The following is a 48,092-nucleotide window of genomic DNA, read 5'->3' as shown; positions in this document are numbered from 1 at the left end:
TGATTTTTTTCAGAAGTTTTCAAGGAATCCTTAACAACTTCAACCACTTGCGCTTTCGATCTCTCGTCAGCGGGAGGCGAATTCTACAGCGTTACTCGCTGCTGTCAACACCTCTTTTTCAACTTCCTTGGCGCTTCGATAAACTGAAGCAACCTGCTGCCGAAAACTGCGTAACTCTTTGTTTATCAAGGAGTTTTCCGTTTCGACTGCGCCGGAAGTGGGGCGAATTATAGACATCTGAAATCAGCCGTCAAGCACTGATTCAGGTTTTCTATCAATAACTTACAGAAGGCGCTAAAACGCCCCGAAGGAAGCCTGAAAGGAGTGGAAAAATGCGCCCTCTATATAGAAGAGCTTCCTCAACGCCAGCCGCTGCCCAGGTCATGGCCGAATAGCGAGCCCCCCGCACACGGAAAATTGTGCTGGCCATCAAAAAACAAAAAAGCACCCAAGGTGCTTTTTTGTCAGCGCTTTCAGCTGAATAACGTCGCCACCCCGGCCCGCGCCGTATGTAGCTTCTTATAGCTGTCGATCAGACGAAGGTGCCTGTCGAGGCCTTCCAGCTTCATGCTCGTCGGTGTCAGACCGTAGAAACGTACGCTGCCATCGACCGACCCTATCGCCGCATCCATCCGCTCGTCACCGAACATCCGGCGGAAGTTGACCTCGTAGTCGCTCAGTTCCAGATCATCGTCCAGCTGCATTTCCAGCACGACGTTCACCGCTTGATAAAACAGGCCGCGTTCGACGGTGTTGTCGTTGTACTGCAAGAAGGCTTCCACCAGATCCTTGGCCTGATCAAACTTCTGCAAGGCAAGATAAATCAGCAGCCTCAGCTCCAGGATCGTCAACTTGCCCCAAGGCGTGTTGTCGTCGAACTCGATGCCGATCAGGGTGGTGATGTCGGTGTAATCATCCAGCTCGCTGCTTTCCAGCCCCTGGGCCAGCGATCGCAGGCCGACTTTGCTCAGGCTGTGCAGATTCAGGATGTCGGCGCGGAACTGCAGCGCCTTGTTGGTGTTATCCCAAATCAAATCTTCGACTGGATAAATTTCCGAGTAATCCGGCACCAGAATGCGGCAGGCCTTGGCGCCGATATGCTCATAGACCGCCATGTACACTTCTTTGCCCATGTCTTCGAGAATGCCGAACAGAGTCGCGGCCTCTTCGGCATTGGAGTTTTCGCCTTGACCGGAGAAATCCCACTCAACGAATTCGAAGTCCGGCCTGGCACTGAAGAAGCGCCACGAGACCACACCGCTGGAGTCGATAAAGTGCTCCACGAAATTGTTTGGCTCAGTCACCGCCTGCCCTTCGAAGGTCGGCTGCGGCAGATCGTTCAGGCCTTCAAAACTGCGGCCCTGCAGCAGTTCCGTCAGGCTGCGTTCCAGCGCCACTTCCAGGCTTGGGTGCGCGCCGAACGAGGCAAATACGCCACCGGTACGCGGGTTCATCAAAGTGACGCACATCACCGGGAACTCCCCGCCCAGCGACGCATCCTTGACCAGCACCGGGAAGCCCTGCTCTTCCAGGGCCTGGATACCGGCCAGGATGCCCGGGTATTTCGCCAGTACTTCCTGCGGCACATCCGGCAGGGCCATTTCGCCTTCGAGGATTTCGCGTTTGACCGCGCGCTCAAAGATCTCCGACAGGCACTGCACCTGGGCTTCGGCCAGCGTGTTGCCGGCGCTCATGCCATTGCTCAGGAACAGGTTTTCGATCAGGTTGGACGGGAAGTACACCACCTCATTGTCCGACTGGCGCACGAACGGTAGCGAACAAATACCGCGCTGGGTGTTGCCGGAGTTGGTGTCGTACAGATGCGAACCACGCAACTCGCCATCCCGGTCGTAAACCTTCAGGCAGTACTCGTCGAGGATTTCAGTCGGCAGTTCGTCCTTCGGGCCCGGCTTGAACCAGCGCTCGTCCGGGTAATGCACAAACGCTGCGTTGGCGATGTCCTCCCCCCAGAACTGATCGTTATAGAAGAAGTTGCAGTTGAGCCGCTCGATAAACTCGCCCAGCGCCGATGCCAGCGCGCCTTCCTTGGTCGCGCCTTTGCCATTGGTAAAACACATCGGCGAGTGCGCATCGCGAATGTGCAGCGACCACACATTGGGAACGATGTTGCGCCACGAAGCGATTTCAATCTTCATGCCCAGGTCGGCCAGGATGCCCGACATGTTGGCGATGGTTTGCTCCAGCGGCAGGTCCTTGCCCGCAATGTAGGTACCCGCCTCGGAGGTCGAGTGCGGCATCAGCAGCGCCTGGGCATCGGCGTCGAGGTTTTCGACCTCTTCAATCACGAACTCAGGCCCGGTTTGCACCACCTTCTTTACCGTGCAGCGGTCAATGGAGCGCAAGATCCCCTGGCGGTCCTTGGCGGAGATGTCTGCTGGCAATTCGACCTGAATCTTGAAAATCTGGTTGTAGCGGTTTTCCGGGTCAACGATGTTGTTCTGCGACAGGCGGATATTTTCGGTGGGGATATTGCGAGTCTCGCAATACAACTTCACGAAGTACGCCGCACACAACGCCGACGAAGCCAGGAAATAATCGAACGGCCCCGGCGCCGAGCCATCACCCTTGTAGCGAATGGGTTGATCGGCGATCACAGTGAAGTCGTCGAACTTGGCCTCAAGTCGAAGGTTGTCGAGAAAGTTGACCTTGATTTCCATGTGCGATTACCAGAATAACGAGCTAAACGATTTGGCCGCCATTATCCGGTTTTTCAGCGCAGACCGTTAACTTTCCACTATTTATCGATCAACGCGACACCACGCTCCTCCAGCAAGCGCACAAACATCGTGAGGCTCTGCGACACCGTCCCCCTTCGCCACACCAGCCAGGTGCGCAGATAGCGGAACGACTCCGACAACGGCCAGACGCTGACCGTCGTACACCCCGGCATGCTTTCGAGCATGCTGCGTGGCATCAGCGCCAGACCGGCCCCGGCGCTGACGCAGGCCAGCATGCCGTGATAGGACTCCATTTCGAATATCTTGCCGGGCACCGCCGCGCCATTGGCAAACCAGCTTTCGAAATGATGGCGATAGGAGCAGTTGGAGCGGAAGGCATAGATGTTTTCGCCATTCACATCCTTGGCCCGATGAATCGGCTCATGATTGAGCGGTGCGATCAGGACCATCTCCTCCTCGAATGCCGGTACGCCTTCCAGCGCCGGATGCAACACCGGCCCATCGACAAATGCCGCGGCCAGCCGCCCCGACAGCACCCCGTCGATCATGGTCCCGGAGGGACCGGTGGACAGGTCCAGTTCGACCTTCGCGTGTTTCTGGTTATAGGCAGCCAATAGCTCCGGAATTCGTACCGCTGCAGTGCTTTCCAGCGAACCCAGGGCGAAGGCGCCTTGCGGCTCTTCACCCGCTACGGTGGCCCGCGCCTCCTGAACCAGGTCGAGAATGCGTCGAGCGTAATCCAGGAAACTCCAGCCGGCTGGCGACAAGCGCAGGCGACTCTTCTCGCGGATAAACAGATCCACACCCAGGTCCTGCTCGAGCTGCTTGATTCGGGTCGTGAGGTTCGATGGCACCCGGTGGATATGTTGGGCGGCAACGCTGATGCTGCCGTGCTCGGCGACAGCCTTGAAAATTTCGAGCTGGACCAGATCCAAGTCATTCTCCAAACGTGAACGTTATGCTCAGTATTATTCAGTTTCCATAAAACATATACCCCCATAACCTGAGCACATTCCTACCTAGCAGGACGGTGCCATGACCCACGTATCCAGCCTTACCCACGCCATTTCGATCAACCCGACCACGGGCGAGCAGATCGGCCAGTACCCTTTCGAATCCGATTCGGCATTACAGGCCGCGCTGGCGCGGGCCACTACCGGGTTTCGAGCCTGGCGCAGCAAACCGGTAGAGCAACGCGCGCAGCTGTTGATCAACCTCGGCCAGGCCTTGCGCAACAATGCAGAGGCCATGGCCAGCATGATCACCCTGGAAATGGGTAAGCCGATTGCTCAGGCCCGTGGCGAAATTGAAAAATGCGCACAGCTCTGCGAGTGGTACGCCGAACAGGGTCCCGCCATGCTCAGCGCAGAACCGACCCCGGTTGAAGGCGGCAAGGCACGCATTGAATATCGCCCGCTCGGCCCGATTCTCGCCGTCATGCCGTGGAACTTCCCCATCTGGCAAGTGCTGCGCGGCGCGGTCCCCACCCTGCTCGCCGGCAATACCTACGTGCTCAAGCACGCGCCCAACGTCATGGGCAGCGCCTACCTGCTGCTGGAGGCCGTCAAGCAGGCGGATTTTCCTGAAGGTGTCTTCGAGGTCATCAACGTCACTCCGGACGGTGTATCCAAGGCGATCGCCGATCCACGCATCGCGGCGGTCACCCTCACCGGTAGCGTGCGTGCAGGCATGGCCATCGGTGCCCAAGCCGGAGCCGCGCTGAAGAAATGCGTATTGGAGCTGGGCGGCTCCGACCCGTTTATCGTGCTCGACGACGCGGACCTCGATGAGGCGGTCAAAGCCGCCGTGATCGGGCGCTATCAAAACACCGGACAAGTCTGCGCCGCTGCCAAACGCCTGATTGTCGAGCAAGGCATTGCAGAGGAATTTACCCGCAAGTTCGTCGAGGCCACCCAACGACTGGTCGTCGGTGATCCACTCGCCTCCACCACTTACATCGGCCCGATGGCGCGCTTCGATCTGCGCGACGAACTGGACCAACAGGTGCGCGACACACTGGAAGAAGGCGCGACCTTGCTGCTGGGTGGAAAGAAGGTCGAAGGCACCGGCAACTACTACGAACCCACTGTACTGGGCGACGTGACCGATCAGATGACATCCTTCAGACAGGAGTTGTTTGGTCCCGTGGCTTCAATCATCACGGCCCGCGACGCCGCCCATGCGCTGGAACTGGCCAATGACAGCGAGTTCGGCCTCACCGCCACTATTTATACGCGCAATGGCGAACTCGCCCGGCAGATGGCTGGCGAACTTGAAACCGGCGGCGTATTCATCAACGGCTATAGCGCCAGCGATCCGCGTGTCAGTTTTGGAGGCGTGAAGAAGAGTGGCTTTGGCCGGGAACTCTCGCACTTCGGGGTGCGCGAGTTCTGTAATGCTCAGACGGTTTGGCTGGATCGGCGTTAAGGGCAATGCAGTGCTTCGATCTGGCTCAATCTGGCTCAACGAACGCAGCGCAAGCAGTCAGCCTGACATCGCGATCCTCAGCGCCACTGCTGCTTCAAGCAGCTTGTTCGCCTGGGTCGAGACAGCTGCAGCCATTTCTTCATCCCCTGCTTCTCTGAGCGTTGCAGCCAGATCGAGCAGCTTCCCCACCTCGGCCTCGATAGTGCGGACGGATTCGCCTATTTGGTATTTAAGTGAATGAGCCATCTCGATCAGACCTCGGACCGGATTAAAGACAAATCCCACCTGGGCGAATGCTCAAGTCATTGAGTTGCGTTTCACTGACCGCCATTCGATTGCCCCAAAACCATTGTGGAGTACTGAGCAGAGAGTATCGAAAGTTTTGATGTCGTGTCGTACTCCAGTAGCACTTGGCCCAACGGTTACGCCACGGTATTTCGTATTCAGCTGTCACACCTTCGTCACACCGATCAAGCACAATACGGACAGCCAAAGGGATTTGGCCCATCTACAGAAAGCCCGGCCCAGCGCCGGGCTTTTTACTTTCTGACCCATGTTCCCCAAGCCGGACGACTGATTCAGAGCGCAGGGTGGTTCGCTGGCTCAGCGCGGCTCTTTACACACCAGCCTAATGAGCAGCAAAACCAACAACACATTCAATACGGCCAGCGAGCTCAGGCCCGCAAGCACACCGCCAGCGCCCCAGGCCTGCAACAGGTAACCGCCCGCGAGCGGGGTCAAGGCTTGTCCAATGAGCGAAGGCCGAGCCATGCGCCCCATCAGCAACACATAATGGGTAGGCGACATGAGGGCCAGTGGCAGCAGGCCTCGAACGATCGCCCGCAAACCATTACCCGCGCCGTAGATCACCAGCCCCAGAGCGGTCATTGCCGGCGCGATAGTCACAAACAGCAGACCGATTGCCACGAACACCACGGAGATCAACGTCGTCCAGATCGGGTGACGCTTTCGCGAAAACACTTGTAGAACACGTGAACCGACCTGGCTCGGCCCCAGTAAAGCGCTCAGCCCGATGGCGGTTGCAAGCGAGTACCCCTGCCCCTGCAACAGTGAAATCAGCTGGACCGACATCGCCGTCATGATCACTGCACCCAACGCGAAAATCAGTGTGAGCAACAGGTAGATCCGCCGATCGATCAAGCGACCTTCATCACTCACTGCCTGGCTTTTTGTGAGTGCTCCCGCGCCCCGCGCCAGCACCCAGAGATATAGCGGTGCCACGGCAACGACCAATAACACCCCATAAGCCACGCACGTCGCGCGCCAGCCGAGGTGTTCGATGACCAGCGCAACCGCGGGCCATGACAGTGTTGTCGCAAACCCTGAAATGAGCGTAATCCCGGTAATCGCACTGCCCGCGCGCTCTCCATAGAGAGAACCTAAAGCGGCGAAAAGCGCTTCATACAGCCCCAGCGCCATACCGACGCCAATCACTGCCCACGACAAAAGAAACATCGGCAACGAGGTCGAACTGGCCATCAGAAACAACCCGATGGCGACGCCCAGGCCGCTACTGGCCAGGATGGGGCGGCCGCCGTACCGGCCGATAAGCCGGCTGGTCAACGGTGCCAGCATCGCGGAAACCAGGATGCTCAGGGACAGTGCGCCATACACCCATTGGCTGGCCCAGCCGGTCTCTTTCATGATCGGATCGGCCATGACGGCCATCAGGAAGAACGAACCTCCCCAGACCAGAACTTGCAGCATCCCCAAAATGAAAATGCCGAATACGCCAGGCAGTCGCGTTTGTTGGTTCAAGACAATGTCATCAGTAATCAGAAAAAAGCGGAAGTCGTGAGCAACCGCGCAACTGCGGATAATTGGGCGATTTGCACGGGGACGGGGCACTCGCAGCTAACAGATTCGCCGTTGACTCAAAGCATGTGTCCAGCCCAGATTTTGCGATTGACCAGATCGGCGGCAATCTCGATGAAGGCATCCCCGACAAATTTGGCGGCCGGACTGACACGCCTGTCGGCCGGAAAAACCTGAACAAGCTTGCGCATGGGAACGGGGTCGACCAAGGGGGCCGCACTGAGCACGCCTGCTTCGATTTGCGCGTAAATCGATGCCAAAGGCAAAGCGGTCAAACCGAAGCCATTACGGACCAGGTCGATCATGGCGCCGAAGGAGTCGGCTTCAACGCTGGTCTTGAGCTTGATCCCGACTTGACGCGCACAATCATCCAGAATCACGCGAAGGCTATGTCGAGCGCTTGGCAATACCAATTGCTGCTCAGCCAATGACTCGAACGACACCGGCGTATCAAGACGCAGGTTGGCGCTGGCGGGACCCACCAGCAGCAGATTTTCCATCATCACCGGCACGATACGCAGCGTATGCAGGGGTTGGGGATCGTAAGAAATCGCCAGCTCCAGTTCGCCACGTTGAACCCAATCGAGCAGATAGCCGCTGAAGGCAGAGGAAAACCTGACGGCGAGGTTCGGATGCGCCTCCTTGATCTTGCGTACCAATGGAACGGTGATAATCTGCGCGACCGTCGGCGTCGTGCCGATGACGACCGTTCCCCGAAAAGACGACTTTGCGCCCACAACAGAACTTCGAATGGACTCCATTTCCTCCATGATTCGGGTGGCATGTGCCAGCACTTCACGGCCGGCATCGGTGATCTCCATGCCTCGCCCATGTCGATCAAACAGGTAGGTGCCAAGCTCCTTTTCCAACAATCGAATTTGCCGGCTAAGTGCCGGTTGCGCGATGTGAAGACGATCCGAGGCCTTGCTGAGACTGCCCAGTTCGGCAACATGAATCAGGGTTTTGAGTTGAACGACATCCATTACCAGGCCAGTCAGCATCGGGCTCGACGCGTTATGCGGCGAAAGTGCTGTGAGTGTAATCGCATTTGTGCACCTTGGAATGGCCCGCAACCCCCGTGTCGTGCGGCCCCGGGACCTCCAAGCCGGCTGTAACCCCCGGCCCACCGGGGCTGCACGCCAAGCTATATAATTCAGGTATATCAGTTAGGCCTGCCTGACGGCTTATTACCCTCCCGACTCTGCGGTAGCGTGCAATCAACGTCGACGCCAGAGAGCGCTCGACTTACTACAAGAATAAGATTCGAGGGCTCGCGCCATGATGTTCAATGCTTCGTCTCACCCGTCCGATTTCCCCGGGCCACTACTGTTCGCCACGCTTGTGCATCCACCCTTCCCCTTCTCTACGGAAATCCGGCCGTGAGCGGGTTCACGCCTTTTCGTTAACCCCAAAACCCAACGAGTCAGTCTCGGACGCGCATCAGCGCGCTCCTCGTCTCCCCTCGCCTTGAAAAAAGGGTGAATCACATGTCCGCATCAATCCCAGACGCCAAAGACCACTCAGCCGAAACCGCTGCGATGAGAGCGCCGAACCGCGTCAAAGCCATCATGGGTGCCTGCTCGGGCAATCTGGTGGAGTGGTACGACTTTTTCATCTACGCCTATACCGCCATCTACTTTGCCGCTTCGTTTTTCCCCAAAGGCGACACCACCAGCCAGCTACTGGCGACCGCGGGCGTCTTCGCCGTCGGTTTTTTCATGCGCCCGCTCGGTGGCTGGATTTTCGGCTGGATCGCTGACACTCGCGGTCGCAAGGTCTCGATGATTATTTCGGTGTTCATGATGTGCGCCGGCTCGCTGCTGATCGCCGTCATGCCGACCTACGCAACCATCGGCGTCGCGGCGCCGATCCTGCTGGTGGTTGCCAGGCTGATTCAGGGCCTGTCGGTCGGTGCGGAATATGGCACCGGCGCCACCTACATCAGCGAAATCGCGACACCGGGCCGTCGCTGCTTCTATGGCTCGTTTCAGTACTTCACCATCATTGCCGGTCAGTTGCTGGCCTTGATGACCGTAGTCATTCTTCAACAAACCCTGACCGGCGAAGAGTTGCGCGAGTGGGGCTGGAGGATTCCGTTCTTCATCGGCGCGCTGAGCTCGATCGTGGTGGTGTATCTGCGTCGCGCCATGCATGAAACCGCCAACAAGAAAGACATGAGCCGCAAGGATGCCGGCTCTCTGCGCGGCATGTTCAAACACAAACGCGCAGTTGCCCTGGTGGTGGCGTTCACCATCGGCGGTTCGCTGTATTTCTATACCTTCACGACCTACATGCAGAAGTTCCTGGTGATCTCCGCCGGTTTCAACCCGGAAACGGTCAGCTTCATCATGACGGCGGCCCTGATCGGCTTCATGCTTTGCCAACCGCTGTTCGGCCTGCTCGCCGACCGCATCGGTATCAAGGCGCACATGCTGATGTTTTCCGGGCTGGCCATGTTGCTGGTGATCCCCCTGCTCTACTCGCTACAGTCGGTCAGCAACCCGTTCATGGCATTCGTGCTGGTGTTTGGCGGCCTGGCCATTGCGTCGCTCTATACGCCGATTGCCGGAATCGTCAAAGCCGAACTGTTCCCGCCTGCCGTACGTGCATTGGGGGTTGGATTTCCCTATGCGGTAGGCAATGCCGCATTTGGCGGCACCGCCGAATACGTCGCCTTGTCGCTTCGCTCACAGGGCATCGAGGCGTATTTCTTCTTCTACGTAGCAGCGGTCGTGAGCATCACCTTCATTGCCGCGATGCTGATGCCAAACCTGTCGCGTTACGGCTATATCAGTGGCTCAGGCGAGATTGAAGAACGTACAGGTTTGAAGGGATGTGTAAAACCGCATGCTGCGCGAGTCTGATTGACGGAGCATCCCCAGACGACTTTCAAGGGCCCATGATTTGTCATGGGCCCTTTTTTCATCATCGCATGGCAGAGGCAGGTGCTACCTGCGGTATAGATGCGGGGATGCTGTTGTCGACCTTTTCTCGATGGGGCCATGCCTGCAAATCAAGATCAAGATCCGTGAACTGGCTGGAGTCGAAGATCGGCGTCTTGATGCCGGCCTTGCGCTGCCGGTCATAGTCACGCAGCAGGCGCATGCCGACGTTGAACAACAGCGCCAGGGCGATCAGATTGACGAAGGCCAACAGCGTCATGGTGATATCGGCAAAGGCGAAGACCGTGCCCAGGTTTTGCACGGCGCCCCAAAGGATCAACAGCAACACCAGGCCCCGATAGGCCATCACCGCCGCGCGTTTATCACCCAGTAGAAAGCGCAGGTTGTTTTCGCCCAGGTAGTAGTTGTAGAGGATCGACGTGAAGACAAACAGCGCCAACGCCACGCTGATGAACGTGCGCCCCCAGTCCCCGACCACTGCCGCCAGTGCGTTCTGTGTCAGTACCAGGCCATCGCCTTCGAAGCCTGGCGTGTAAAAACCCGACAACAGGATCAGCAGCGCCGTGCAGGTACAGATCACAAAGGTATCCAGGAAGACGCTGAACGCTTGAACCACCCCTTGAGCCGCCGGGTGATCGACTTTAGCCACCGCGGCTACGTTGGGCGCACTGCCCAGGCCCGCCTCATTGGCAAACACCCCGCGCTTGACGCCCATGACGATGGCACTGCCAACCAGGCCGGCGAACGCCTGGTCCAGGCCAAAGGCACTTTTGAAAATGGTCACCAACATGCCGGGCACATGATCAAACTGAAGCACGATCACATAAACGGTCACGCCAATGTAAGCCAGTGTCTTGACCGGCACCAACAGGTCCGAGACGGCCGCGATGCGCTTGATGCCCCCCATGAATACCAGGCCGAGCAATACGGCAATCGCAATGCCGGAGTAAGTCGTAGAGAAGCCGAACGCATTGTTCAGCGAGTGAGTCACGGCATGGGATTGCAACCCGTTGAAGGCAAAACCGAAAGTCACCAGGAGCAACACGGCCATGACCTTGCCCAGCCACGCCTGTTTCAGTCCGTACTGGATGTAGTACGACGGCCCACCCCGGAACTGTCCCTTGGCGTCGCACCGTTTGTACAACTGTCCCAGGCTGCACTCAAAGAAGCTGGTGGACATGCCTACCAATGCGGTCACCCACATCCAGAACACCGCACCGGGCCCGCCCAACGTCACGGCCAATCCGACCCCGGCGATATTGCCTGCCCCTACGCGACCCGCCAGGCTGAGCATCAAGGCCTGGAACGAGCTGATCTGACCGGCGCTCTTCTGCACACTATCGCGAAAAGCTCCGAACATATGCAGGAAATGGCGAAACTGGACGAAGCGTGAGCGAATCGTGAAATAGCCACCCAGGCCTACGATGAGCACGATCAGGAGCTTTCCGGAAAGAAAGTCGTTTATGACTTCGAGCATGATTTGAACCTCTTGTTGTTATGGATTACAGGCATGCACGCGCCCTCACACATCGCCGTGGCAGGCATGTGGGATGAAGCGCGTTGAATAGCAACCGCGAGCCCCTTGTCAGGCTCGCGCCATACATCGGGGAGCGCTCGGGGCGATCGGACTTACCCGGTTCGACTGCCGGTCTGGAAATCGGCGATCTGTATCCACATCGCAGTGGGGTTGGAGTACATGGGGAAGTGGCCGCAGGCCGGAATTGGCGCCAAACGCACGCCTCGGGCCTCGATGTGCGAAAGGTAGGACAGTGAAGCGTTCTGCTCGCCGTACATGAACATTCGCGGGCACTTCAAGCCGAGAAACTTGCTCATCAGGTCGGCGTTATCGGAAAGGTCGACCATCGACTCGAATATCCCCCGCACGGCCCCGGCACGCACCTTGTGCCTGAGGCTCGCCGAATAGAGTGCGCTGGCGTATGCCGGGGCCTGCCGGGCACGCTCGATGAAAGCCGTGAAGAATTTTTCTGGATCATCGCTTGGATAATCGACGATCTGCCGGCTGAGAAAACAGTCTTCCGGGGCAATATTGCCCTCTATATCGACGAAACTGATTACCCGTTCCGGGAACTGATGGGCCAGCATCAGCGCAGTCAATCCGCCCATGGAGTGGCCGACCAGATGGAAGCGCTCGATACCGAAATGCTCCAGCATCTGTAATGCGGTCTGCAGCAGAAAAGGAATAGAAATACTGGAAAGGTCGCTGCACTGGCTCTCGCCGCAGCCCGGTGCGTCGTAGGCGAGGAAGGGATGCCCGGCGAATTCCGCGTGCTGCACGATGTCGGCGTAGTCCTCTTTGGTGGAACCAAAACCATGCAGAAACACGATCGGCGTCAGGTTGCCATCTCGATGAATGGCGGCGACGTTCAGCTGGACGCCCTCGACGGTCAACGGGACCTGCGTATGAGTGAACGTTTCGGATGCGGTCACGTAAATGACTCCTTGGACGATAAGACTGCCGCCGAAACAGGTCATCGGCGACAGGCCCAATTTCAGCCGGTTGGAGTCTTATGTAAATTCCTAATTGTGGAAGGTTTCCATACGCCAAACCTATCGTTGATCGCCCACTCGCCGCCCTCGCCCGTCTCAGGCCTTTTTCCGCAATCGGGCAATGACTTCGGCTATGAGCGGATTGGGCCGATCCGCATTCCAGGCCACCGCCGTCGTCACCACGTTGAGCTTCTGACTCAATGATCGAAAGACCACGTTATCCGGTGCCATTTTTTTCAAGGATGCCGGTACCAGGGCGATGCCCTGCCCATAGCTGACAAAGGCGATTTGCGAAGCGACAGAACGCACTTCATGCAGCACGCGCGGGGAAAATCCGCTGGCTCGGCAGGTTGCAATCAAGTTGTCGAAATACACCGGGCTGACCTTTCGCGAAAACATCACCAAAGGTTCGTTGGCCAGGCTGGACAAACTGATACGCGTGCGCGCAGCCAATGGGTGGTCACTGGGCAACGCCACTACCAGGCGATCTTCCAGCAATGGCAGTGACTGGATCGAAGCGCCCAGATCACCGTCCAGGCGGGCGAAGGCCAGGTCGATATCACCGGCTTCCAGCGCCGGAACGGCCTCTACGCTGTCGATTTCCCGCACGGATACGGTCAGGTTCGGGTAATCGACCTTCATCTGTTCGATCAGGCCGGGCAGTACGTCGAACATGGCCGTGGAGATGGCACCGATGGTCAACATCCCCGACTGTCCCGCTACCGCCTCTTCAACCGCCAGTTCCAGGCGCTCGAGTTGCTCGGCGAATTTACGCACCGCCGGCAGGATCGCCGCCCCCACGGGGGTCAGTTTCGCCCCGCGCCGCGAGCGCTCGAACAGTTGAACCTTGAGTGCCTGCTCCAGCACCTGAATCTGTTCGCTCAGGGGAGGTTGAGACATGCCAAGCCGCTTGGCTGCACGGCCGAAATTCTGCTCTTCGGCGACGGCCAGGAACAGCCAGAGGTGACGGATCAGACGGAAATTGATCATGATTGTTCCATAGGTTTGGCGTATCTAACGCTTCTGTGATTAGTAATATACCTATCAAATCGCCTCGTCGACACTGGTCGCCTCCGTCATCGCAGGGGCTACCCCATGAACAAAAAGAGTGTGCTCGATCGCTTGGCGGCGCTGGATACCAACACGGTATCCGACGCCCTCGACTTCCTCGGCCTGGCCGGTGCCACCGTGGGGCTACGCCCGCTGTGGAACTGCCCGAAGATCGTCGGTCGCGCCAGCACCGTGTTGCTTGCGCCAAAAACCGACAGCGTACCCACCGTGCATCTGATCACCCCGGTGGTGGAGCAGATCGACAGCGACGACCGCGTGCTGGTGATCGCCGGCGGTATCGAGGGCATTTCCTGCTGGGGCGACATTCTTGCCAACGCCGCGGCCGGCAAACAGGTGCGCGGCACCGTCATCGACGGTTTCAGCCGCGATATCGATGGCAGCGAGTCGATTGGCTATCCGGTCTATGGCCGTGGCGTCACCATGATCAGCGCGCGCAATCGGGTAGTGCAGATCGATGCCGCCGTGACGATCAATGTGGCGGGTGTCGACGTCAGCGAAGACGACTATGTCATCGCCGATCGCTGCGGAACGGTGTTCGTGCCCCACGCGTACATCGAGAAGGTCGTCGATCTTGGCGAGCGTATTACCCGTCGCCAGGACGGCATGGTGGAAGCTGTTCGCAGCGGCCGCTCAGTGGCCGACGTGATGCATGACTCCCAGTTCGAAGCTATCCAGGTGGAGCGTTCCTGATGAATCTTGAAGACCAAGCACTTGTCGCCCTGTTTGAAGGCCTGGACACCCCTGGCGTCTCCGATGCCCTGGACAAACTCGGCCTGCCCGGCCAATGCCTGGGCGTGGCACCGCTGGACAACTACAACAAGGTCATCGTCGGACCGGCGTTCACCGTACAGTACGTTTCGGCCAGCGTGCCGCCTGGAACCGTGGGCGATTTCATCGAAGACGTGCTCCCCGGTGACGTCGTGGTGATCGACAACAGTGGCCGTACCGACTGCACGGTATGGGGCGACATCATGACCCAGTACGCCGGCAGCCGGCAGATCGCCGCAACGGTCATCGACGGTGTATGCCGTGACGTGAACAAGGCGCTGGGTGACGGCTATCCGATCTTCAGCAAAGGCCGCTTCATGCGCACCGGCAAGGACCGCGTGCAGGTTCAATCCGTCAATCAGCCAGTGTCCGTCGGCACGGCCCGGGTGTGTGCCCGTGACATCGTGGTGGCCGACGCCAACGGCGTGGTGATTGTGCCTCGCGCCCGGGCAGCTGAAGTGGCCGCGTGCGCCCGCCAGATCGAGTCGGTCGAAGCCGATATCCGGGCCCTGATCGCTCAAGGAAAAACCCTCAAGGAAGCCCGGACCGCACTGGGTTACCACAGTCTGCAGAGGAAAGTCTGATGACCACGCTCCCCCTCCCGTTGAATTTCCACGAACGAGCAAAAGTCCTGGGCAGTTCGACGCTGTATGAAGCATCCCATCTGCCCTGTGCAGTCGACAGCGCGATCCGTCCCGTCTGGGACGGTGCTTTCATTGCCGCGCCGGCCTACCCGCTGGAATGCTCGCCGGGGGACAACCTGGCGTTGCACCTGGCCATGGAACGCGTGCCTCGCGGCAGCGTGCTGGTGGTGGGTACCGGAGGTTTCATCGCCGGTTACTGGGGCGAAGTGCTCACTGTGGCCGCCGAAGCGGCGGGTGTTGTCGGTTTGGTCATAGACGGCGGCGTTCGTGACATCGCCGCCCTGAAAAAACGCCACTTTCCGGTATTTGCCCGTGGCATCTCGGTCAAAGGCACCGTAAAGGTCAGCGCTCCCTCGGTCGGGCAGGCATTCAATTTCAACGGTGCACACGTCTCGCCCGGTGATCTGGTAGTGGCGGACGATGATGGTGTGATCATCATTCCCAAGGAAGATGCGGCCCGTACCCTCGCTGAAGGCGAAGCCCGCGCAAGCAAGGAAGCACAGATGATGCAGGCGCTGACCGAAGGTCGTTCGACTCTCGAACTGATGAACCTGACAGCGTGGAGGACCCGGGCATGACCGTCGATATCCAACGACTCAATCAACGCCTGGCCAGTGCACAGCCGTCGGCGACCTATCGGATAATCGATCGGGTGGCTGAGCGCCGGGCGCAAGGTGCGAAGATCATTTCGCTGTGCGCCGGCGAGCCAGACTTCGATACGCCCGGACATGTACGTGAAGCGGCTATTGAGGCCATCGAGAACGGGCACACGCGCTACACCCAGGTCGCCGGTGTACGCTCACTGCGAGAAGCGGTGGCCACCAAGTTCCGTCGCGAAAACGGCCTGGACGTCACCTGGCAAGACACCCTCGTCTGCAACGGTGGCAAGCAGGTGATCTACAACGCCCTGGCCGCGACCCTCAACGAGGGGGATCAAGTCATCATCCCGGCACCCTACTGGGTCAGTTATCCGGAGATGGTTCAGCTGTGCGGTGGCGAAGCCCGGATCGTGACCTGCGAGGCCAATACCGGCTTCAAATTGACGGCCGCGGCGCTGGCCGAGGCGATCACACCCCGGACACGCTGGCTGATCCTCAACTCGCCGTCCAATCCGACCGGTGCGGTGTACAGCCGAGAGGAACTTCAAGCCCTGGCTGAAGTGCTATTGGCCAATCCTCACGTGTTGATTCTGGCCGATGACATCTACGAACACCTGATCTTCGACGATCAAGCGTTCCATACCCTAGCCCAGGTTGAACCACGGCTCGCCACGCGAACCCTGACCATGAACGGTGTTTCCAAGGCCTATGCCATGACTGGCTGGCGCATCGGTTTTGCCACCGGGCCACGCTGGCTGCTGGAAGCCATGGAAAAACTGCAAGGTCAGCAGACCTCAGGTGCAAGCTCGATCTCGCAACAGGCCGCACTCGCCGCGCTGGAGGGGCCCAAGGACTTCATCCGCGAAAGCCGTGCCGCGTTCCAGGGCCGTCGCGATTTGATGGTGGAGCTTTTGAACGCCACACCTGGTCTTGAATGCGTCAGCCCAGCCGGGGCGTTTTACGCGTTCGCCTCCTGCGCGGGGCTGATCGGTCGTACCTCCGCGGGCGGTCGAGCGCTGCTCACCGATGAAGATGTCGCCCACGCATTGCTTGACGAAGCGAATGTGGCGGTGGTGCATGGCAGCGCCTTTGGCCTTGGCCCCTACATTCGCATCGCCTACGCCCTGGATAACGCTTCATTGCGCAAGGCCTGCGAGGCCATCAGCACGTTCTGTAGCGCCCTGCGTTAACCCAAGTGTGTTTGAACGAACCCGGCCATTGCCGGGTTTCGTTTTTTCGGCACGGGTCAGACAGTCAGCGGTTTCTCCCCCACCTCACCCGAAGCGTCCAGCGCGGCGGCGTCTCGCTCGGCCTCATCCTCACTCATCAACTCGCCCTCCCATTTCGCCACCACTGCCGTGGCGATGGAATTGCCCACCGCGTTAGTGGCCGAGCGGCCCATATCGAGGAAGGTGTCGATCCCCAGAATCAGCAGCAAACCGGCTTCAGGAATATCGAACTGGGTCAGCGTCGCGGCGATGACCACCAGTGAAGCGCGCGGCACGCCGGCCATGCCTTTGGAGGTCAGCATCAACGTCAACAACATAGTGATCTGCGTGCCGATCGACATCTCGACGCCATAGGCCTGAGCGATGAACAGCACGGCAAACGTGCAGTACATCATCGAGCCGTCGAGGTTGAAGGAATACCCCATGGGCATGACGAAACTGGAGATCCTGCGCCTGACTCCGAAACGGTCCAGTGCGTGAAGAATCTTCGGGTAAGCCGACTCGGAGCTGGCTGTGGCGAAAGACAGAAGGAAAGCCTCCCTGATCAGCACCACCAGCTTGAATACACGCCGCCCCAGGAACATCCAGCCGGCAAAAATCAACATCGCCCAGAGTACGATCAGGCCGAAATAGAAGTCTCGCATGAAGACGGCGAACTTGACCAGAATGGAGAGTCCGTTAATGGCCACGGTCGCGGCCATGGCTGCCATCACAGCCAGCGGCGCGAGTTTCATCACATAACCGGTGACTTTCAGCATCGCCTGGGACAGCTCCTCGATGACATTGATCAGCCCCTCGGCTTTCTTACCCAGGGAAGCTAATGCCACGCCGAAAAAAAGCGAGAACACCACGATCTGCAAGATCTCGTTAGTGGCCATGGCCTCCGCGAAAGACTTGGGCACCAGATGCGTCATAAAGTCCTTGAGGGTGAACACAGACGTTTGCAGATTGGTGGCGCTAGTGACGTCTGGTAACGGCAACCCCAGGTTGTGCCCTGGCTGCAGGATGTTGGCCATGACCAACCCCACCGACAATGATATCAATGAAGCGGTGACGAACCAGCCCAGCGCTTTGCCAAATACACGACCGACAGCGGATGCATCCCCCATGTGTGCGATGCCCACCACCAATGTCGAAAACACCAAAGGACCTATGAGCATCTTGATCAGGCGTAGAAAAATGTCAGAGATGATCGAGATGTACCCGGCGATCCGGGTCGCCGCCGCTTTGTCTGGAAAGTTCAGGAAAATCATGTAGCCGATAGCGATCCCCAGCAGCATGGCGATCAGAATGCCTGCCGCGGCCGGTAGCCTGTTTTTCATAACGCACCTGTTGTCGTATTTTCTGGAAAGTAGCTTGGGCAAACGCCCGCGTAATCACGCGATAACGTTGAAAAGCGCAAGGACAGCCACGGTGCTACGGAATGAAAAAGGCAAGTGCAAAGTGCCTGTAATGGCAGGCCGAGGATGGATGCGGGTGGAACAGGTCATGGACAGCGGACAGGACGGGGCAAGCCAACTGCAGGAGGCTGTCATACATAGGTGCAATCCTCGGATCTTATAGTTGTGGTTGCGTCGGTTACTTGCTGTACCGACGTGTCCCGAAAACTACGCTAGTCATGCTCCCCCAATAAGAGCCGATCACGCTCTACCAGATATGCCCAAATGCTATGACAGCGCGCTCAAGCCCGGCGCTTTCGTGAACGACGACTTGTCGGTTTCCCGCTGCCCATATTTTGTGGTTATCGCCGCTCACCACTGCGCCACGCATTCACCATCCAGCTATATAAAACGGGCATATCTCAAAGACAAAAACGGTAGTCGTCGTTCTCCTTCAGCGCTCCCAGAATGTGTGAAAACACAAAAGCAGCACTGCTTGGGAGATGGGCATGTCAACAGAAGCTGAACAAACCGCGGGACAGGATTGGCAGGAGGACGTATTCCGCGTGCTCAAGGCCCACGACGTCAAACACGTGGTCTTCGTACCGGATGCAGGTCACTCGGCGGCCATCCGCATGTCGTATGCCGACCCGGACATCAAGGCCGTAGTCCTCACCACCGAAGAAGAAGGCATCGGCTACCTCGCCGGCGCCTGGCTCGGCGGTGAGCGTGGCGCCCTCCTGATGCAATCCAGTGGTGTCGGCAACTGCATCAACACCCTGGCACTTCAGGTGTGTGCCGGTTTCCCGCTGTTGATGGTGGTCACCATGCGCGGCGACTGGGCCGAATTCAACGCGTGGCAGAACCCGATGGGCCAGGCCACCGAAGCTTCTTTGAACCTGATGAAGGTCATGACCTGGCGTGCGGACGTGCCTACAGATGTCGCCCCGCTGCTGCACGGTGCCGCGACCATGGCGTTCAACGGTGATTCCGCCACTGCCTTGCTGCTCGGCCAGCGCCTGATTGGAGAAAAGAAATGGGTCAAGTAAGCGCAAACCACACCCTGTGTCGCCGCGAAGTGGTCAAGGCCTTGCTGGCCGACCGCAAAGACGTGCTGGTCGTGACCGGCCTGGGCTCGGCGTCCTATGACGTCATGGCGGCCGGCGACAACGATCTGAATTACTACCTCTGGGCCGCCATGGGCAGCGCCATCACGGTCGGGCTGGGCCTGGCCAACGCTCAGCCGGACAAGTCTGTGGTGGTGGTCACCGGTGACGGTGAGTTGCTCATGGGGTTTGGCGCCCTCGCCACGGTGGCGCTGCAAAAACCCGCCAACCTGACCATCGCGGTTCTGGATAACGGTCACTTCGGTGAAACCGGCATGCAAGTCAGCCACGCCGGTTTCGGTATTTCCCTGGACCAGGTTGCGAAGACCTGCGGCTTCAGCTGGACAGACGAAATTCGCGACATGGAAGGCGTACACAACCTGCGCGAGCGCTTCGCCACCCGCGATGGCGTCAAGCTCGCAACGATCAAGATCAAAGCGGAAAACCCGCCTCGTGTACTGCCACCGCGTGACGGCCACTACATCAAAAATCGCTTCCGTGCTGCATTGGGTTTCAACCCGATCTGATTGCGCCATACCCGCCCCCGTCACGCAGGGCACACGCCATGCGTGACGCGTTGAGGAGAATAATAAAATGACCGACCGCAACTCTGAAGAACTCAATGCCATCCGCGAGGGCGTACGCGCCCTGTGCGCTGAATTCGATGCCGCTTACTGGCGCAAAGTCGACGAAGAAAAAGGCTTTCCGGAAACCTTCGTCAAGGCCCTGACCGATGCCGGCTGGCTGGCCGCGATGATTCCTGTCGAATATGGCGGCTCCGGCCTCGGGCTGGCCGAGGCGTCGGTGATCCTCGAGGAAGTGAACCGCTGTGGCGGTAACTCCGGCACCGTTCACGGCCAGATGTACAACATGTTCACCCTGCTGCGTCATGGCAGCGAGGCACAGAAAAGCTACTACCTGCCGAAACTGGCCAGCGGTGAACTGCGTCTGCAATCGATGGGGGTGACCGAGCCCACCACCGGCACCGACACCACCAAGATCAAGACCACCGCCGTACGCAAAGGCGACAAGTACGTGATCAACGGGCAGAAGGTGTGGATCTCGCGAATCCAGCATTCCGACCTGATGATCCTGCTGGCGCGCACTACCCCGTTGGCCGAGGTGAAGAAAAAGTCCGAAGGCATGTCGATCTTCCTCGTCGACCTGCGCGAGGCCATCGGTAACGGCATGACCGTGCAGCCGATCGCCAACATGGTCAACCACGAGACCAACGAGTTGTTCTTCGACAACCTGGAAATCCCCGCGGACAGCCTGATTGGCGAGGAAGGCAAAGGCTTCCGCTACATCCTCGACGGGCTAAATGCCGAACGCACCCTGATCGCTGCCGAATGCATTGGCGACGGTCGCTGGTTTATCGAAAAGGCCAGTGCCTACGCCCGTGATCGTGTGGTGTTCGGGCGCCCGATCGGGCAGAACCAGGGCGTGCAGTTCCCCATCGCCGAAGCCCATATCGAAATCGAAGCGGCTGACCTGATGCGCTGGCGTGCCTGCGAAGAATACGACAGCGGCCTCAACGCCGGGGCCAGCGCCAACATGGCCAAGTACCTGGCAGCGAAAGCGTCCTGGGAAGCGGCTAACGCCTGCTTGCAGACCCACGGCGGATTCGGCTTTGCCTGCGAATACGACGTCGAGCGCAAATTCCGCGAAACCCGTCTGTATCAGGTCGCGCCAATCTCCACCAACCTGATCCTGTCCTACGTGGCGGAACACCTGCTCGAGCTGCCGCGCTCTTTCTAACAACAAGAGAGAAAAATCATGAGCCAGCCCAAAGGCCTCCGGCCGCTCGATGGCATTACTGTCGTCAGCCTTGAGCACGCTATTGCTGCGCCCTTCTGCACCCGACAACTGGCCGACCTCGGCGCCCGGGTGATCAAGGTCGAACGTCCAGGCACAGGCGATTTCGCCCGGGGCTACGACCAACGCGTCAACGGTCTGGCCTCGCACTTTGTCTGGACCAACCGTTCGAAAGAAAGCCTGACCCTCGACCTGAAGCAAGATTCAGCCACCGACGTGCTGGACAGTTTGCTGGCCACCACCGATGTGCTGGTGCAGAACCTGGCACCCGGTGCCGCTGCGCGAATGGGACTGTCATTTGAGGTGTTGCACCAGCGATTTCCGCGCCTGATCGTCTGCGACATTTCAGGCTATGGCGCCGGTGGTCCCTACGAAAAGAAAAAAGCCTACGACCTGTTGATCCAGAGTGAAGGCGGCTTCCTGTCGGTCACCGGCGGCCCCGGCGATGAAGAAATGGCCAAGGCTGGTTGCTCGATCGCCGACATCGCGGCCGGCATGTACGCCTACACCGGGATTCTGTCTGCCCTGCTGTTGCGCGAACGTACCGGCGAAGGCAGTCACCTTGATGTGTCGATGCTGGAAAGCCTGGTCGAGTGGATGAACTACCCGATGTACTACGCCTACAACGCCGCACCGCCGCCGCCTCGCGCTGGTGCCGCGCACGCCACCATTTATCCCTATGGCCCCTTCCCCATTGGTGACGGCACCACCGTGATGCTGGGCTTACAGAACGAGCGTGAATGGCAGCTGTTTTGCGAGAAGGTTCTGCTTGCGCCTGAACTGGCAAAAGACCCGCGTTTCTCGGCCAACTTCAAACGCGTCGAGAACCGCAATGCGCTACGGGAACTGATCATTGAGTCGTTCTCCACACTCAACTTCGATGCGGTGATTGATCGCCTGGACCATGCGCAAATCGCTAACGCTCGAGTGAACGATATGCAAGGTGTCTGGGACCATCCGCAACTTCAGGCCCGTGACCGTTGGCGAGAAGTCGAAACCTCTGCCGGCCCCATTCCAAGCTTGATCCCGCCCGGTAGCAACAGTGCGTTCGAGCCTCGTATGGATGCCGTGCCGGGCCTTGGCCAGCACACCGAACAGGTGCTCAAGGAACTGGGGCTAGGGACGGAGCGCATTGAAGAGATGCGTGCCGCCGGGGCCATCTGACTGCAACGAACAACTATTTTCGAGTGAACACTGCCCAATGAAGATCCTGGTAGCTGTGAAACGAGTGATCGATTACAACGTGAAAGTTCGCGTCAAGGCGGACCATTCCGGCGTCGATCTTGCCAACGTCAAGATGTCGATGAACCCGTTCTGCGAGATCGCCGTGGAAGAAGCCGTACGCCTGAAGGAGAAGGATATAGCGAACGAAATCGTCGTGGTTTCGATTGGCCCGTCCACCGCTCAAGAGCAACTGCGCACCGCGCTGGCTCTGGGTGCCGACCGCGCCATCCTCGTAGAAATCGCCGAAGACCTGACTTCCCTGGCCGTTGCCAAACTGTTGAAGGCCGTTGTCGACAAGGAACAGCCTCAGCTGGTGATCCTTGGCAAACAAGCCATCGACAGCGACAACAACCAGACTGGCCAGATGCTCGCTGCACTGAGCGGCTACGGTCAGGGCACCTTCGCTTCTAAAGTCGAAATCAGCGGTGACAGCGTGGCTGTGACTCGCGAAATCGACGGCGGCGCGCAGACCGTTTCCCTGAAACTGCCAGCCATCGTTACCACCGACCTGCGTTTGAACGAGCCGCGCTACGCGTCTCTGCCAAACATCATGAAAGCCAAGAAGAAGCCTCTCGAAGTAGTGACTGCGGACGCTTTGAGCGTTTCCACCGCCTCCACCAACAAGACCGTGAAAGTCGAAGCGCCGGCTGCACGCAGCGCGGGTATCAAGGTCAAGTCGGTGGCTGAACTGGTCGAGAAACTGAAAAACGAAGCGAAGGTGCTTTGAGTTAAGGAGCCGGATCATGACTATCTTGGTAATCGCCGAACACGACAACAAAGTACTGGCTCCGGCCACGCTGAACACTGTGGCTGCCGCCGCCAAAATCGGTGGTGACATCCACGTTCTGGTTGCAGGCCAGGGCGCTGGTGCCGTTGCTGAAGCTGCTGCGAAAATTGCTGGGGTGGCTAAAGTGCTGGTAGCCGATAACGCTGCCTACGCTCACCAACTGCCGGAAAACGTTGCTCCACTGGTCGCCGCTCTTGTTCAAGAAGCAGGGGGCAAGGGCTACAGCCACATCCTGGCTGCCGCTACTTCCAACGGCAAAAACATCCTGCCGCGCGTTGCCGCTGCACTGGACGTTGACCAGATCTCCGAGATCATCTCGGTAGAAAGCGCCGACACCTTCAAGCGCCCGATCTACGCCGGTAACGCCATCGCCACCGTTCAATCGAACGCTGCAGTGAAAGTGATCACCGTGCGTGCCACCGGTTTCGACCCGGTTGCCGCTGAAGGTGGTTCGGCTGCTGTTGAAGCGGTTGCTGCTGCCCACGACGCTGGTATCTCCAGCTTCGTCGGCGAAGAACTGGCCAAGTCCGATCGTCCGGAACTGACCGCTGCCAGGATCGTCGTTTCCGGCGGCCGTGGCATGCAGAACGGCGACAACTTCAAGCACCTGTACGCCCTGGCCGACAAGCTGGGCGCTGCCGTGGGTGCTTCGCGCGCCGCGGTCGACGCAGGTTTTGTTCCGAACGACATGCAGGTCGGTCAGACCGGCAAGATCGTTGCTCCACAGCTATACATCGCCGTCGGTATCTCCGGCGCGATCCAGCACCTGGCCGGCATGAAAGACTCCAAAGTGATCGTTGCGATCAACAAGGACGAAGAAGCGCCGATCTTCCAGGTGGCCGATTACGGCCTGGTGGCGGACTTGTTTGAAGCGATTCCAGAAATGGCCGCCCTGGCCTGATTATCGACCGACGGGAGCGATAAATATGAGCAGTTCCGATTTTTCCGCCTGGATTGGACGTCGTCAGGAAAGCCAGGACCGGATCAGTTTTACATTGGTCAAACGTATTGCCGCAACATTGGGCGAGCCGGCACCCCGGTCGGGTGAATCGCTGCCGCCTTTGTGGCACTGGGCGTTTTTTCAGGAACCGGTTACCGCCGATGAACTGGGTCCGGACGGTCATCCGGCGCTCGGTGGATTCCTGCCGCCCGCCCACAATCGCAACCGCATGTGGGCGGGCAGTCGACTCGAGTTTTACCAGCCGTTGACGGTGGAGGCTGACGTGACCTGCGTGTCAACCATTCTCAACGTCGAAGAGAAGCACGGGCGCACGGGTTCCTTGTTGTTCGTCACGGTGCGCCATGAGTATTTTCAGGACGGCAAACGCGCCCTGCAGGATGAGCAGGACATCGTCTATCGCGAACCCACTCCACCCAAACTGAGCGGCACCGAAGCGATCCCGCAAGGCCAATGGCGGGACCTGGTCGTCCCCTCCCCAACCTTGCTGTTCCGTTACTCGGCCGTCACCTTCAATGGCCACCGGATTCACTACGACTGGCCATACGTCACGCAGACCGAGGGTTACCCTGGATTGGTGGTGCATGGTCCCCTGATCGCCACGCTGAATTTGCGCGCGTTTACCAAAGCGCACCCGAACGCTCGCTTGAAGCGCTTCACCTTCCGAGGCGTCCGCCCCTTGATTTCGCCTCAGCCCTTCGAAGTCGGCGGACGCCTGATCGATAGCGGCAAGGCACAGCTGTGGGCAGGCAATCAGGACGGTACGGCGCAGATCGGCGAAGTCGAGTTCAGCTTGGGAGAAACACCATGAATACCTCCATTGTTCGCACCGCGCTGTTTGTCCCGGCCACGCGCCCCGAGCGCATACCCAAAGCCATCGCTACCGGTGCGGACCGGGTCATTGTCGATCTGGAAGATGCGGTGCAGGAGAACCTCAAGGAACAGGCGAGGGATAACCTGGAGCGCTTCTTGAGTGACCATCCGCAAGCCCGGATTCTGGTACGAGTCAATGCTCCGGATCACTGGGCCCACGCGGCGGATCTAGAGATTTGTCGACGACACGCTGGCGTGATCGGCATTTTGCTGCCCAAAACGGAAAGCGCAGAGCACGTCCTCACGGCTGCCAATACTCAAAAGCCGATCTGGCCCATCATCGAAAGCGCCCAGGGCCTGGCCGAACTCCAGGCGATTGCCCAGGCCCAGGGCGTTGAGCGCTTGTCATTCGGAAGTCTTGACCTGGGCCTGGACCTGAATTTGACCACCGGTAGCCCTGCCGCCAAAGAGTTTCTGAGTCACGCTCGATACGCAGTACTGCTCGCGACTCGAGTGGCCGGTCTCGCTCCGGCGCTGGATGGTGTATTTCCGGCGATACAGGACACCGTCGGCCTGCACAGCGCCGTTCAGTTTGCCCGCGACATGGGGTTTGGTGGCGCGTTATGTATCCATCCGAGCCAAGTGGCGATTATCCATCAAGCGCTGAAACCCGGCCTGGAGGAACTGCTCTGGGCACAACGCATCATGGACGCCGCCCGTTCGGGAGAAGGTGTGTTCGTACTCGATGGGCAAATGGTCGATGCGCCTGTCATAGGCCGTGCGCAGGCGATCCTGGCGCGCGCGACCTGACTCAACGGCAACACGCTCCATGACCTCGGGATGAGCAGAAGACTTCACCCGTAACGCGCCTACACTAAAAGGTACAGCGATTGAGAGGACATGGAGCTCCACGCATGCGCCCTAGCGCCCTTGTGATACTCCTCATCAGCTATGGCGTGCTGATGGTGGTTTTTTTCAAGCTAAATGCTCGAAACAATCGACGCCGCAGAGAAGGTCTTTACGAAGCCTTTGAAACTGCAATGCGACAGCATGGGATCAAGTCTTTCGAGATCCTCAATGAAAGTATTCATATCGGTAACAACTATCGGCCATCAGAACTGTACCGGATACTGTTAGTCGATTCAGGGCACTACTTTCTTTACTTGCACGCCAGTAACGCGCAGCCAACTTTAATGCCGCTGACCGAAGAGCGAGCGTTACAAGCTGCACAGGGGGAGATGGGAATCCAGGCATAGACTATCGCAAGCGCCGCCGCCAGGGACCATGAAGAAGCGGAGCTAGCCCCGCCCTACTCAGCCGACTCAAGCAGAAGGGATGGTGGTTAAAACAACTCGTACCAAAACAGAATCATGCTCGTAGCCAAGCCGCTGGTAACGATCCCGACTCCAAACATGACGCCCAGAAGCAGAGTTTTTGCCCACATGGCTCGAATCTCCGGGTACCGCATTCAATGAATGCTTCAGTATCAGCACCCGAGCAAAATCCAAGCCATTTGGCACAGGTAAAGCCCGGGCCCAGCGATTGCACTGAAAAAGGTCGTTTTGAGTCGTGAAACATTCCCCAACAAAGGGTTCGCTTACCCTACATTTTGGGCTGAAACACCCAATGACTGGGGCTCGGTTTGATCTAGGCTTGAATGAGATCACGCGGGAGAAAAACACCATGTCCCTCTCTCTCAGAAATCCATTGGCCTTTGCTTTGGCGGTGTTCTTTTGCACAGCCGCGCGCGGTGAAGGAGCCACAGACACCTACCACCCACCGGCAATACTTCCCCTGGAATCCGAGACGGCGCCAAGACTCATTGCCGAGCCGCCGCTTGCCGAGCCCCTTGCCCGCGGAGTCGTCATTATCCAGTACCGCACAGAGCACGCGAGGATCATGCCGGTATTTGGTAAAGCGGCGGCTGATGTATCACCCCGCCTCGGGCACCTTCACGTGACCGTCGACGACTGGAAAGGTACATGGGCACACACCAGTGAAGACCCGATTATCCTGGTCGGACTGACCCCCGGCACTCACCAGGTTCTTCTTGAAGTGGCCGACCCGACTCACAAAATCCTTACCAGTACGACAGTGCGTTTCATCGTTCCGGAAAAGAAACCGGCTGACGCCCCTCATTAATCGCCACTCCGCCTCAGTTGTCTTTTTGCCGCAATCGAAGAAGTTTGCTTCCAATATTGGCCGTCCTCCAGTCAATAGCGGAGGTTTGCTTAATGGCCTACGCTCAGATTCGGCAGTAAACCAGCTGGAGTCTCGACGTGTTCAATCGCTGATCAAGACATCCAGGGCAGAGAGGATTTTGGTCAGGAGCGACAAAGGATGAAACCGGAATATTCATGCATCAAATGGATCGCCATCGCTGCCGTTTCGGTGGCGCTTGTATCAGGCTGTGCCAGCAAGAACGACCCCGTGGCCCAGGCCGAGAAAACCGATGCAGCCAAGGGCATCGCCGCGCCCAGCCTCACGGAAACGAAGGCCATCGCCGAGGAAGCCTTCATCTACGGACTGCCGATCGTAATGAACTATGCGGTCATGTATGAGTACGCCGTGGACAAAAGCGGCCCGCAGTTCAAGGCCCCCTTCAACCAGATCAAGAACGAACCCCGTGTCTTCACTTACCAGGATACGGCCATCGTCACGCCCAACAGCGATACGCCCTATTCGTTCCTCTGGCTGGATCTGCGCGCCGAGCCCATGGTGCTCACGGTACCTGCAGTAGAAAAGAAACGTTATTACTCGGTGCAACTGATCGACGGCAACACCTACAACTACGGCTACATCGGCAGCCGCACCACGGGGAACGGCCCGGGTAACTATATGGTGGTCGGGCCTGACTGGAAGGGCTCCATGCCACCCGGCATCAGCAAAGTCTTCTATTCGACAACGCCCTTCACGGTGGCCGGCTACCGAACCCAGCTCTTCAATCCCAAGGACATGCCGAATGTGATCAAGGTCCAGTCCGGCTACAAAGTCCAGCCGCTGTCGGCGTTTTTGAAGCAACCGGCGGCGCCTGCTTCGCCGGTTATCAATTTCCCTCCAGGCACCACCGCGGGGATCAAGGAGAACTTCTTCGAGTATCTTGACGCCGCACTCCAGTACGTACCGCCAACACCGGAAGACCGGGAAATTCGGGCACGAATCGCGAAAATCGGCATTGGACCGGGCAAGAGCTTCAAGCTCCAGGACCTCTCGCTCGAACACAAGGCCGCTGTCCTGCTGGGCATGAAGGAAGGTGACGAGAAGGTGGACAAGTGGTTGTCCGGCGGACTCAAGAACGTCAATGGCTGGGGCATCGGTTCGTACTTTGGCGACCGGCATTTCTACAATGGTGACTGGTTGAAGCGCGCGGCCGCGGCCAAAGGCGGTATTTACGGCAACGATGCCGTGGAAGCCACTTACCCCATCACCCGCACAACCGCGACCGGCGAGCCACTGGATGGCAGCAAGCATAACTACACACTCACCTTCCCGGCGGGGCAACTACCTCCAGTGAACGCCTTCTGGTCGGTGACCCTGTACGACGGCAAGACACAGCTCCTTATCAAGAACCCGATCGACCGCTATCTACTGAACTCGCCCATGCTGCCCGGCATGAAAAAGAATGCCGACGGGTCGCTGACCCTCTACATCCAACGGAACTCGCCCGGCAAGGCGCTGGAAAGCAACTGGCTGCCAGCCCCCGACGGCCCGATTTACCTGGTGATGCGCCTCTATTGGCCCAAGGAGACACCGCCTTCAGTCCTGCCGGCTGGCGAAGGCACCTGGAAGCCAGCAGGCATCGTGGTATCGAAATAGAACACGCGCAGCCCCCCCGGCATTTGTCGGGGGTTTACCGTTCCAATACAAGCCGGTCTTCGCTGACAGGCAACAGGTGCGGTGCATTTATCCGGCCTTCCAATCTGCTCACGAACGCCAAGGCTTCGGCATAGCTGCGAAACTTGACGCACCAGGCGTTCATCCAGACATTCCAGTCTTGCGGTGTCCTCGCTTTTTCGATTCTTATCAGCATCCTGGCATCCTCCTTTTTGCGGTTTAACTCAGTCTCTAACCTGGAAAAACCGAAATGCGGTGTGTGAACTTTCGTCTGCGTGTCCCGGCTGAAGGCGTGGGGAAAACAGTACAAAAAGTGAGGAGGAGCAGACTCTACAGATGCGGATTTGGCGGCATTTGAAGCTTGCGTCAAAGCGAACTGCAGGACCTGCCTTTGCTTACCTTCCTCGAGGCGCATTTAAAACGGCTGAAGGGGGGATTAGAAAATCAATAATCATCAAAAATATGTCTATGGGAGCCTTGGCGGGACTTGCAGGGACAAGCTGGGGGGCAAGGTGATCACGCAAGTGCTTATCGGACAACAGAGCGTGGTGTTTAATCGTATCGAGCTGGATGAGCGGGCGGACGCCTACAGCATGGTCAGAGGACTGGTTTTTTCCGTACAACGGCGATGCGATGCACCGAATGAATGATTCGGCCTGGAAGAAAGCGCGGGTGAGAGCAGCGAATCTCTGTCGGGAGGAAAACCTTCGCCCCGCTATGGCGAGCGACCTTGCTCAATTGCGGCGCAAGAGTGTATGAGGAGCCATACCAAAAGCCTTGCGAAAAGCATGACTGTAATGGGAAAAATCGGAGAATCCGAAATCCAGTGCAGCTTGAGAAATGCTGCGTACCTGACCGCGTTCTATAGCCTCACGACTGGCGATCAGACGCTCCTTCCAGATCTCCGCGACTGGCGTTTTCTGATAACGGGCGAACGCGCGCGTGACGGTTCGCGTGGACACATAATGCACTTGAGCGATGCGTTCGATCGACAGGTCCGGATCGGTCAGATGCTGGCGGATGTAGTTCATGATCCGACCATAAAGATCCAGCTCGTCATGAGTCGTCCTCAAGTCCTGGAGTTCCAGGCTAATCGCGAGCAGGTCAAGCAAGGTGTTGGAAAAGCGGCTGGATAACCCCTCACCTTGAAAACTCGCAGGAATGCTCGCCGCTTGATGCAACATCTCGCGCAACGGAATCACCCCTGGACGGCGATCGTCCAGAACTACGGCGGTGCAACCTGCTACGCCTGGCAACCGTTGGCTGAGCAACTGTCGCGGAATGCGGACCAGGTGGTTCTCGGTACCACCCAGACTGAATCGGAACGTTTGGGATGCGTCATAAAGAAACAAACTATCCGCCGCCAGCGTTGCCTTGCGCCCTGCCTGCTCCAGTTCACCATAGCCTCGCCGGGTGAAACCCAGCCACAGATCCTCATCCGGACCGCTGCGTAAGTGCCGAGGCGCGCGCTCCCAATAATGCAGTGGTGAAGACAGCGTACAGATGTCCAGCGGCCCCATGCCGTGCACCTCCAGCACCCCGTCGAAATCGCTCTGCGCCAACGGTTTGCTGTCCGCCGCCAGGCAATGACGGCACACCACTTCCTTCCAGTAATCAAAGCGACGTGGAGCCGCAACGGCGAGAGTTGAATACTGATTGCTATGGCTCATGGCATTCACCTCACGGCGGCGACTGAACAATAAGGGCGACGGTAACGTTGATTCCCTGCTTAGCAAATAGCAGGCCACTCCCCTTTCGGGTTACCAACGTCATGTGCGCCTGAAATGCCAGACGCTCACACTCGGGATAGAGGCTGCGCGCACGAATCCCGCTAACGCTTCACACGGATGACGCCTGCCCGTTATCGATGCATGCATTCGCCGCCTGACGGAGTGCGCGCACCCATTCAGCGCATCGTATTCCTGTTTTCAGAGCCTGTCCTTTCTAGCCAAACGGTTGTCCGTACGAGCCAAGCGTACTGCGCCGTCCCCGCCTAACTTCTACCCCACACCGTGCCCCTCCAACCACAACTGATGAGGTGTCCCATGCATCTGCCAGAGCAGCAGCAACGACAGTCCGATTCATCCTGGCTTTTGCAGATGCGCGACTTGGCACCTGAAGAGTTCGCCACCTACCTGTTAGAGCTGGGGACTCTGGCGCTGCGGCGTCGACTGGTTGCGCCAACCTCCAGGTACCCGCGCCCGTCGAAACGTTGAACAGATAACCGCATACCAACAATAAAACCAAGGAGCCCACCATGGAATCTGCGATCGATAAGCACCTCAAATGCCCACGGACGTTGTCTCGTCGCGTCCCCGATGAATACCAACCCCCCTTCCCCATGTGGGTCGCACGCGCCGATGAGCGAGTGGAACAAGTGGTGATGGGGTATTGGGGTGTGCAATACCGCGGGGAGAACCAGCGTGAAGCAGCTCTGCACGCGATGCGCCACATTGCCGCCAGCCTGAGTTTGCCCGATGGCCCTCTGAGCCATGACCTGACCCACCACACCGACAACAGCGGTTACGACAACCTGATGATCGTCGGTTACTGGAAAGACCCCGCCGCATATTGCCGTTGGCTGCGCACGCCTGAGGTAATCGAATGGTGGTCCTCGCAGGATCGCCTGAGCGACGGTCTCGGTTACTTTCGGGAAATTGTCGCGCCGAGGGCCGAGCAGTTCGAGACACTGTATGGCTTTCGCGATGAGTTGCCCGGCGTTGGCGCCGTGATGGACACCATCAGTGACGACATCGAAGAACACGGTTACTGGGGATCGATGCGTGACCGCTTCCCGATTTCCCAGACCGACTGGATGGCTCCTTCCGGTGAACTGACGGTCATCGCCGGCGACCCGGCCACAGGTGGGCGCGTGGTCGTGCAAGGCCACGACAATGTCGCACTGATCCGCTCCGGCCAGGACTGGGCGGATGCCGGCGAAGAAGAACGATCGCTCTATCTCAACGAAATTCTGCCGACGCTGCAGGCGGGTATGGACTTCCTGCGTGACAATGGCAAGGACCTGGGTTGCTACAGCAATCGCTTCGTGAACTATATCGACCTGGACGGCAACTTTCTGAACCTGAGCTACAACATCGGTCACTGGCGCTCCCTGGAAAAACTCGAGCGCTGGGCCGAATCCCATCCGACCCATCTGCGGATATTCGTGACCTTCTTTCGCGTGGCCACCAGCCTGTCGAAGCTACGGCTCTATCACGAAGTCTCGGTATCCGACGCCAAGGACCAAGTGTTCGAGTACATCAACTGCCACCCGCAGACCGGCATGTTGCGTGACGCGGTGATCCCTGAAACCTGACGTCTGACGCTACCCGGCGTCCATGGGCGGTCTTGATCCGGATCCGCCCTGACACAGACCTCCCAAACATCTTTTGGCCCTCCATCTCTAGCGGATGGGGTTGGGGGCCCTTTTGTCAGGAAATCGATCATGAAGTTGAGTCACTCTTTACTCGTGCTGTGCATGCTGCCCTTTGTCAAAAGCCAGGCCATCGAGGTAGCTCCCGGTGATTTCGAACCTTTGCCGGCTGGCGCCAACGCCTTGTTGCTCTACTACCAGCACGCCGACCGCTCGGATCTGTACCAGAACGGCCACAAGGTCTCCGACGACGCCAGGCTCAGTTCGGACATCGGCATCCTGCGATATGTGCACGCCATCGGCTTGTCAGAAAACCTCTCATGGGAACCGCAGATTCTGTTGCCTTTCGGCCAGATGAACGCCTCGGGAGATATCGGTGCCTTGGGCGATACCCGCGGCATCGGCGACCCGATCATCACCGCGCCGCTAAAGTGGACGCTGCCCACCGCGAACAAGGACATCTTCGCTTTGGCACCCTACCTGTCCTTTCCGGTGGGGAGCTACGATAAAAACGATGCCCTGAACCTCGGCGAGAACCGCTGGCGCGCCACGCTACAGGCGGCGTACATCCACCATTTCTCCCCGAAATGGGCGCTGGACACGGTGGCTGAAGCCTCATGGGTGTCGGCCAACAATGACTTCGGCCCGACCGGGGCGAAGCTGGAAGAAAACACCCGTTACGAGTACCAGACCGCCGTGCGCTACAACTGGACGCCGAGCACCACCTTCGCCGTTGGCGGCGGCTACATCACCGGCTCGGCGACCACCGTCAACGGGGTCGATCAGCACGACGGGGTCTCCACCTCCTATGGGCGTTTCACCGTCACGCACTTCATCGAGCCCACGCTGCAGATTCAGGCCCAGATCGGCACCGACATTGAGGTCGAACAAGGCTTCAAGGAAGGCGCACGCCTGAACCTGCGCGTCTTGAAAGTGTTCTGAGCACACCACGCTCGGCAGGTTGTCCTTTTCAACCAAGTGGCTGTCCTTCTCGGCCAAGCAAATGTCGAGAGGGATGCCTAACTTGAACCCTGTTACCCACATCGATTGATGTCGCTCCAGGTACCCGGCGCGAGGTGTTTGCGAACACCATCGAACGCTTCCGTACGGGCTGAACCGTCGTCGATCACAGACAAAAAGAATAGGAAAATCATGGCCATTGTTCGCCCTACCCTCGACCAACTGCAGGACATCGCTGGCCGGCTGAATATGCAGCTGACCCACGAGCAGGCAGCGGAATACCTGGCACTTATGCAGCCAAGTTTCGATGCATATGACCTGGTCGACGAGTTGCCGGATTTCACCCCGCCGGTGCGCTACGACCGCAGTTCGGGCTACCGCCCGTCAAACTCGCAAAACCTGCTCAATGCCTGGTATTACAGGACTGAGGTGAATGGCGCCCGTGAGGGCAAACTTGCTGGCAAGACTGTTGCGCTCAAGGACAACATCTCCCTGGCCGGTGTCCCGATGATGAACGGCGCCACCCCACTGGAAGGCTTCGTACCGAAATTCGACGCTACCGTGGTCACCCGTTTGCTGGACGACGGGGTCACCATTCTGGGCAAGGCGACCTGTGAACACTACTGCCTCTCCGGTGGCAGCCACACGTCTGATCCGGCGCCCGTACATAACCCGTATCGGCACGGTTTCGCTGCTGGCGGATCCTCCTCGGGCAGCGCTGCGTTAGTAGCAGCCGGCGAGGTGGACCTGGCGGTTGGCGGTGATCAGGGTGGATCCATCCGCATCCCTTCAGCGTTCTGCGGCACCTATGGTATGAAGCCGACTCACGGTTTGGTGCCTTACACCGGCATCATGGCGATCGAAGCCACCATCGACCATGTCGGTCCCATCACCCGCAACGTGCGTGACAACGCACTGATGCTGGAAGTCATGGCCGGTGCCGACGGACTCGACCCTCGCCAGGCCGCTCCTCAGGTCGACGCCTACTGCGATTATCTGGAGCGAGGTGTGAGCGGGCTGCGGATCGGCATCCTGCAGGAAGGCTTCCAGCTGGCCAATCAGGATCCACGTGTTGCCGACAAGGTGCGCAGCGCCATCGCCCGGCTTGAGGTCCTGGGCGCTCGCGTCGAGGAAGTCTCCGTCCCCGAGCACAACCTGGCGGGTTCGCTGTGGCACCCCATCGGCTGCGAAGGCCTGACCATGCAGATGATGCATGGCAATGGCGCAGGCTTTAACTGGAAAGGCCTCTATGACGTCGGCCTGCTGGATAAACAGGCCGGTTGGCGCGAACAAGCGGACGCATTGTCCGCGTCGCTCAAGCTGTGCATGTTCGTCGGCCAATACGGCCTGGAACATTACAACGGTCGCTTCTACGCCAAGGCTCAGAACATCGCGCGCTTCGCCCGGGCCGGTTACGACAAGGCACTGGAAACCTATGACCTTCTGGTCATGCCGACCGTGCCGATCATTGCCCAGCCTCACCCAGAACCCGATTGTTCGATCACCGAGTACGTGGCCCGTGCGCTGGAAATGATCGGCAACACCGCGCCGCAAGACATTACCGGCCATCCGGCCATGTCGATCCCGTGTGGTCTGGTGGACGGCCTGCCCGTCGGGCTGATGTTCGTTGGCAAGCACTATGCCGAAGGCACGATTTACCAGGCGGCGGCAGCGTTCGAGGCCACTGTCGACTGGAAGACGTTGTAAGCCCACCTCACCCGACCTCCCGGACATCAATAAAAAACCGGGGGCTGTTCTTCACTTTTTTTGACCGTTTTAAACCGATGAGGAGTTACACCATGAGCGCCACTGTATCCCCAGCATCCACTTCGACGCCCAGCGAGCGGGCCTGGGCCTTGTTCAAGGTCATGAAAGACAAAGAGCTGATTCCAGAGGGCTATATCGAACAGCTAACCGAATTGATGGTGCACCAATGGAGTCCGGAAAACGGCGCCTGTGTAGTCGCCAAGGCGTGGGTCGATCCGCAGTTCCGGGAGCTGTTGCTCAAAGACGGCACCGCAGCGTGTGCGCAGTTCGGTTTCACCGGTCCGCAAGGCGAATACATCGTCGCCCTGGAGGATTTGCCCCAGCTGAAAAATGTCATCGTCTGCAGCCTGTGCTCCTGCACCAACTGGCCGGTCCTGGGGTTGCCGCCGGAGTGGTACAAGGGTTTTGAGTTCCGGGCACGCCTGGTTCGTGAAGGACGCACCGTGCTGCGTGAGATGGGCACAGAGTTACCAAGCGATGTGGTCGTCAAAGTCTGGGATACCAGCGCAGAAAGCCGCTACCTGGTACTGCCCTTAAGGCCCAAAGGCTCCGAGCACATGAGTGAAGAAGAGCTTCAGAAACTGGTGACCAAGGACGTGCTGATCGGGGTTGCCCTGCCCCGCGTACGTTGACCCAAAAGACTCTTCATCTACTAATTTTCGGAGATTTCTATTATGGATGGCTTTCACGATCTCGGCGGTTTTCAAGGCTTTGGCAAGGTTCCCCATGTCATCAATAGCCAGGATTACAAGCAAGTATTCAAACAGGAATGGGAGCACCTGGCTTATAGCCTGATGTTTATCGGCGCCGACCAGTTGAAAAAATTCAGCGTCGACGAAATCCGTCACGCCGTCGAACGACTTGATGTCCGCCAGCACGTTGGCACGCAATATTACGAACGCTACGTCATTGCCACGGCCACCTTGCTGGTCGAAACCGGCGTTATTACCCAGGACGAACTCGATCAGGCGCTGGGTTCACCCTTCAAATTGGCCAACCCTTCCCACGACAAGGGCCGCCCCGCCATCACCGGTCGTCCGCCATTTGAAGTTGGCGACCGGGTAGTGGTTCGCGACGAATACGTGGCCGGCCACATACGCATGCCGGCCTATGTACGCGGCAAGGAAGGCATCGTCCGACACCGCACCTCGGAAAAATGGCCGTTCCCGGATGCCATCGGTCACGGCGATTTGAGCGCGGCGCATCAGCCGACCTATCACGTTGAATTCCAGGTAAAGGACCTGTGGGGTGATGCCGCGGACGATGGCCTGGTGGTCGTCGACCTGTTCGAAAGCTACCTGGACAAGGCCGTCGACGCGAAAACGGTGGCCGCATGATTGACGGGGCCCTATCGGGCCGGTTGCCGGTGACGGTCCTTTCGGGCTTCCTCGGCTCCGGCAAGACGACCCTGCTCAACCACATCCTGCGCAACCGCGCAGGCATGCGGGTGGCGGTCATCGTCAACGACATGAGCGAAGTCAACATCGACGCCGAGGACGTGGCACGCAACGTGTCGCTGCACCGCGGTAGCGATGAACTGGTCGAGATGAGCAACGGCTGCATCTGCTGCACGCTACGCGCTGATCTGCTTGAGCAGATCAGCCTGCTGGCGCGTCAGCAGCGCTTCGATTACCTGCTGATCGAGTCCACCGGAATCTCCGAACCGATGCCGGTCGCCGAGACTTTCGCCTTCCTCGATTCGCAAGGCTTCAGCTTGAGCGAACTGGCGCGGCTCGACACCTTGGTCACCGTTGTCGATGGCAGCAACTTCCAGGCGCTGCTGACCTCCCGGGACACGGTCGGCGACGAGGACGAAACGGGCACGCCATTACGCCACTTGTCCGATCTGCTGATCGAACAGGTGGAGTACGCCAACGTCATCCTCGTCAGCCGGCTGGACCTGATAGGCGAGAAAGGCTTTCTGGAACTGAGCGCCGTTCTCGCGGGCCTCAATCCGCAGGCCGAAATTCTGCCCATGACCTACGGTGCCGTCGATCTGTCGAAGATCCTCGACACCGGTCGCTTCGATTTGCCGAGTCTGGTGCAGTCACCCGGCTGGATGAAAAGCCTGGAATCGAGTGACGATCGTCCTCCCGAGTCGGACACCTATGGAATTGCTTCGTGGGTGTATCAGGAGCGTGCGCCATTCCATCCGCAACGTCTGCTGGAGTTCCTGCAGCGGCCGTGGCAAAACGGGCGGCTACTGCGTTGCAAAGGCTACTTCTGGGTTGCCAGTCGGCATCTGGACATTGGCATGCTGGTGCAAAGTGGCGGGCAATTTCGTTGGGACTATGTCGGGCGCTGGTGGACATTCATTGCGCAATCGCAATGGCCTCAGGATGACTATCGCCGCGAAGGGATAATGGCCAAATGGGACGAGATCACCGGGGATTGCCGACAGGAAATAGTCTTCATCGGCCAGGGTATCGACCTGGATATTTTGAAGCGGCAATTGGACGCCTGTCTGCTGACCCCGCAAGAGATCATGGAAGGTCCACACACGTGGCCAACCTTGCCAGGCGCAACAACCTTCGACCTCAAGGCATTGTCACCCTGATCGCTCGGCAACCCGCCTATCAATGCACAGCCATAGCGAGGCCGCACTAGCCTCGTTATGACCTGTGAGCGATTCGCCACGGCTTCCCCCAGAGTGTACGCGCGAGGATATCGCTATCTCTTTCAGTTTCGGTCATATGTTTCACCGGGCGTAAAAAAGCCCGCTCTTGGCAGGCCTGGGGCATACCTCAGCTACTTGTTTACTCAGCACAGATTGTTAGAAAAAAAGAATCGCTCCAGGACGGACTTTTGACGCTTGAAATCGATAGTTGGACATCCATACCCCCCGAGCTACCATCAGGGAATGGATGATACTGACCAGGGCAAAGTATGAGCACCGAACCTAAGCACGGATGGAAATGGGCTTACCAAAAACTGCGTGGGCTGAACTGTTCACGCGGGACAGCCTTCTTCAGAGCAACGCTTTATTCCCTTCGGGGTGATACGGGGTCGTTTTACGTTGATCGCAGCTGGGAGAAGGTTCGCCTTCGACGCTGATTGCATCACTCGTTTTGGGACTGCTGATCGATATTTTCAACCACACCGCGGCAAGGGGGCTGTGCCCGGACATCCCGGCCGCCAGCACGATCAATCGCATCGAGAAGAAACAGCGCAAACGCCATACCGTCGAAGGTCTTAAAGCGATCAGGGAAAAGGCGCCAGCCTGGCTACAGAACGCGATTGGTTTTGTGCAGGCACAAAAAAGCCGATCCATCTGATCGGCTTAAGTGTCTGATTTTACTCAGGAATAATGGTCGGGACGGAGTGATTCGAACACTCGACCCCTAGCACCCCATGCTTGCAGGGGAGCTAAAAAGCTTTACAGATCAGCCCTTTGGAACGGCGCCCACTGCAATCGATGCCGTACCGTGCTTAACCGTGATTTACGTTTCCCCGCAAAAGTCCCTACAGGCTTTCGACGAGAAGGTCCCTGCATTCCGGCGTTCTGCCGATCGAACACATCCATGCCGAAACTGACCGCGACTACTACGCTTTCCCTCATCTATAGAGGAATCGCGATGCCCAACTCAGACCTGCTCCCTTCCCTGCTCTTCAAAATTCACGAAAACCAGCTTGCCCTTGAAGCCGCCATCATGGAGCTATCGAACTGGGTCGAGCAACGCGGATCGGCCGACGTCGCCGACAACGTGCGCGGCGCCCTGGAATCTATCGACAAGAACGAAGAATTTATCAAAATGACGCTGGCCGTACTGATGACGCCGGAATGACGAAGCCTGACATTTCTTCGCCGACAGCGCTGGTGAGATGGCAGGCATCTACGGCCGACGGCCAGTGACACTCAACCCCAAGGGAATGGTTGGGCCCGGCCACTCCAAAAGAGTCTGCCGAGCACATGGTGCTGATCCAAGGAGAACCGACCGATGCGGTCGAGTGGTTCAAGGTGGGCCGCTCGATCGGCAACGTGCGCAATCAGGGGGCTGACCTTATCAAGCCGACTGAGGAAAACGGCTTGTTCTAAGTTGGGGCCAGAGCTTTCAGCCGATCTTCAGGCGCTGAATCGAAGATCACACAGAGTTTATCGATGGTCGAATCATTCAGCGCGCCGGCCGCCTTCTCGCCAATGGCGTGAACAGCGACCCCTCGCGTGCGCCTATCGAAGCCGAGGTCGAGCAAGCCAATCCGCCCCCTCGCTGATCCACCCCCGATACCGTGCCAGAACTGCCGCCGCTGCTCCAGCCTGAATTCATCGCCGCCCCCAACCAGTAGCGCTGGGTGCAGGATTTGGCCTTGACCGATGACGAACGCCACGACCAAGCGCTGGTACGGGAAACGCGGGAATGCACCCTGAGCAATTATCGCGGTTCGGCTGGCGAACAGGGCCTTGGTCCAGTCCGGCGTCAACCAACCGCTGGTGAAAGCAAACGCTCGGTCGCAGATCTGTGTCGCCGCCAGCTGCGCAGGGACGAACTGCTGGCATTTCTTCGCAATTGCAACATGCTGGATGAGAGATGTAGCGATTGGGGACTACGCCCTCAGATCAGCCCCCAATCCATTTACTCAAAATAATTTTATCCGTACATCCTCGAAGAATGCCGGTTAACATAAACGTTTGACTGCCACACGTACCTGTAAGACGAGTGTAATTTATAAAAACAACGGAATATTTATTATCAAAATTCTTGTACGATTTAAAGATTCTCCCACTCCCCTCCAATAACGTACCGATAATTTCCTCACCGCTGTCGCCACCTTCTGACGATTCAAATCTTATGGTTACATTATAGCAAGTATTTTTTTCGTTGATAATTTTGAAATTATCACACTCGGGATTATTTTGATCTTTGCCTAAAGAAACCATATCTAAAATCGGATCATGTAATTTATCGTTCCGTGCGTTCGCTTCAGCCTGCAACGTCACTGACTTCTTTAACTCTTCGGACTGAGTTCGAAGCGCAACAGAACTCTCCCTCAACTCTTTTCCTTGCTGTCGGTAGCCAAGTACTAGCCAAAGAAACGCAAGTGGTGCAAACACACCTGCAGCAAAATCCCCCAACTCATTCAACGGCAATGAAAATACCTCGCCGCCGCGAGCAATGATAATTGCTAAAAACAACGAAAGATAAGCGGAAGTTATAACTCCAGCCCAGCGTTCGAAAGGCTGCATCCTGAACCATCTGACATACAGTTTGACCCAAGTCCTGATTTTTAGCACCGAAAGGATCTCTAAACTTCAAACCGCTAGTGTATCAATAAATAGCATACTGCCACCACTACAAACTGGCACCTTAAGTTGCCCGTTTACTGGGGCTTCCACCTCCCTATTGCGCCTCAATACGCAGTCATTGGCTCAAAAATTGGCCGAACCCCACCCCCCTCCTTCGGTGTCCTGCCAACCGAACACAAGCAACCTATCGCAGTAGCTACCCGCTGCCGCATCGCTGGCAATCCCGTCTTCAAACATTCAGGGATGGAGGAGAGAACAAAACCCCTATTGAGCGCATGTTAATTTTTACGACCTGAAATGTAGGTCATGGCGCCGATGCTCACGGAACGTCCTTGAAAAAGATGTGACGACCGAGCTTCAGCGTCTGCTTGGCGCCCTTCGCCCAGGTCGGTGGCTTTGGCATGGTGGTGGCGTAGTAGTGGGTCGCACCTCCGGTTGGATCAGGCACCTTACCGGCCAGAACCTGGTCAGCGGCAATCTGCGCTTGAGCAAACTCTCGGAATGGGATCGGCTTCACGCCGCTCAGGAAGGTGTAGTTCGGATCGTTCTTATTCCAGCAGCTGAACTGGTACGGTTTCTGGCACACGCCGACGTAGCCCTCGCCCCACCATGACTTGGGCTTGCCATCTAATACACGGTTGCGGATGGTCCAGGCCACGGCGATCTGTCCGGCGAGGCTTTCGCCGCGGGCTTCGCCCCAAAGCGTACGGGCGAGGATGTCTCGTTCTTTTTCGGCATTGGTCATACTTTTCTCCAGGCGTAAAAAACCCGCGCGGTGGCGGGTTCGTAGGATGGCAATGTCGCTTCAACTAGCACTTCCCGGGGTAGGCTTTCCCCCGAAAGAGGTGCGGCACCTTTCGCGAGCGATGAAATCTGGCATAAACTATGGCGTTGCCGACCACCAATTAACTGCCACACACAATATTATTTAAGGAAAAATATGAATTGCGCGGTGATCTTTGGAGGCTCCGGCTTCATTGGTACTTTTTTTGCAAATTATCTTATTGAATCAAAAACAGTAGAGAAAGTTTACCTTTACGACAAAGAACAGATAGATCAAAAACCTTTCCCGTACCGGAAAGTCTTAATCGCAGAGCAACCGCAAATCGTAGAGATCAATGGCGATGTTAGGAAGCCTATAAACTGGACTCCAGACGAAGATATTTACTTAGTGGCAAATTTCGCCGCTATTCATCGCGAACCTGGGCATGAAGACTTCGAGTATTACGAAACAAATCTGCTAGGTGCCGAACACGTATGCTCGTGGACTGCCACAGTAGATTGCCGAAATGTAATTTTCACTAGCTCAATTTCGCCGTACGGCCCCAGCGAGCAATCAAAAGACGAGCGATCGCTGCCGACCCCGACGACTGCGTACGGCAGTTCAAAGCTTGTAGCTGAAAAAGTACATCAGAGTTGGCTTGCCGCAGATCCACAACGGCGGCACCTCGTGATCGTTCGGCCCGGCGTGGTATTCGGTCCGAACGAAGGAGGAAACGTTTCTCGCCTTATCAAATCGGTTTTGAACAGGTACTTCTTCTACACCGGCAACCGCACAACTAGGAAAGCAGGGACGTACGTAAAAGAATTATGCATAGCAATGCTATGGGTTTTAACACGCCAACAAGAGAAACAATCAAATTTTTCCCTGTTCAACATGACTATGAATCCCGGCCCTTCTATAGAAGAATATGTTGACTCAGTGTGTAAGGTAGCCAATATAAAAAGGTATATTCCTTCTGTGCCATTCAGAGTATTGCTATTCATTGCTCAGTGCATTGATACGATCACCCGACCATTGGGAATAAAGCACCCATTCAGTCCAATCAGGATCGAGAAACTTAGAAGATCTAACAATATCCTCCCTACATTTTTACTAGAAACCGGTTACACCTATAAATACACCTTGGTGTCCGCTTTAACGGACTGGAAACAAAGCAACCCTGATGAGTGGACTTAACAAACCTTCGCACAGGAAAAAAATCAGGTAATGACACAGCAAGGCCCGCTCTAGAGCGGGCTGTTTTCTTTCGCCCTTAGCCATTAATCATATTGTTGTCAGGGGTAAGTCCCCACGTATTGCCAATCGGGGTTAGTGTGACGCTCGCGCGCGAACCATTGGCTATGGTGAAGTTGGCGTTTGTCATCCTGACTTGGTAACTCGTTCCAATGTAGGAATAAGCCGCAGGACCGTGGTTCGCGTTATTCTTCGCCAAAAGTCGTGCAACTAAAGTGGGGGAGCCGGCTTCAGGGTTGAAGTTGCCAGATGGCCCGATCGCCAGAACATCACTGTAGAAATGATTCCCGATGTTGTTAGTACTGGAATACATCACCTCCATGATGCAGCCACCCCAACGAGCAATCTCGGCGACCAGATCGGTCATATCCATGTATCCATCGACGGATGGCTTTATCTCGAAAGACCGCGGCGCAAACGTCGGATTGTTCAAAGTCGTGCTAAGTGGATCGCGATGCAGAGCAGTGATCTGATACGCCTTTTTCAGAATCACGGGCTTTTGAAGCGAGCGAATATTCCCAGTAAAGTACAGCCCTCGGTTAATGAATGGAGCGTCACAAAGGATAGCGCGATGATTGGTGCTGGCCTCGTAGCTCAGTTCAAGGTGACAGTCAGCCACGTATCGCACATTGGAATTATTGTTTAGGAACATCGTGGTTTCACCGTTGGAAAAGTAGGTGCCTTTCAACCTTGCGTGATACCAAATGCAATTGTTTTCTACCACAAACGCCGGCTGACCAGGGTCTTGCTCCCAAGTGCAACTTTCCCATGAGTGCCCGTGCATGCTGTCGTCGCCATTGGTCTTCATCATGCGCCACTTGGTAAGGCAGTAACGGGTGTAGCGGCAATCGCGAGATGTCACGAACTCCGTGTACTGTCCGGCATCTTTGTTGTGGAAAACCTGTCCATAACGATTAGTCGAGAATATGGTCCCGCTCGTATTGAGCTGGCCAACTCCGCGATATTCGATACCCCAAGAGGTTGCACTGCCCTCGAAAGTCATGCGGCTGCCAATCTCCCCTTTCAACGGAGAATAGTGCTGCCCGACGATGTTTTCGACAATGAGAGCAGGCGCGTTCGAGATAGCCGGGTAGCGCAGGCGCGTCGTGTTAGCGTTGCGACCTTGGAAATCTACTACCCCCTGAAATTGATAAGAACCAGCCATCGTAACCGAGAAAGTCCGGAGAACCAGGGACTGCGTTATGACAAATGTTCGGCCCGTTAGGCCTGTGTTTCGTTTAGATGCTGTCCCTTCATCTAGCATGGCTTGGATAGCCGCCCAGCTATCCGTAATGCCGTCCCAATAAGCTCCGAACATTTCACCGAGCAGCTCACCGTTAGGAACTTCTCGCAGCCACCTTCCGACTGGCACCCCGGTAACGGCTATGACAGTTCCGGGATTGGCCGTGGTAGTGGATGTGGCGCTCCATTTGAAACCGCCCTCGCCAACGTAGCCGGGGTTTGCGAGCGAAGCCCAGCCATCTCGGTAAGCGGTGAGGTGAATACGATCGCCATGATAACGACCCGGAACGACCATCAACTCTGCCATTGTGTTGATTTGTCGAGTTGCGCGACCTATCAGGGCCGCACCTTTCAACGGATCGGTGAAGTTTGCTGATTCTTGGCGAAGGGAATCATCACCTATCAGCTTCAGCTTGGATTCGTCGGACGACCAGTTGCTGGTTGTGAGCGGAATGAAGGAGCCGCGAGCACGGTATTCATTTCCCAGATAAGTAACGGTCTTGGTTGTACGGTCGAGCAAAATTCCAGCGCCATATGGAACTGGTGGCTCGTAGCCGCTGGCATCCATGAATGCGTTGAACTGCTCCCCTCGGCGAGCTTGATCGACATCAAACTCTGACTCACGCCGCGCTTGGGCAGAATTATGCTCAACCTCCATCCCCTTCCACGACTTGAGCGACACACCCAGGCGATTTGGATGAGAGACACCGCTCCCGGTCATGAGGTAATCAAGATCCTCGGCGTTATCAAACAAGTCCTTCGGAGAAGCGGAGCCTGGTGGATTGCCGGTGTTATAGGCCATGGTTATCTTGCTCGCAGAGTACGCCAGCGGCGCCGCGAAAGATGCGGTACCGAGGGCGCTGAGTTTTAGTAAATTCCGGCGATTAACCATGACGACCAAACCTTGAAACGGGAAAGGCCGGCAGTATACCGGTGGTAGTGTCGTGTGTTCATGAATACCGTGGCCGGCCGTCGAAGGGTGTTCAATCGTCGAAGTGGCGAGGCCACTCCTGATTCATCGCTCTGTCGAAGATGTTGGAATGCAGCACGTATTCCGGCGCATACAGCAGCCAGTCCTTGTCGATGATTGGGCGCTTGAGCAGTTGCAGGACGGCCCTGAAGCGCCAGCGGGAAATGCCGACCAGCGTTGGCCCGCTGTACATCTCTTTGAATTTGGCTTGATAGCTATCTATGCCGATCGGCGTCTTGAGCGGGCAGTCAAACCACTCAACACCTTCGTTAAGGGTGTACTGGTGCCAGGCCATGAAAAGCTGCGCCTGGCCGTCGTCCATTTCCCAGGTGACTGACGGAAAGGTCGGAACATTGCTGAACCGTCTGCGCGATATGATCTGCCCGTTCGCCAGTGGTGTGTGAGCGGCCGGGCCCGTCGTGTTCATGTCGTAGCCTTCGCGCAGCGGATACGGCAGGCCTTCCGGGTACTGGATCATTTGCCGTCCTTATGGCGCCGGAGCGCTGTCGTAGGTGTAAACGCGGGCGTCATAGGGCATGCCCTTGAGTGCGACGTTGCCGTTGGATGGGTCGGAGCGCGTGACGAGCACCGGGTAGGCCCACTTCGAAACCGGCCCGATCAGCAGCTGAGGAAGCTTCATGTTCCCGTTCATGCTGGTGTCGGGCACAAAGTCGAGATCGGCGACCTGGACGTGGTATTCGTCGATTGCGGTGCCCTGGTAGGGACCCGAGAGAGAGCCATCAGCACGACTGATGCCGACTTTGTAGATCTCAGGCACTGACCAGTCGATCGGCTCTGACGACTCCAGCAGGAAGCCCCCGGCAACCGCCGTAACACTGACAAGCTCGGCGCTCTGGCATTGCCCAGGGGTATCGCTGGCCACCGCGCAGAAGCTCAGGTAGCCGCTGTTCATGCCGGCCAATTCGGTTTCCCAGTTGTAGGTGTCCTGTCGGAACTTCTGGTGACCGCGACGGCGCATGCCGAACTGATAGGCGCGATTCTTGTCGCCCACGCCAGGCAGCTTGACCTTCTCGACCTTGTTGCCGGCATCACCGGGCCAACGGCACGGCACCGTCTCCCAGGCCCAGGTGATGTTCGAGTAGTACTCGACATCCACGCCGTCAACGTCGTTTGGCGAAGTCAGCGGCCCGGCTATGCTGAGCTTCTTGGTCATGTTTTGGGGGCTGTAGGTCTGCGTCTTCGGTCCGTAGGTGATATCAAATATCGCCCGAGGCTCGTCACGCACCAGGCTGACCAGGCCGTTCTTGATGGTCAGCTCGGCAAAGCCGCAGGCCAGCGCATCGTTGAGGCGATCCTTGGCGGTGCTGCTGTCATCGATGGTCTCGTCGTAGTACTGGCCGGCAGCATTGAATACCAGGTCCAGCCGATCCCATTCGGCCAGGTCGATGTCGCCGTCTTCATAGCCCAGCGACTTCAGCACATTGAGGCACCATGGCACGATTCCGCGGGTCGCTACCGGCGCCTGCCAAACCCCGCTCGAGCGAACCGGCAGCACGCGGGTTGCCTCCCCGTTGACCTGACTTTCCGCTTGCGCAGACAGTCGATCACCTCCGCGAATCTTGACGGACATAACGGTCATGCCCGGGTAGCTGGTCGGTCGCGTCTGACGCAAACCGCGCAAGCTTTCCCAGGCCGGGCTATCGATCCACTCGCTGCTGTTGGAGCCGCCACCCTTGGGTAGGCGTTTGATACGGCATTCAGGCCGCATGGGGTACGGCAGATCGACCCAAAAAGTGAAGCCTTGCGCATCCCGCGAATGCCCCGTGACCGATTTCGTGATCACGGTCCACGCCCCGGCAACATCCATGTCGCGATACTCGAACTGATGCTGCGAGTAGATCGCGTATTCATCGCCCTTGCGGCCTAGACCGATCAGTCCCTGGTTGTAGGCCACGGTCCACTCAATGCGTATCACCTTCTCCGCCTCTGGCGCGCAAGAGTACGGCCCGCGATAGCCGCCCTGCAGGCTGGATGGATCAAGGCTGACCATGCCGTTTACGGTTTCCATAGCGTTGAATCCGATCCATCCGGTATCAACCGAACCAGACGCGGTGAGCCGGTCAACTGTCATGATCGAGGGGCTAAACGCCGTGATCCGGTAGCGTAGGCCGCGCGGTCCGATGGTGGCCAGACCTGAACCAAGTGCCAGACCATTAACCGGTGCGCCACCGTCGTAATCCAGGGTCATTTGCGCCGGAACTTCGGGCGTGCCGGCACTGGCTGGCGTACCGGTGGTATTGATCGGGCTGCTGCCGAGGATATCGGTGCCGCCGGTAGCAACCATGCTCTCGCCGCCAAAGGTGCCGAACTGAGTGATCAGCAGGCGGCCAGATGAAGCGCTGGCCAGGAATGGCGCCGAACCCTTGGCCGCGTTGAATGCCGATACCAGGCCGGCGAGGTCAGTCGTTGCCGTTGTCAGGTTGACTGCATATGGCGTGGCGCCCAGCGTCACAGTGACCGACAGCGGCGTCACGTCGAAGTCATAGCGCGCCGGAATGCTCGATCCTAGAATCGTCGAAGCGGTCCCAGAGGTCGGAGGCACGGCTGGCACATACGGCGTGAAGCTGTTGACGACGTAGCTGCCCGCGTTGGCGCCGGCCACCTCAATGAGCATGCCGGGTACCGGGGCGAGCATTTCCAGCGGACCCTGCACGATGTCTCGTCCCGAACCTCCGTCGACCACGGTGTACGTGTACGGAGCGAGCGCCCGGATAACCAGGCCCGTCTCCCAGTCTGTCGGGAAGCTGCCAGCGCCGGCCGGAATTGCAATCGTATCTCCGTTGAACTGATAGGCCGAGGCAGTGGCTGACGGGGTGATGTTGGTCGATATGGTCAATTCCAAACCTGACGTACCGCTGGAGCTGGCGCCCACCTCTTTGGCGGTGTACCACAACCACGAAGCGGTATCGGCCGACACGTCAGCACCGGGGGCGTAGATCGACACCTGAGCATCAGCGCCCAGGGAAATCAGCGGGGTTTCGCCCACTTTTAGCTTGTTGAGTTCAACCATGCCTTCGGAGACATACAGCAGCATCTCCACCCACTTTTCGCGCGGCGCGGCAAACCAGTCGCGCGGCTCAGCCAGGTACGATGGATACACCTTCTGGTGCCCGGCCACGTTGCGAATCAGCTCGCCGAGCTTGACTTTATTGCCCTTGGCGCTGGCTTCATCAAGCGGGCTGCCTTGGGCGACACCAGTGTTGGACGGCATCCCGGGCATCTTGGGCATGAGCAGCTTCGTCGCGGCAAATGCGGCAACGATCAGCAGGGCGGTGATCGTGAACGGGTCGGAACCTTTCGGCTCGTTCCAGACCTGCACATGATCGGCCGGCCGGAACTTGACCTTGTGCCACAGACGCGCATCGATCATTTCGCCGTTGATGGCGATGCTGACCGGCTGAGCCTCGCCGCGCTTATAAAGCGGGGTTTGCTCAAGCAGCCACTCTTCCAGGGTCATGCGACGGTCAGTGGTGAACGTGGCCAGCGGCTGCGCGTCAGCCATTTTGTTGGGGAAGAATTCTACAGTCATCGGTAGTACACCACTCGTTGATAGCGTGCCTCGAAGTCGCGCACGGTGCGAATGCGGGGGCCGCCCGGGTTGGTGTCGAGCACCTTCAGCTGGCCGTCCAGGTACACGACCACGCCGACGTGATCCAGGAAGTCGCCAATCAGCGCCGAGGCAATTGCCCCAGGCTCTGGCAGACACTCTTCCAGGCCGGCGCTGACCTCTCGATAGGCCTTGGTGTTCTCACGCAACTTGGATCGCCCGACACCGCCCAGCGATGGCAGCAGCGGCAGGCCGAACACCTCGTGCCGCACAGCGTTGACCAAGCCATAGCAGTCGAAAGCCAACGGCCCGCGCGCGCCGTCCCGGTAAGGTGCCGACAGGTAATCCGCAAT

The 48,092-nt window shown here is 57.8% G+C and carries 43 protein-coding genes and 2 pseudogenes (1 of these 45 cut by a window edge); 28 read left to right on the top strand and 17 right to left on the bottom strand.

Translation table 11 applies throughout. The annotated features are described in order from the left end of the window. Positions 1 to 473: 473 nt before the first annotated feature. The gene (locus Q8X48_RS13450) at positions 474 to 2,678 is read right to left on the bottom strand and encodes an OsmC domain/YcaO domain-containing protein (protein WP_407800374.1); all 2,205 of its coding nucleotides are present in this window, start codon (positions 2,676 to 2,678) and stop codon (positions 474 to 476) included. 77 nt (positions 2,679 to 2,755) lie between these two features. Beyond that, entirely contained in the window at positions 2,756 to 3,634 is an 879-nt protein-coding gene (ptrR, locus tag Q8X48_RS13445; protein WP_007980886.1) for a putrescine utilization regulator PtrR, read from the bottom strand. A gap of 100 nt (positions 3,635 to 3,734) precedes the next feature. Between ptrR and Q8X48_RS13440 the strand changes: the two genes are divergently transcribed. Continuing rightward, entirely contained in the window at positions 3,735 to 5,126 is a 1,392-nt protein-coding gene (locus tag Q8X48_RS13440; RefSeq protein WP_407800373.1) for an aldehyde dehydrogenase family protein, read from the top strand. Positions 5,127 to 5,183: 57 nt separating this feature from the next. Here the strand turns inward: Q8X48_RS13440 and Q8X48_RS13435 are convergent, their stop codons facing one another. The 3 genes from Q8X48_RS13435 to Q8X48_RS13425 all read right to left on the bottom strand — a co-directional run bounded on the left by Q8X48_RS13435 (position 5,184) and on the right by Q8X48_RS13425 (position 7,963). Next, positions 5,184 to 5,372, bottom strand: coding sequence for a hypothetical protein (locus Q8X48_RS13435; protein ID WP_015095786.1), 189 nt, complete (start codon positions 5,370 to 5,372; stop codon positions 5,184 to 5,186). 357 nt (positions 5,373 to 5,729) lie between these two features. Continuing rightward, positions 5,730 to 6,854, bottom strand: coding sequence for an MFS transporter (locus Q8X48_RS13430; RefSeq protein ID WP_407800387.1), 1,125 nt, complete (start codon positions 6,852 to 6,854; stop codon positions 5,730 to 5,732). 167 nt (positions 6,855 to 7,021) lie between these two features. Next, positions 7,022 to 7,963: a LysR family transcriptional regulator gene (locus Q8X48_RS13425; RefSeq protein ID WP_218486438.1), complete on the bottom strand. Its 942-nt coding sequence runs from the start codon at positions 7,961 to 7,963 to the stop codon at positions 7,022 to 7,024. 486 nt (positions 7,964 to 8,449) lie between these two features. Here Q8X48_RS13425 and Q8X48_RS13420 point away from each other — a divergent pair, with 486 nt between their 5' ends. After that, positions 8,450 to 9,826 (top strand): MFS family transporter, encoded by a 1,377-nt coding sequence (locus Q8X48_RS13420; protein WP_407800372.1) that lies wholly within the window; start codon positions 8,450 to 8,452, stop codon positions 9,824 to 9,826. Between the two features lie 61 nt (positions 9,827 to 9,887). On the opposite strand, the gene Q8X48_RS13415 is transcribed toward Q8X48_RS13420, so the two are convergent. From Q8X48_RS13415 to Q8X48_RS13405, 3 genes are all read right to left on the bottom strand, one after another. Then, positions 9,888 to 11,342: an alanine/glycine:cation symporter family protein gene (locus Q8X48_RS13415; RefSeq protein ID WP_407800371.1), complete on the bottom strand. Its 1,455-nt coding sequence runs from the start codon at positions 11,340 to 11,342 to the stop codon at positions 9,888 to 9,890. Between the two features lie 152 nt (positions 11,343 to 11,494). Beyond that, positions 11,495 to 12,313, bottom strand: coding sequence for an alpha/beta fold hydrolase (locus Q8X48_RS13410; protein WP_407800370.1), 819 nt, complete (start codon positions 12,311 to 12,313; stop codon positions 11,495 to 11,497). 156 nt (positions 12,314 to 12,469) lie between these two features. Beyond that, on the bottom strand, positions 12,470 to 13,363 hold the full coding sequence (locus Q8X48_RS13405) for a LysR family transcriptional regulator (RefSeq protein ID WP_007980868.1): 894 nt from the start codon (positions 13,361 to 13,363) through the stop codon (positions 12,470 to 12,472). A gap of 105 nt (positions 13,364 to 13,468) precedes the next feature. On the opposite strand from Q8X48_RS13405, the gene Q8X48_RS13400 reads away from it, so the two are divergent. The 4 genes from Q8X48_RS13400 to Q8X48_RS13385 are packed head-to-tail and all read left to right on the top strand — an operon-like array spanning position 13,469 to position 16,645. Further along, the gene (locus tag Q8X48_RS13400) at positions 13,469 to 14,134 is read left to right on the top strand and encodes an RraA family protein (protein ID WP_407800369.1); all 666 of its coding nucleotides are present in this window, start codon (positions 13,469 to 13,471) and stop codon (positions 14,132 to 14,134) included. Next, the gene (locus Q8X48_RS13395; RefSeq protein WP_407800368.1) at positions 14,134 to 14,796 is read left to right on the top strand and encodes an RraA family protein; all 663 of its coding nucleotides are present in this window, start codon (positions 14,134 to 14,136) and stop codon (positions 14,794 to 14,796) included. The genes Q8X48_RS13400 and Q8X48_RS13395 overlap by 1 nt, the downstream gene beginning before the upstream one ends. After that, positions 14,796 to 15,434, top strand: a complete 639-nt coding sequence (locus tag Q8X48_RS13390) for an RraA family protein (RefSeq protein WP_126052986.1) — start codon at positions 14,796 to 14,798, stop codon at positions 15,432 to 15,434. Before Q8X48_RS13395 ends, Q8X48_RS13390 begins: the two co-directional genes overlap by 1 nt. Beyond that, positions 15,431 to 16,645, top strand: a complete 1,215-nt coding sequence (locus tag Q8X48_RS13385; RefSeq protein WP_407800366.1) for a pyridoxal phosphate-dependent aminotransferase — start codon at positions 15,431 to 15,433, stop codon at positions 16,643 to 16,645. Before Q8X48_RS13390 ends, Q8X48_RS13385 begins: the two co-directional genes overlap by 4 nt. 56 nt (positions 16,646 to 16,701) lie before the next feature. Here Q8X48_RS13385 and Q8X48_RS13380 read toward each other — a convergent pair whose 3' ends face one another. Continuing rightward, entirely contained in the window at positions 16,702 to 18,006 is a 1,305-nt protein-coding gene (locus Q8X48_RS13380; protein WP_015095796.1) for a dicarboxylate/amino acid:cation symporter, read from the bottom strand. 566 nt (positions 18,007 to 18,572) lie between these two features. Between Q8X48_RS13380 and Q8X48_RS13375 the strand changes: the two genes are divergently transcribed. The 11 genes from Q8X48_RS13375 to Q8X48_RS13325 all read left to right on the top strand — a co-directional run bounded on the left by Q8X48_RS13375 (position 18,573) and on the right by Q8X48_RS13325 (position 28,582). Then, entirely contained in the window at positions 18,573 to 19,112 is a 540-nt protein-coding gene (locus Q8X48_RS13375) for a thiamine pyrophosphate-binding protein (protein ID WP_007980859.1), read from the top strand. After that, positions 19,100 to 19,696 (top strand): thiamine pyrophosphate-dependent enzyme, encoded by a 597-nt coding sequence (locus Q8X48_RS13370; protein ID WP_007896341.1) that lies wholly within the window; start codon positions 19,100 to 19,102, stop codon positions 19,694 to 19,696. The genes Q8X48_RS13375 and Q8X48_RS13370 overlap by 13 nt, the downstream gene beginning before the upstream one ends. 67 nt (positions 19,697 to 19,763) lie before the next feature. Beyond that, positions 19,764 to 20,927: an acyl-CoA dehydrogenase family protein gene (locus tag Q8X48_RS13365; RefSeq protein ID WP_407800363.1), complete on the top strand. Its 1,164-nt coding sequence runs from the start codon at positions 19,764 to 19,766 to the stop codon at positions 20,925 to 20,927. Positions 20,928 to 20,945: 18 nt separating this feature from the next. After that, positions 20,946 to 22,148: a CaiB/BaiF CoA transferase family protein gene (locus Q8X48_RS13360; protein ID WP_407800362.1), complete on the top strand. Its 1,203-nt coding sequence runs from the start codon at positions 20,946 to 20,948 to the stop codon at positions 22,146 to 22,148. Positions 22,149 to 22,185: 37 nt separating this feature from the next. Then, entirely contained in the window at positions 22,186 to 22,935 is a 750-nt protein-coding gene (locus Q8X48_RS13355; RefSeq protein ID WP_407800360.1) for an electron transfer flavoprotein subunit beta/FixA family protein, read from the top strand. A gap of 16 nt (positions 22,936 to 22,951) precedes the next feature. After that, positions 22,952 to 23,896 (top strand): electron transfer flavoprotein subunit alpha/FixB family protein, encoded by a 945-nt coding sequence (locus Q8X48_RS13350; protein WP_015095801.1) that lies wholly within the window; start codon positions 22,952 to 22,954, stop codon positions 23,894 to 23,896. A 25-nt stretch (positions 23,897 to 23,921) separates the two neighbouring features. Next, positions 23,922 to 24,764, top strand: a complete 843-nt coding sequence (locus Q8X48_RS13345) for an FAS1-like dehydratase domain-containing protein (protein ID WP_007975735.1) — start codon at positions 23,922 to 23,924, stop codon at positions 24,762 to 24,764. After that, positions 24,761 to 25,576: an HpcH/HpaI aldolase/citrate lyase family protein gene (locus Q8X48_RS13340; protein WP_407800358.1), complete on the top strand. Its 816-nt coding sequence runs from the start codon at positions 24,761 to 24,763 to the stop codon at positions 25,574 to 25,576. Before Q8X48_RS13345 ends, Q8X48_RS13340 begins: the two co-directional genes overlap by 4 nt. A gap of 104 nt (positions 25,577 to 25,680) precedes the next feature. Next, positions 25,681 to 26,022, top strand: a complete 342-nt coding sequence (locus Q8X48_RS13335) for a hypothetical protein (protein ID WP_102675506.1) — start codon at positions 25,681 to 25,683, stop codon at positions 26,020 to 26,022. Between the two features lie 427 nt (positions 26,023 to 26,449). Beyond that, on the top strand, positions 26,450 to 26,908 hold the full coding sequence (locus tag Q8X48_RS13330) for a DUF6130 family protein (RefSeq protein WP_015095805.1): 459 nt from the start codon (positions 26,450 to 26,452) through the stop codon (positions 26,906 to 26,908). 198 nt (positions 26,909 to 27,106) lie between these two features. Next, entirely contained in the window at positions 27,107 to 28,582 is a 1,476-nt protein-coding gene (locus Q8X48_RS13325) for a DUF1254 domain-containing protein (protein ID WP_407800356.1), read from the top strand. A gap of 34 nt (positions 28,583 to 28,616) precedes the next feature. Here the strand turns inward: Q8X48_RS13325 and Q8X48_RS13320 are convergent, their stop codons facing one another. Next, entirely contained in the window at positions 28,617 to 28,796 is a 180-nt protein-coding gene (locus Q8X48_RS13320; protein WP_041475062.1) for a hypothetical protein, read from the bottom strand. Between the two features lie 401 nt (positions 28,797 to 29,197). Here Q8X48_RS13320 and Q8X48_RS13315 point away from each other — a divergent pair. Next, positions 29,198 to 29,317, top strand: a pseudogene (locus tag Q8X48_RS13315) (tyrosine-type recombinase/integrase); the annotation flags it as partial. Positions 29,318 to 29,334: 17 nt separating this feature from the next. Here Q8X48_RS13315 and Q8X48_RS13310 read toward each other — a convergent pair. Continuing rightward, positions 29,335 to 30,270 (bottom strand): helix-turn-helix domain-containing protein, encoded by a 936-nt coding sequence (locus Q8X48_RS13310; RefSeq protein WP_015095807.1) that lies wholly within the window; start codon positions 30,268 to 30,270, stop codon positions 29,335 to 29,337. 587 nt (positions 30,271 to 30,857) lie between these two features. Here Q8X48_RS13310 and oxdA point away from each other — a divergent pair. The 9 genes and pseudogenes from oxdA (at position 30,858) to Q8X48_RS13265 (ending at position 38,736) form a co-directional block, all read left to right on the top strand. Beyond that, positions 30,858 to 31,916, top strand: a complete 1,059-nt coding sequence (gene oxdA / locus Q8X48_RS13305) for an aliphatic aldoxime dehydratase (protein WP_126050589.1) — start codon at positions 30,858 to 30,860, stop codon at positions 31,914 to 31,916. Positions 31,917 to 32,045: 129 nt separating this feature from the next. Continuing rightward, a complete protein-coding gene (locus Q8X48_RS13300; RefSeq protein ID WP_407800353.1) occupies positions 32,046 to 32,915 on the top strand; it encodes a transporter in 870 nt (289 codons plus the stop codon). 210 nt (positions 32,916 to 33,125) lie between these two features. Beyond that, entirely contained in the window at positions 33,126 to 34,640 is a 1,515-nt protein-coding gene (locus Q8X48_RS13295) for an amidase (protein WP_407800352.1), read from the top strand. Positions 34,641 to 34,732: 92 nt separating this feature from the next. Further along, on the top strand, positions 34,733 to 35,332 hold the full coding sequence (gene nthA / locus Q8X48_RS13290; protein WP_407800351.1) for a nitrile hydratase subunit alpha: 600 nt from the start codon (positions 34,733 to 34,735) through the stop codon (positions 35,330 to 35,332). 42 nt (positions 35,333 to 35,374) lie between these two features. Next, entirely contained in the window at positions 35,375 to 36,037 is a 663-nt protein-coding gene (gene nthB, locus Q8X48_RS13285; protein WP_095965363.1) for a nitrile hydratase subunit beta, read from the top strand. Continuing rightward, the gene (locus tag Q8X48_RS13280) at positions 36,034 to 37,257 is read left to right on the top strand and encodes a GTP-binding protein (RefSeq protein WP_407800348.1); all 1,224 of its coding nucleotides are present in this window, start codon (positions 36,034 to 36,036) and stop codon (positions 37,255 to 37,257) included. The genes nthB and Q8X48_RS13280 overlap by 4 nt, the downstream gene beginning before the upstream one ends. 517 nt (positions 37,258 to 37,774) lie before the next feature. Further along, positions 37,775 to 37,972: pseudogene (locus Q8X48_RS13275) on the top strand (integrase); the annotation flags it as partial. 303 nt (positions 37,973 to 38,275) lie between these two features. Further along, a complete protein-coding gene (locus Q8X48_RS13270; RefSeq protein ID WP_407800386.1) occupies positions 38,276 to 38,485 on the top strand; it encodes a hypothetical protein in 210 nt (69 codons plus the stop codon). 125 nt (positions 38,486 to 38,610) lie between these two features. Continuing rightward, on the top strand, positions 38,611 to 38,736 hold the full coding sequence (locus Q8X48_RS13265) for a hypothetical protein (RefSeq protein ID WP_407800347.1): 126 nt from the start codon (positions 38,611 to 38,613) through the stop codon (positions 38,734 to 38,736). Between the two features lie 519 nt (positions 38,737 to 39,255). Here Q8X48_RS13265 and Q8X48_RS13260 read toward each other — a convergent pair. Next, positions 39,256 to 39,882 (bottom strand): hypothetical protein, encoded by a 627-nt coding sequence (locus Q8X48_RS13260; protein ID WP_407800346.1) that lies wholly within the window; start codon positions 39,880 to 39,882, stop codon positions 39,256 to 39,258. Positions 39,883 to 40,261: 379 nt separating this feature from the next. Beyond that, entirely contained in the window at positions 40,262 to 40,687 is a 426-nt protein-coding gene (locus tag Q8X48_RS13255; protein WP_407800345.1) for a cell wall hydrolase, read from the bottom strand. 195 nt (positions 40,688 to 40,882) lie between these two features. On the opposite strand from Q8X48_RS13255, the gene Q8X48_RS13250 reads away from it, so the two are divergent. Then, positions 40,883 to 41,902: an NAD-dependent epimerase/dehydratase family protein gene (locus Q8X48_RS13250; protein WP_407800343.1), complete on the top strand. Its 1,020-nt coding sequence runs from the start codon at positions 40,883 to 40,885 to the stop codon at positions 41,900 to 41,902. 76 nt (positions 41,903 to 41,978) lie between these two features. Here the strand turns inward: Q8X48_RS13250 and Q8X48_RS13245 are convergent, their stop codons facing one another. From Q8X48_RS13245 to Q8X48_RS13230, 4 genes are all read right to left on the bottom strand, one after another. Beyond that, positions 41,979 to 44,093 (bottom strand): hypothetical protein, encoded by a 2,115-nt coding sequence (locus tag Q8X48_RS13245; protein ID WP_407800341.1) that lies wholly within the window; start codon positions 44,091 to 44,093, stop codon positions 41,979 to 41,981. A 91-nt stretch (positions 44,094 to 44,184) separates the two neighbouring features. Then, positions 44,185 to 44,649 carry a hypothetical protein gene (locus tag Q8X48_RS13240; protein ID WP_407800340.1) on the bottom strand — a complete coding sequence of 155 codons (465 nt, stop codon included), beginning with the start codon at positions 44,647 to 44,649 and terminating at the stop codon, positions 44,185 to 44,187. Positions 44,650 to 44,658: 9 nt separating this feature from the next. Then, the gene (locus tag Q8X48_RS13235; protein WP_407800339.1) at positions 44,659 to 47,721 is read right to left on the bottom strand and encodes a host specificity factor TipJ family phage tail protein; all 3,063 of its coding nucleotides are present in this window, start codon (positions 47,719 to 47,721) and stop codon (positions 44,659 to 44,661) included. Further along, a protein-coding gene (locus Q8X48_RS13230) for a hypothetical protein (protein WP_407800337.1) crosses the window boundary here: on the bottom strand, positions 47,718 to 48,092 show its 3' portion. 9 nt of this gene lie beyond the right edge of the window; 375 of the gene's 384 nt are visible here — the last part of the coding sequence; the start codon falls outside the window, past its right edge; its stop codon occupies positions 47,718 to 47,720. Before Q8X48_RS13230 ends, Q8X48_RS13235 begins: the two co-directional genes overlap by 4 nt.

Origin of the sequence: Pseudomonas sp. QLc11A, assembly GCF_052112305.1 — a bacterium.
GTDB lineage: Bacteria > Pseudomonadota > Gammaproteobacteria > Pseudomonadales > Pseudomonadaceae > Aquipseudomonas > Aquipseudomonas laurylsulfatiphila.
This window is presented reverse-complemented; position numbering and strand designations above follow the sequence as displayed.

What these genes read in the sequence shown, in the direction of transcription:
- Q8X48_RS13385 (WP_407800366.1), top strand. Translation starts at nt 15,431, where the DNA reads ATGACCGTCGATATCCAACGACTCAATCAACGCCTGGCCAGTGCACAG.
- oxdA (WP_126050589.1), top strand. Translation starts at nt 30,858, where the DNA reads ATGGAATCTGCGATCGATAAGCACCTCAAATGCCCACGGACGTTGTCT.
- Q8X48_RS13250 (WP_407800343.1), top strand. Translation starts at nt 40,883, where the DNA reads ATGAATTGCGCGGTGATCTTTGGAGGCTCCGGCTTCATTGGTACTTTT.
- Q8X48_RS13400 (WP_407800369.1), top strand. Translation starts at nt 13,469, where the DNA reads ATGAACAAAAAGAGTGTGCTCGATCGCTTGGCGGCGCTGGATACCAAC.
- Q8X48_RS13280 (WP_407800348.1), top strand. Translation starts at nt 36,034, where the DNA reads ATGATTGACGGGGCCCTATCGGGCCGGTTGCCGGTGACGGTCCTTTCG.
- Q8X48_RS13415 (WP_407800371.1), bottom strand. Translation starts at nt 11,342, where the DNA reads ATGCTCGAAGTCATAAACGACTTTCTTTCCGGAAAGCTCCTGATCGTG.
- Q8X48_RS13300 (WP_407800353.1), top strand. Translation starts at nt 32,046, where the DNA reads ATGAAGTTGAGTCACTCTTTACTCGTGCTGTGCATGCTGCCCTTTGTC.
- Q8X48_RS13350 (WP_015095801.1), top strand. Translation starts at nt 22,952, where the DNA reads ATGACTATCTTGGTAATCGCCGAACACGACAACAAAGTACTGGCTCCG.
- Q8X48_RS13440 (WP_407800373.1), top strand. Translation starts at nt 3,735, where the DNA reads ATGACCCACGTATCCAGCCTTACCCACGCCATTTCGATCAACCCGACC.
- Q8X48_RS13335 (WP_102675506.1), top strand. Translation starts at nt 25,681, where the DNA reads ATGCGCCCTAGCGCCCTTGTGATACTCCTCATCAGCTATGGCGTGCTG.
- Q8X48_RS13420 (WP_407800372.1), top strand. Translation starts at nt 8,450, where the DNA reads ATGTCCGCATCAATCCCAGACGCCAAAGACCACTCAGCCGAAACCGCT.
- Q8X48_RS13370 (WP_007896341.1), top strand. Translation starts at nt 19,100, where the DNA reads ATGGGTCAAGTAAGCGCAAACCACACCCTGTGTCGCCGCGAAGTGGTC.
- Q8X48_RS13380 (WP_015095796.1), bottom strand. Translation starts at nt 18,006, where the DNA reads ATGAAAAACAGGCTACCGGCCGCGGCAGGCATTCTGATCGCCATGCTG.
- Q8X48_RS13295 (WP_407800352.1), top strand. Translation starts at nt 33,126, where the DNA reads ATGGCCATTGTTCGCCCTACCCTCGACCAACTGCAGGACATCGCTGGC.
- Q8X48_RS13365 (WP_407800363.1), top strand. Translation starts at nt 19,764, where the DNA reads ATGACCGACCGCAACTCTGAAGAACTCAATGCCATCCGCGAGGGCGTA.
- Q8X48_RS13430 (WP_407800387.1), bottom strand. Translation starts at nt 6,854, where the DNA reads ATGCTGCAAGTTCTGGTCTGGGGAGGTTCGTTCTTCCTGATGGCCGTC.
- Q8X48_RS13395 (WP_407800368.1), top strand. Translation starts at nt 14,134, where the DNA reads ATGAATCTTGAAGACCAAGCACTTGTCGCCCTGTTTGAAGGCCTGGAC.
- Q8X48_RS13310 (WP_015095807.1), bottom strand. Translation starts at nt 30,270, where the DNA reads ATGAGCCATAGCAATCAGTATTCAACTCTCGCCGTTGCGGCTCCACGT.
- Q8X48_RS13360 (WP_407800362.1), top strand. Translation starts at nt 20,946, where the DNA reads ATGAGCCAGCCCAAAGGCCTCCGGCCGCTCGATGGCATTACTGTCGTC.
- Q8X48_RS13340 (WP_407800358.1), top strand. Translation starts at nt 24,761, where the DNA reads ATGAATACCTCCATTGTTCGCACCGCGCTGTTTGTCCCGGCCACGCGC.
- Q8X48_RS13265 (WP_407800347.1), top strand. Translation starts at nt 38,611, where the DNA reads ATGGTGCTGATCCAAGGAGAACCGACCGATGCGGTCGAGTGGTTCAAG.
- Q8X48_RS13355 (WP_407800360.1), top strand. Translation starts at nt 22,186, where the DNA reads ATGAAGATCCTGGTAGCTGTGAAACGAGTGATCGATTACAACGTGAAA.
- Q8X48_RS13345 (WP_007975735.1), top strand. Translation starts at nt 23,922, where the DNA reads ATGAGCAGTTCCGATTTTTCCGCCTGGATTGGACGTCGTCAGGAAAGC.
- Q8X48_RS13325 (WP_407800356.1), top strand. Translation starts at nt 27,107, where the DNA reads ATGAAACCGGAATATTCATGCATCAAATGGATCGCCATCGCTGCCGTT.
- Q8X48_RS13425 (WP_218486438.1), bottom strand. Translation starts at nt 7,963, where the DNA reads ATGCTGACTGGCCTGGTAATGGATGTCGTTCAACTCAAAACCCTGATT.
- Q8X48_RS13235 (WP_407800339.1), bottom strand. Translation starts at nt 47,721, where the DNA reads ATGACTGTAGAATTCTTCCCCAACAAAATGGCTGACGCGCAGCCGCTG.
- Q8X48_RS13245 (WP_407800341.1), bottom strand. Translation starts at nt 44,093, where the DNA reads ATGGTTAATCGCCGGAATTTACTAAAACTCAGCGCCCTCGGTACCGCA.
- Q8X48_RS13390 (WP_126052986.1), top strand. Translation starts at nt 14,796, where the DNA reads ATGACCACGCTCCCCCTCCCGTTGAATTTCCACGAACGAGCAAAAGTC.
- Q8X48_RS13375 (WP_007980859.1), top strand. Translation starts at nt 18,573, where the DNA reads ATGTCAACAGAAGCTGAACAAACCGCGGGACAGGATTGGCAGGAGGAC.
- Q8X48_RS13330 (WP_015095805.1), top strand. Translation starts at nt 26,450, where the DNA reads ATGTCCCTCTCTCTCAGAAATCCATTGGCCTTTGCTTTGGCGGTGTTC.
- Q8X48_RS13270 (WP_407800386.1), top strand. Translation starts at nt 38,276, where the DNA reads ATGCCCAACTCAGACCTGCTCCCTTCCCTGCTCTTCAAAATTCACGAA.
- Q8X48_RS13320 (WP_041475062.1), bottom strand. Translation starts at nt 28,796, where the DNA reads ATGCTGATAAGAATCGAAAAAGCGAGGACACCGCAAGACTGGAATGTC.
- nthB (WP_095965363.1), top strand. Translation starts at nt 35,375, where the DNA reads ATGGATGGCTTTCACGATCTCGGCGGTTTTCAAGGCTTTGGCAAGGTT.
- Q8X48_RS13260 (WP_407800346.1), bottom strand. Translation starts at nt 39,882, where the DNA reads ATGCAGCCTTTCGAACGCTGGGCTGGAGTTATAACTTCCGCTTATCTT.
- Q8X48_RS13405 (WP_007980868.1), bottom strand. Translation starts at nt 13,363, where the DNA reads ATGATCAATTTCCGTCTGATCCGTCACCTCTGGCTGTTCCTGGCCGTC.
- Q8X48_RS13450 (WP_407800374.1), bottom strand. Translation starts at nt 2,678, where the DNA reads ATGGAAATCAAGGTCAACTTTCTCGACAACCTTCGACTTGAGGCCAAG.
- Q8X48_RS13240 (WP_407800340.1), bottom strand. Translation starts at nt 44,649, where the DNA reads ATGATCCAGTACCCGGAAGGCCTGCCGTATCCGCTGCGCGAAGGCTAC.
- Q8X48_RS13435 (WP_015095786.1), bottom strand. Translation starts at nt 5,372, where the DNA reads ATGGCTCATTCACTTAAATACCAAATAGGCGAATCCGTCCGCACTATC.
- nthA (WP_407800351.1), top strand. Translation starts at nt 34,733, where the DNA reads ATGAGCGCCACTGTATCCCCAGCATCCACTTCGACGCCCAGCGAGCGG.
- Q8X48_RS13255 (WP_407800345.1), bottom strand. Translation starts at nt 40,687, where the DNA reads ATGACCAATGCCGAAAAAGAACGAGACATCCTCGCCCGTACGCTTTGG.